Annotated in this window: 52 protein-coding genes and 1 pseudogene (2 of these 53 cut by a window edge); 42 read left to right on the plus strand and 11 right to left on the minus strand. The window is 67.1% G+C overall.

The features are described 5' to 3' along the window. The 5 genes from PPZ50_RS01405 to PPZ50_RS01425 form a co-directional block, all read left to right on the plus strand. Positions 1-259, plus strand: partial view of an MATE family efflux transporter gene (locus PPZ50_RS01405; protein WP_066692043.1) — the final stretch only. Its footprint begins 1133 nt before the window's first position; only the last 259 of its 1392 coding nucleotides appear in the window; its start codon lies off the left edge, out of view; the stop codon is at positions 257-259. A 136-nt stretch (positions 260-395) separates the two neighbouring features. Continuing rightward, positions 396-683: a co-chaperone GroES gene (gene groES, locus PPZ50_RS01410; RefSeq protein ID WP_066692772.1), complete on the plus strand. Its 288-nt coding sequence runs from the start codon at positions 396-398 to the stop codon at positions 681-683. A gap of 91 nt (positions 684-774) precedes the next feature. After that, positions 775-2418 (plus strand): chaperonin GroEL, encoded by a 1644-nt coding sequence (gene groL, locus PPZ50_RS01415; RefSeq protein WP_066692045.1) that lies wholly within the window; start codon positions 775-777, stop codon positions 2416-2418. A 228-nt stretch (positions 2419-2646) separates the two neighbouring features. After that, on the plus strand, positions 2647-3411 hold the full coding sequence (locus tag PPZ50_RS01420; protein WP_232308022.1) for an EAL domain-containing protein: 765 nt from the start codon (positions 2647-2649) through the stop codon (positions 3409-3411). A 93-nt stretch (positions 3412-3504) separates the two neighbouring features. After that, positions 3505-4167: a heavy metal-binding domain-containing protein gene (locus PPZ50_RS01425; RefSeq protein ID WP_126013596.1), complete on the plus strand. Its 663-nt coding sequence runs from the start codon at positions 3505-3507 to the stop codon at positions 4165-4167. Positions 4168-4170: 3 nt separating this feature from the next. Here PPZ50_RS01425 and PPZ50_RS01430 read toward each other — a convergent pair whose 3' ends face one another. Beyond that, the gene (locus PPZ50_RS01430) at positions 4171-4581 is read right to left on the minus strand and encodes a DUF2147 domain-containing protein (protein ID WP_066692055.1); all 411 of its coding nucleotides are present in this window, start codon (positions 4579-4581) and stop codon (positions 4171-4173) included. Continuing rightward, on the minus strand, positions 4578-4859 hold the full coding sequence (locus PPZ50_RS01435; RefSeq protein WP_066692775.1) for an ETC complex I subunit: 282 nt from the start codon (positions 4857-4859) through the stop codon (positions 4578-4580). The genes PPZ50_RS01430 and PPZ50_RS01435 overlap by 4 nt, the downstream gene beginning before the upstream one ends. A 303-nt stretch (positions 4860-5162) precedes the next feature. Here PPZ50_RS01435 and mdh point away from each other — a divergent pair, with 303 nt between their 5' ends. From mdh to PPZ50_RS01480, 9 genes and pseudogenes are all read left to right on the plus strand, one after another. Beyond that, positions 5163-6125 carry a malate dehydrogenase gene (gene mdh, locus PPZ50_RS01440; RefSeq protein WP_066692058.1) on the plus strand — a complete coding sequence of 321 codons (963 nt, stop codon included), beginning with the start codon at positions 5163-5165 and terminating at the stop codon, positions 6123-6125. A gap of 101 nt (positions 6126-6226) precedes the next feature. Beyond that, positions 6227-6448: pseudogene (locus PPZ50_RS01445) on the plus strand (GIY-YIG nuclease family protein); the annotation flags it as partial. 103 nt (positions 6449-6551) lie between these two features. Then, a complete protein-coding gene (gene sucD, locus PPZ50_RS01450; protein WP_066692063.1) occupies positions 6552-7436 on the plus strand; it encodes a succinate--CoA ligase subunit alpha in 885 nt (294 codons plus the stop codon). 76 nt (positions 7437-7512) lie between these two features. Next, positions 7513-10476: a 2-oxoglutarate dehydrogenase E1 component gene (locus tag PPZ50_RS01455; RefSeq protein WP_084401693.1), complete on the plus strand. Its 2964-nt coding sequence runs from the start codon at positions 7513-7515 to the stop codon at positions 10474-10476. Positions 10477-10518: 42 nt separating this feature from the next. Then, a complete protein-coding gene (gene odhB / locus PPZ50_RS01460) occupies positions 10519-11763 on the plus strand; it encodes a 2-oxoglutarate dehydrogenase complex dihydrolipoyllysine-residue succinyltransferase (protein WP_066692070.1) in 1245 nt (414 codons plus the stop codon). A gap of 16 nt (positions 11764-11779) precedes the next feature. Beyond that, the gene (locus PPZ50_RS01465; RefSeq protein ID WP_066692074.1) at positions 11780-12274 is read left to right on the plus strand and encodes a YfbM family protein; all 495 of its coding nucleotides are present in this window, start codon (positions 11780-11782) and stop codon (positions 12272-12274) included. Between the two features lie 25 nt (positions 12275-12299). Continuing rightward, on the plus strand, positions 12300-13700 hold the full coding sequence (gene lpdA, locus PPZ50_RS01470) for a dihydrolipoyl dehydrogenase (protein WP_066692078.1): 1401 nt from the start codon (positions 12300-12302) through the stop codon (positions 13698-13700). A gap of 172 nt (positions 13701-13872) precedes the next feature. Continuing rightward, complete coding sequence (locus PPZ50_RS01475) at positions 13873-15390, plus strand: CpaF family protein (RefSeq protein ID WP_066692081.1); 1518 nt, start codon at positions 13873-13875, stop codon at positions 15388-15390. Positions 15391-15425: 35 nt separating this feature from the next. Then, positions 15426-16592 (plus strand): aspartyl protease family protein, encoded by a 1167-nt coding sequence (locus tag PPZ50_RS01480; RefSeq protein ID WP_066692085.1) that lies wholly within the window; start codon positions 15426-15428, stop codon positions 16590-16592. A 319-nt stretch (positions 16593-16911) separates the two neighbouring features. Here PPZ50_RS01480 and PPZ50_RS01485 read toward each other — a convergent pair whose 3' ends face one another. Then, entirely contained in the window at positions 16912-17103 is a 192-nt protein-coding gene (locus PPZ50_RS01485) for a hypothetical protein (RefSeq protein WP_066692090.1), read from the minus strand. Between the two features lie 26 nt (positions 17104-17129). Between PPZ50_RS01485 and PPZ50_RS01490 the strand changes: the two genes are divergently transcribed. After that, positions 17130-17930, plus strand: coding sequence for a class I SAM-dependent methyltransferase (locus PPZ50_RS01490; protein WP_066692094.1), 801 nt, complete (start codon positions 17130-17132; stop codon positions 17928-17930). Positions 17931-18314: 384 nt separating this feature from the next. Here PPZ50_RS01490 and phaR read toward each other — a convergent pair whose 3' ends face one another. Then, positions 18315-18875: a polyhydroxyalkanoate synthesis repressor PhaR gene (gene phaR, locus PPZ50_RS01495; protein ID WP_066692097.1), complete on the minus strand. Its 561-nt coding sequence runs from the start codon at positions 18873-18875 to the stop codon at positions 18315-18317. A 31-nt stretch (positions 18876-18906) separates the two neighbouring features. Between phaR and PPZ50_RS01500 the strand changes: the two genes are divergently transcribed. Beyond that, the gene (locus tag PPZ50_RS01500) at positions 18907-19959 is read left to right on the plus strand and encodes an alpha/beta fold hydrolase (protein WP_272815688.1); all 1053 of its coding nucleotides are present in this window, start codon (positions 18907-18909) and stop codon (positions 19957-19959) included. A gap of 30 nt (positions 19960-19989) precedes the next feature. Further along, positions 19990-21162, plus strand: coding sequence for an acetyl-CoA C-acetyltransferase (locus tag PPZ50_RS01505; RefSeq protein WP_066692100.1), 1173 nt, complete (start codon positions 19990-19992; stop codon positions 21160-21162). A gap of 278 nt (positions 21163-21440) precedes the next feature. Here the strand turns inward: PPZ50_RS01505 and PPZ50_RS01510 are convergent, their stop codons facing one another. Beyond that, the gene (locus tag PPZ50_RS01510) at positions 21441-24725 is read right to left on the minus strand and encodes a TonB-dependent receptor domain-containing protein (RefSeq protein WP_066692102.1); all 3285 of its coding nucleotides are present in this window, start codon (positions 24723-24725) and stop codon (positions 21441-21443) included. A gap of 320 nt (positions 24726-25045) precedes the next feature. Between PPZ50_RS01510 and PPZ50_RS01515 the strand changes: the two genes are divergently transcribed. From PPZ50_RS01515 to PPZ50_RS01560, 10 genes are all read left to right on the plus strand, one after another. Continuing rightward, complete coding sequence (locus PPZ50_RS01515) at positions 25046-26281, plus strand: glutamate-5-semialdehyde dehydrogenase (RefSeq protein ID WP_066692104.1); 1236 nt, start codon at positions 25046-25048, stop codon at positions 26279-26281. Next, the gene (locus tag PPZ50_RS01520) at positions 26278-26907 is read left to right on the plus strand and encodes a nicotinate-nucleotide adenylyltransferase (protein ID WP_198158588.1); all 630 of its coding nucleotides are present in this window, start codon (positions 26278-26280) and stop codon (positions 26905-26907) included. The genes PPZ50_RS01515 and PPZ50_RS01520 overlap by 4 nt, the downstream gene beginning before the upstream one ends. A 35-nt stretch (positions 26908-26942) precedes the next feature. Beyond that, the gene (gene rsfS / locus PPZ50_RS01525) at positions 26943-27296 is read left to right on the plus strand and encodes a ribosome silencing factor (protein ID WP_055757643.1); all 354 of its coding nucleotides are present in this window, start codon (positions 26943-26945) and stop codon (positions 27294-27296) included. A 13-nt stretch (positions 27297-27309) separates the two neighbouring features. Further along, positions 27310-27732 carry a 23S rRNA (pseudouridine(1915)-N(3))-methyltransferase RlmH gene (locus PPZ50_RS01530; RefSeq protein WP_066692108.1) on the plus strand — a complete coding sequence of 141 codons (423 nt, stop codon included), beginning with the start codon at positions 27310-27312 and terminating at the stop codon, positions 27730-27732. Then, on the plus strand, positions 27729-28883 hold the full coding sequence (locus PPZ50_RS01535) for a murein hydrolase activator EnvC family protein (RefSeq protein WP_084401695.1): 1155 nt from the start codon (positions 27729-27731) through the stop codon (positions 28881-28883). The genes PPZ50_RS01530 and PPZ50_RS01535 overlap by 4 nt, the downstream gene beginning before the upstream one ends. Positions 28884-28967: 84 nt before the next feature. Next, positions 28968-30803 (plus strand): methyl-accepting chemotaxis protein, encoded by a 1836-nt coding sequence (locus tag PPZ50_RS01540; protein WP_066692110.1) that lies wholly within the window; start codon positions 28968-28970, stop codon positions 30801-30803. A 265-nt stretch (positions 30804-31068) separates the two neighbouring features. Then, positions 31069-32424: a S41 family peptidase gene (locus PPZ50_RS01545; protein WP_066692111.1), complete on the plus strand. Its 1356-nt coding sequence runs from the start codon at positions 31069-31071 to the stop codon at positions 32422-32424. Positions 32425-32428: 4 nt separating this feature from the next. After that, positions 32429-32908, plus strand: a complete 480-nt coding sequence (locus PPZ50_RS01550; RefSeq protein ID WP_272815689.1) for a disulfide bond formation protein B — start codon at positions 32429-32431, stop codon at positions 32906-32908. Continuing rightward, entirely contained in the window at positions 32905-33444 is a 540-nt protein-coding gene (locus PPZ50_RS01555; RefSeq protein ID WP_066692114.1) for a demethoxyubiquinone hydroxylase family protein, read from the plus strand. Before PPZ50_RS01550 ends, PPZ50_RS01555 begins: the two co-directional genes overlap by 4 nt. A gap of 32 nt (positions 33445-33476) precedes the next feature. Continuing rightward, on the plus strand, positions 33477-33875 hold the full coding sequence (locus PPZ50_RS01560) for a hypothetical protein (protein ID WP_084401722.1): 399 nt from the start codon (positions 33477-33479) through the stop codon (positions 33873-33875). Between the two features lie 177 nt (positions 33876-34052). Here the strand turns inward: PPZ50_RS01560 and PPZ50_RS01565 are convergent, their stop codons facing one another. After that, on the minus strand, positions 34053-35345 hold the full coding sequence (locus PPZ50_RS01565; protein WP_066692124.1) for a homoserine dehydrogenase: 1293 nt from the start codon (positions 35343-35345) through the stop codon (positions 34053-34055). Between the two features lie 190 nt (positions 35346-35535). Next, positions 35536-36489, minus strand: a complete 954-nt coding sequence (locus tag PPZ50_RS01570; RefSeq protein ID WP_066692127.1) for an isopenicillin N synthase family dioxygenase — start codon at positions 36487-36489, stop codon at positions 35536-35538. A gap of 118 nt (positions 36490-36607) precedes the next feature. Between PPZ50_RS01570 and PPZ50_RS01575 the strand changes: the two genes are divergently transcribed. The 4 genes from PPZ50_RS01575 to PPZ50_RS01590 all read left to right on the plus strand — a co-directional run bounded on the left by PPZ50_RS01575 (position 36608) and on the right by PPZ50_RS01590 (position 39428). Beyond that, on the plus strand, positions 36608-37861 hold the full coding sequence (locus PPZ50_RS01575; RefSeq protein ID WP_084401697.1) for a multidrug effflux MFS transporter: 1254 nt from the start codon (positions 36608-36610) through the stop codon (positions 37859-37861). Between the two features lie 190 nt (positions 37862-38051). Then, positions 38052-38393, plus strand: coding sequence for a DNA primase (locus tag PPZ50_RS01580; RefSeq protein WP_066692129.1), 342 nt, complete (start codon positions 38052-38054; stop codon positions 38391-38393). 235 nt (positions 38394-38628) lie between these two features. Further along, a complete protein-coding gene (locus PPZ50_RS01585; RefSeq protein WP_272815690.1) occupies positions 38629-39033 on the plus strand; it encodes a hypothetical protein in 405 nt (134 codons plus the stop codon). Beyond that, positions 39030-39428, plus strand: a complete 399-nt coding sequence (locus PPZ50_RS01590) for an acyl-CoA thioesterase (protein ID WP_066692133.1) — start codon at positions 39030-39032, stop codon at positions 39426-39428. The genes PPZ50_RS01585 and PPZ50_RS01590 overlap by 4 nt, the downstream gene beginning before the upstream one ends. 134 nt (positions 39429-39562) lie before the next feature. On the opposite strand, the gene PPZ50_RS01595 is transcribed toward PPZ50_RS01590, so the two are convergent. Continuing rightward, positions 39563-40285, minus strand: a complete 723-nt coding sequence (locus tag PPZ50_RS01595) for an SIMPL domain-containing protein (RefSeq protein ID WP_066692140.1) — start codon at positions 40283-40285, stop codon at positions 39563-39565. 195 nt (positions 40286-40480) lie between these two features. Here PPZ50_RS01595 and PPZ50_RS01600 point away from each other — a divergent pair, with 195 nt between their 5' ends. From PPZ50_RS01600 to pdeM, 4 genes are all read left to right on the plus strand, one after another. Further along, positions 40481-41689 (plus strand): efflux RND transporter periplasmic adaptor subunit, encoded by a 1209-nt coding sequence (locus tag PPZ50_RS01600; protein ID WP_066692142.1) that lies wholly within the window; start codon positions 40481-40483, stop codon positions 41687-41689. 4 nt (positions 41690-41693) lie between these two features. Next, a complete protein-coding gene (locus PPZ50_RS01605; RefSeq protein WP_066692144.1) occupies positions 41694-44891 on the plus strand; it encodes an efflux RND transporter permease subunit in 3198 nt (1065 codons plus the stop codon). 205 nt (positions 44892-45096) lie between these two features. Next, positions 45097-46356: a DUF445 domain-containing protein gene (locus PPZ50_RS01610; protein ID WP_066692146.1), complete on the plus strand. Its 1260-nt coding sequence runs from the start codon at positions 45097-45099 to the stop codon at positions 46354-46356. A 187-nt stretch (positions 46357-46543) separates the two neighbouring features. Next, complete coding sequence (gene pdeM / locus PPZ50_RS01615) at positions 46544-47206, plus strand: ligase-associated DNA damage response endonuclease PdeM (protein ID WP_066692148.1); 663 nt, start codon at positions 46544-46546, stop codon at positions 47204-47206. 134 nt (positions 47207-47340) lie between these two features. On the opposite strand, the gene PPZ50_RS01620 is transcribed toward pdeM, so the two are convergent. Further along, positions 47341-48171 (minus strand): zinc-ribbon domain-containing protein, encoded by an 831-nt coding sequence (locus PPZ50_RS01620; protein ID WP_272815691.1) that lies wholly within the window; start codon positions 48169-48171, stop codon positions 47341-47343. A gap of 184 nt (positions 48172-48355) precedes the next feature. On the opposite strand from PPZ50_RS01620, the gene ftsE reads away from it, so the two are divergent. Genes ftsE through PPZ50_RS01640 form a run of 4 tightly spaced genes read left to right on the plus strand, consistent with a single transcriptional unit; the run spans position 48356 to position 51163 of the window. Further along, positions 48356-49042, plus strand: a complete 687-nt coding sequence (gene ftsE / locus PPZ50_RS01625) for a cell division ATP-binding protein FtsE (RefSeq protein WP_066692153.1) — start codon at positions 48356-48358, stop codon at positions 49040-49042. Further along, a complete protein-coding gene (locus PPZ50_RS01630; RefSeq protein WP_066692156.1) occupies positions 49039-49920 on the plus strand; it encodes a cell division protein FtsX in 882 nt (293 codons plus the stop codon). The genes ftsE and PPZ50_RS01630 overlap by 4 nt, the downstream gene beginning before the upstream one ends. Further along, the gene (locus PPZ50_RS01635) at positions 49917-50456 is read left to right on the plus strand and encodes a YdcF family protein (protein ID WP_066692158.1); all 540 of its coding nucleotides are present in this window, start codon (positions 49917-49919) and stop codon (positions 50454-50456) included. The genes PPZ50_RS01630 and PPZ50_RS01635 overlap by 4 nt, the downstream gene beginning before the upstream one ends. Continuing rightward, positions 50453-51163 carry a lysophospholipid acyltransferase family protein gene (locus PPZ50_RS01640; protein WP_066692161.1) on the plus strand — a complete coding sequence of 237 codons (711 nt, stop codon included), beginning with the start codon at positions 50453-50455 and terminating at the stop codon, positions 51161-51163. The genes PPZ50_RS01635 and PPZ50_RS01640 overlap by 4 nt, the downstream gene beginning before the upstream one ends. A 33-nt stretch (positions 51164-51196) precedes the next feature. Here the strand turns inward: PPZ50_RS01640 and PPZ50_RS01645 are convergent, their stop codons facing one another. After that, complete coding sequence (locus PPZ50_RS01645) at positions 51197-51613, minus strand: hypothetical protein (protein ID WP_126013553.1); 417 nt, start codon at positions 51611-51613, stop codon at positions 51197-51199. A 95-nt stretch (positions 51614-51708) separates the two neighbouring features. Further along, positions 51709-53796 (minus strand): malate synthase G, encoded by a 2088-nt coding sequence (locus PPZ50_RS01650; RefSeq protein ID WP_272815692.1) that lies wholly within the window; start codon positions 53794-53796, stop codon positions 51709-51711. Between the two features lie 193 nt (positions 53797-53989). Here PPZ50_RS01650 and PPZ50_RS01655 point away from each other — a divergent pair, with 193 nt between their 5' ends. The 3 genes from PPZ50_RS01655 to hmgA form a co-directional block, all read left to right on the plus strand. Beyond that, positions 53990-54895 carry a LysR family transcriptional regulator gene (locus tag PPZ50_RS01655; protein WP_066692169.1) on the plus strand — a complete coding sequence of 302 codons (906 nt, stop codon included), beginning with the start codon at positions 53990-53992 and terminating at the stop codon, positions 54893-54895. 53 nt (positions 54896-54948) lie between these two features. Next, complete coding sequence (gene hppD, locus PPZ50_RS01660) at positions 54949-56007, plus strand: 4-hydroxyphenylpyruvate dioxygenase (protein ID WP_066692172.1); 1059 nt, start codon at positions 54949-54951, stop codon at positions 56005-56007. Between the two features lie 243 nt (positions 56008-56250). Next, positions 56251-57219, plus strand: partial view of a homogentisate 1,2-dioxygenase gene (gene hmgA / locus PPZ50_RS01665; protein ID WP_066692175.1) — the 5' portion only. 312 nt of this gene lie beyond the right edge of the window; 969 of the gene's 1281 nt are visible here — the first part of the coding sequence; it begins with the start codon at positions 56251-56253; its stop codon lies off the right edge, out of view.

Here is a 57219-nt window from a genome sequence, read left to right on the forward strand (position 1 = left end):
CTTCCAGCTGGCCGACGGGGCGCAGGCGGTGGCGGCCGGCGTGCTGCGCGGGGTGCAGGATACGCGGGTGCCGATGGTGATCGCGCTGATCGGCTATTGGGCGGTCGGCTTCTCGGTATCGGTGGCGCTCGGCTTCTGGACGCCGCTCGCCGGGGTCGGCGTGTGGATCGGCCTCGCCTTCGGGCTGCTGGCGGTCGCGCTGCTGCTGGTCGATCGCTGGCGGCGGCGGGAGAAACTCGGCCTGGTGCGCTCCGTCTGACGCACGGCACACATCAGCATCAAATTTGTTCCCGCGCCGCTTGACGGCACCTGAACGGCTCCACATATCCGGGGCGCTGGCACTCCCCACGGGCGAGTGCCAAGACATGTTCAGTTATCGCAAAAGGGAATCGCGCATGAACTTCCGTCCGCTGCACGACCGCGTGCTCGTCCGCCGCGTCGAAGCCGAAGAGAAGACGCTCGGCGGGATCATCATCCCCGATACGGCCAAGGAAAAGCCGCAGGAAGGCGAAGTCGTCGCCGCCGGCGCCGGTGCCAAGAACGACAAGGGCGAAGTCGCTCCGCTCGACGTCAAGGCCGGCGACCGCATCCTGTTCGGCAAGTGGTCGGGCACCGAGGTCAAGGTCAATGGCGAAGACCTGCTCATCATGAAGGAAAGCGACATTCTCGGCATCGTTGGCTGAGAATAAGTTTCCTTTCGCTACTTATATCGTGGCGTGAACCCTCATTTCGCGCCACCTTCGCAAACTTCCAGAATTTGAAAGGGTAGCCACCATGGCAGCCAAGGACGTAAAATTCGGTCGTGACGCCCGCGAACGCATCCTGCGCGGCGTCGACATCCTCGCCGACGCGGTGAAGGTCACGCTGGGGCCGAAGGGCCGCAACGTCGTCATCGACAAGTCGTTCGGCGCGCCCCGCATCACCAAGGACGGTGTGTCGGTCGCCAAGGAAATCGAACTGAAGGACAAGTTCGAGAACATGGGCGCGCAGATGGTGCGCGAAGTGGCCTCGAAGACAAACGACATCGCGGGCGACGGCACCACCACCGCCACCGTGCTGGCGCAGGCGATTGTCCGCGAAGGCATGAAGTCGGTTGCCGCCGGCATGAACCCGATGGACCTGAAGCGCGGCATCGATATCGCCGTGACCAAGGTGGTCGAGGACGTGAAGTCGCGCTCGAAGCCAGTGTCGGGTTCGTCGGAAGTCGCGCAGGTCGGCATCATCTCGGCCAATGGCGACCGTGAAGTCGGCGAAAAGATCGCCGAAGCCATGGAAAAGGTCGGCAAGGAAGGCGTCATCACGGTCGAGGAGGCCAAGGGTCTCGAATTCGAGCTGGACGTCGTCGAAGGCATGCAGTTCGACCGCGGCTATCTGTCGCCCTATTTCATCACCAACCCGGAAAAGATGCAGGTCGAACTCAACGACCCGTACATCCTGATCCACGAGAAGAAGCTGTCGTCGCTGCAGGCGATGCTGCCGATCCTCGAAGCGGTGGTGCAGTCGGGCCGTCCGCTGCTCATCATCGCCGAGGATATCGAAGGCGAAGCGCTGGCGACCCTCGTCGTCAACAAGCTGCGCGGCGGCCTGAAGGTCGCAGCGGTCAAGGCGCCCGGCTTCGGCGATCGTCGCAAGGCGATGCTCGAAGACATCGCGATCCTGACCAAGGGCGAAGTCATCAGCGAAGACCTCGGCATCAAGCTCGAGACCGTCACGCTCGGCATGCTCGGCACCGCCAAGCGCGTCACGATCGACAAGGACAACACCACCATCGTCGATGGTGCCGGTGAAGCCGACGCGATCAAGGGCCGCACGGACGCGATCCGTCAGCAGATCGAAGTCACCTCGTCGGACTATGACCGTGAGAAGCTGCAGGAGCGTCTGGCGAAGCTCGCCGGTGGCGTCGCAGTCATCAAGGTCGGCGGTGCGACCGAGGTCGAGGTGAAGGAGCGCAAGGACCGCGTCGACGACGCGCTGCACGCGACCCGCGCAGCCGTCGAAGAAGGCATCGTCCCCGGCGGCGGCACCGCGCTGCTGTACGCGACCAAGGCCCTCGAAGGCGTGACCGGCGTGAACGACGACCAGACGCGCGGCGTCGACATCGTCCGCAAGTCGCTGACCGCGCTGGTGCGTCAGATCGCGCAGAATGCCGGCCATGACGGCGCCGTCGTCTCGGGCAAGCTGCTCGACCAGAACGACACCTCGTTCGGCTTCAACGCCTCGACCGACCAGTATGAGAACCTGGTTGCCGCCGGCGTGATCGACCCGACCAAGGTCGTCCGCACCGCGCTGCAGAACGCGGCCTCGGTCGCCGGCCTGCTCATCACCACCGAAGCCACCGTTTCGGAACTGCCGGAAGACAAGGCTCCGTCGATGCCTGCCGGCGGCGGCATGGGCGGCATGGGCGGCATGGACTTCTGATCGAATGTGGCCTGCGCGAGCGATGGCTCGCGCAGGACTCACATCGATCCGGCCGGCGGGTGCCTGTCACCCGACCGACGCGCGGCGGCTTTGCCGTCGCGGGATCCAAACCCCAACAGAAAAAGGTCGGAAGGGACACCCCCTTCCGGCCTTTTTTACGTCACCCATATCCACATTAACACCCCCGAAACCTCCCTCCCCTACGCCAGCGTGCGAAGGGATCACCCAATGACGCGATCAGGATGCAGGGGCTGCCGCGAAGACCAGCCCGATTTCGCGATCGCGATGGCGTTCCAGCCGATCGTCGACGCCGATACCGGCCTGCCCTTCGCGTTCGAGGCACTGGTGCGCGGCCGGAACGGCGAAGGCGCCGCGCAGATCCTGGCGCAGGTGACCCCCGACAATCGCTACGCCTTCGACCAGCAATGCCGCACGGCGGCGATCGAAGGCGCGGTCAAGGCGGGCATCCTGTCCACCGACGCACGGCTGTCGATCAACTTCCTCCCCAACGCGGTCTATTCGCCCGTAGCCTGTATCCAGGCGACGCTGACAGCCGCACGGACCCACGCCTTCCCGACCGACCGGCTGATCTTCGAATTCACCGAGAATGAGGAGATGGCGGACACCGACCATGTCCGCACCATCGTCGACACCTATCGCGCGATGGGTTTTGCGACCGCGCTCGACGATTTCGGCGCGGGCCATGCCGGCCTTGGGCTGCTCGCGAACTTCCAGACCGATTATCTGAAGCTCGACATGGACCTGATCCGCGGCATCGACGTCAGCGTGCCGCGCCGGCTGATCGTCGAGGGCATGGTGCGCATCGCCACCTCGCTCGGCATGCAGGTGATCGCCGAGGGGATCGAGACGGCCGAGGAATATGCCGTACTGCGCGACCTCGGCATCCGCTACATCCAGGGCTATCTGCTTGCGCGACCGGGCTTCCGCATCCTGCCGCAGATCATCGTACCGGCCACCACGCTGGCGGCATAAATTGCTGATACTCACGCACGACTGCACATCACCTCACGCTTGTGGCATGATGCAGATCGGATAAGATTAGCTTTGAAATAGGAGCACATAAACTTGGCCGATGAATGCCAAAATTGCGGGTCTGCAATTACGCCCGGCTCGACTTTCAAATCTGCCAACGAGCGTAAATCGAGCGAGACGGTGACGTTCGTCAATCTTATCATGGGCACGAATTACAGCGGCTTGTGCTACAAATGCGGGACGACGCCCGAAGCGCAAGCCAAACAAGCCATCCTTTCGGAACTTGCCGATAAATCCGCACTTGCCCAAGATCGAGTGACGGACTTTCCTATGCTTACGATGTCATGGCTTCCGGCGACCGCCGATATTCGCTTAAAGAACCTAGTAACAGCCAATATTACTGTGGGAACCGGGTTCTTCAACGAATTTACTCAAGGATTTTCTGATTTCGCCGGGATGGTCAATGTTAACTCCGGCATGAGCCACAAGGTCAACAAAGGAGAAGCCGCGGCCAGGTCGCTTCTCGCCATGAAAGCGAGATCGTTGGGCGCAAACTGCATTGTTGGCGTCGACATCGACTACGGCACTACCAACAACAATGCCGCAACCGTCAATATGCAAGGGACGGCCGCAGTCATCACCAATCTTCGCGACATATTGGCGGATGATGCATTCAAAAAGGCGCAAGAACTCGAAGAAATCTACGCCCGCATCGCTCAACTGCAACGCTGGCATACGGGCGACATAGCAAACTAAATTCTACCGCACCGGCTTCCACACCTGAGTCTGGCAGAAGATCGCGATGCAGCCCTGTACCTTGAGCGACCCGTCGGCGTTCTTCGACACGATCGACTTGTAGCTCTTGCCGTTGCGCGGATCATAGATGCGCCCGCGCCAGTCGCTCCCGGCATCGGCAAAGCCCGACAGGATCGGCATCCCCAGGATCGGCCGCGACCGCAGCGCCGGGTCGCTATTGTTGACGTCGGTGGTCGGTGCGCCCGGCGTCGCCTTGATGATGCGCACCAGCCGGCCACAGACCTTGTCGCCGCAGCGTGCCACCTCGATCACGCCCGCGCCGTCCTCGGTCAGATAACGGCCCGCGATCGGCGTCGCGGCAAGCGCCGGCGTCGCCGCCAGCACCGCGACCAAGGCCAGCGCGCGCAACCTCACTTGAAGTTGTCCGCGTAGGCCTGCAGCTTCAGCTTGCGCTCGGGCGCCGGCACGACATGGAACGCGATGCCTTCGCGCGTCGCATAGTCCGTCGCGGCGTCGAGCGACGGGAATTTCAGCTTCACCTGCTCGCGCGTATCGCCCGATCCCGCCCAGCCGGTCAGCGGATCGGCCTGCTTCGGCTCGGCCGGTTCGAATTCCAGCATCCAGGTGTGCGTCTTGGCGCGCCCCGACTGCATGGCGTTCTTGGGGATCTGGTAGATACGGGCGTTGGGCATGGACGAAACCTTGTAAGCGATCGCGAATGTCCCGCCCTGCATAGCAAAGCCCGCGCGGCTTGCCAGCAGAGTCGCACCGCGGTTACGCGCGAATCGGCATTTGGGATACGGAACGCAGCCCGTGGTCGCGATTTTTTAGGAGTTACCTCGCTACTTCCGCGCAATTCCGCCCTGATTGCCGACTATTGCATTTGCGATCTATTATCATTAAAGGGCGCTTTAGGGTTGTTTTGCCGTCCAAAACCCCGTACAGCGCCCGCGTCGCGGCAGGACCGCGCCCGACTTGCTACGGAGAGAGACGTCTTGGCTCGCAAGAAGATCGCGCTGATCGGCGCTGGCAACATCGGCGGCACGCTCGCCCACCTCGCCGCCCTCAAGGGGCTGGGTGACATCGTTCTGTTCGACGTCGTCGAAGGCGTGCCGCAGGGCAAGGCGCTCGACCTGTCGCAGTGCGGACCCGTCGAAGGGTTCGACGCGACGATCACCGGCACCAACGATTATGCCGACATCGCGGGTGCGGACGTAATTATCGTCACCGCCGGTGTCGCCCGCAAGCCGGGCATGAGCCGCGACGACCTGCTCGGCATCAACCTGAAGGTGATGAAGGCCGTCGGCGAGGGCATCAAGGCCAATGCCCCCGACGCCTTCGTCATCTGCATCACCAACCCGCTCGACGCGATGGTATGGGCCCTGCGCGAATTCTCGGGCCTGCCGCACAACAAGGTCGTCGGCATGGCCGGCGTGCTGGACTCGGCGCGCTTCAGCCACTTCCTCGCAGACGAGTTCAAGGTGTCGGTCAAGGACGTCAACAGCTTCGTGCTGGGCGGCCATGGTGACACGATGGTCCCGGTGCTCGAATATTCGACCGTCTCGGGCATCCCGGTCACCGACCTGATCGAGATGGGCATGTCGACCAAGGAGCGCGTCGACGCGATCGTCAAGCGCACCCGCGGCGGCGGCGGCGAGATCGTCGGCCTGCTCAAGACCGGCTCGGCCTTCTACGCGCCGGCGACCAGCGGCATCGCGATGGCCGAAGCCTATCTCTATGACCAGAAGCGCGTCCTGCCCTGCGCCGCCTATCTGTCCGGTGAATATGGCGTCGATGACCTCTATGTCGGCGTCCCCGTCGTGATCGGTGCCGGCGGCGTCGAGAAGATCGTCGAGGTAAAGCTGGGCGCCGAAGCCAAAGCAAACCTCCAAGTCTCGGTAGACGCGGTCAAGGAACTGCTGGTCGCCTGCAAGGGGATCGACGAGACGCTAGCGTAAATAAGTACCGTACCCCCGCGCAGGCGGGGGTCCAGGGTAACAGAGCGTAACGCCCGTGGCTCTGGATCCCCGCCTGCGCGGGGATACGACGGAGCGGCAAGATGAAGGCAGGTTTTGTCTACATCGTCGCCAGCCGTAGAAACGGAACGATCTACACCGGTTCGACCAGCAATCTGATCCAGCGCATTCATCAGCATCGCGGTGGCACGGTTGAGGGATTTACGACCGAGCACGACTGCAAACTCTTGGTCTGGTACGAATGCCATGATGATCTGCAAGAGGCGCGGCTTCGCGAACGGCGGATCAAGAAATGGAACCGCGAGTGAAAGTTGCGGCTGATCGAAGAGAACAACCCCGGCTGGCACGATCTGTTCGGACAGCTGACCTGATTTTCGCTCCGTTACAGGAGCAGCAAGGGAAACGAAGATGAGCATCCTCGTCAACAAGAACACCAAGGTCATCACCCAGGGGATGACCGGCGAAACCGGCAGCTTCCATACCAAGGCGGCGCTGGAATACGGCACGCAGATGGTCGGCGGCGTGACGCCGGGCAAGGGCGGCAGCGAGCATCTGGGCCTGCCGGTGTTCAACACCGTCGCCGAAGCCAAGTCGAAGACCGGTGCCGATGCCTCGGTCATCTACGTGCCGCCGCCCTTCGCTGCGGACTCGATCCTCGAAGCGATCGACGCCGAAATCCCGCTGATCGTCGCGATCACTGAAGGCATTCCGGTGCTCGACATGGTCAAGGTCAAGCGCGCGCTGTCGGGTTCGAAGTCGCGGCTGATCGGCCCGAACTGCCCGGGCGTGCTGACGCCGGGTGAGTGCAAGATCGGCATCATGCCGGGTTCGATCTTCAAGAAGGGCTCGGTCGGCGTCGTCTCGCGCTCGGGCACGCTGACCTATGAGGCGGTGTTCCAGACGTCGAACGCCGGGCTGGGTCAGACGACCGCCGTCGGCATCGGTGGCGATCCGGTCAACGGCACGAACTTCATCGACGTGCTCGAGCTGTTTCTGGCGGACGACGAGACCCAGTCGATCATCATGATCGGCGAGATCGGCGGCGATGCGGAAGAACAGGCCGCGCAGTTCCTGATCGACGAGGCCAAGCGCGGCCGCAAGAAGCCGATGGCCGGCTTCATCGCTGGCCGCACCGCCCCTCCGGGCCGTCGCATGGGCCATGCCGGCGCGATCGTGTCGGGCGGCAAGGGCGACGCGGAAAGCAAGATCGCGGCGATGGAAGCCGCCGGCATCAAGGTTGCGGCTTCCCCCAGCGAGCTGGGTTCGACGCTGCTCGAAGTGCTGAACGGTTGAAGGTGACTTGCCCCGTGCGCGGAACCGCACGGGGCACCGCCCGGTTCGACCGGGCAAAAGCGGACAGGATGTGACCATGGGCTACGAAGGCCAGGATTTCGACATCGCCGCCGGCGTCAGCCCGGCATTCGTGGAAACGCTCTATGGTCGCTACCGCGAGGATCCCTCGTCGGTCGATGCCGGCTGGCGCCAGTGGTTCGAAGGGCTGGAGGGTGCGACCCAGCATCCCAGCTGGCAGAGCAAGCGCTGGCCGCTGACCGACACCGACGAGCTGACCGCCGCGCTCGACCCGACGCAGATGGAGCCGGCGCCCAAGCCCGCGCGCGGCGGCAAGCCTGCCCCGGCAGCGGCCGCCCCCGCCGCGCCGAAGGTCGATGTCGCAAAGGCCGCCGGCGACGCGATCCGCGCGCAGCTGCTGATCCGCACCTATCGCGTGCGCGGCCACCTCGCCGCCAATCTCGATCCGCTGGGCCTCGCCCGCCGCGAGCTGCCCGAGGACCTGCGCACCGAATATTACGGCTTCTCGGATGCCGAAATCGACACGCCGGTGTATCTGGGCGGTTCGCTCGGCCTCGAATGGGCATCGATCCGCGAGATCGTCGACATCCTGCGCGCCAATTACTGCGGCAATGTCGGCCTCGAATATATGCACATCGCGGACGTGGAGGAGCGCAAGTTCCTGCAGGACCGGATGGAAGGCCGCGACAAGGCGATCCAGTTCACCCCCGAAGGCAAGAAGGCGATCCTCGCCAAGGTCATCGAGGCGGAACAGTGGGAAAAGTTCCTCGGCCGCAAGTACGTCGGCACGAAGCGCTTCGGCCTCGACGGCGGTGAATCGATGATTCCCGCGCTCGAAGCGGTCATCAAATATGGCGGCCAGCTGGGCGTGCGCGAGATCGTGTACGGCATGGCGCATCGCGGTCGCCTGAACGTGCTGACCAACGTGATGGCCAAGCCGTTCCGCGTGCTGTTCCACGAATTTGCCGGCGGCAGCGCCAACCCGGACGATATCGGCGGGTCGGGCGACGTGAAATATCACCTCGGCACCTCGACCGACCGCAGCTTCGACGACGTGTCGGTACACATGTCGCTGGTTGCCAACCCCAGCCATCTCGAGGCGGTCAATCCGGTCGTGCTGGGCAAGGTGCGCGCGCAACAGACCTTCCGTGGCGATATCGAAAAGCACGAACAGGTCCTGCCGGTCCTGATCCATGGCGACGCGGCGTTCGCGGGCCAGGGGATCGTGTGGGAATGCCTCGGCTTCTCCGGCATCCGCGGCTACAATACCGGCGGCTGCGTCCACTTCATCATCAACAACCAGGTCGGCTTCACGACCAGCCCGCAGTTCGCGCGCTCGTCGCCCTACCCCTCGGACGTGGCGAAGGGCGTGCAGGCGCCGATCTTCCACGTCAACGGCGACGATCCCGAGGCGGTGACCTTCGCCACCAAGATGGCGATCGAGTTCCGCCAGCAGTTCAAGCGCGACATCGTCATCGACATGTGGTGCTATCGCCGCTTCGGCCATAACGAAGGCGACGAACCGTCCTTCACCCAGCCGCTGATGTACGCCAAGATCAAGGGCCATCCCGGCGTCAGCGAGATCTATGGCAAGCGACTGGCAGAAGAGGGCGTCGTCGACGGCGATTTCGTCGCTTCGAAGACCGCCGAGTTCACCCAGCTGCTGGAAGGCGAGTTCGAGAACGCCAAGAGCTACAAGCCCAACCGGGCCGACTGGTTCGCCGGTCGCTGGTCGGGGCTGCATGCGCCGATGGACCCGGAAGGATCGCGCCGTTCGGTCGACACCGGCATCGAACAGAAGCTGTTCGATTCGCTCGGCCGCACGCTGACCACGGTTCCGGACAATATCCAGATCCACAAGACGCTGGCCCGCGTGCTCGATGCCAAGCGCGGCATGTTCGCGAACGGCGAGGGCTTCGACTGGGCGACTGCCGAGGCGCTGGCCTTCGGCTCGCTGCTGTCGGAAGGCTTCGGCGTCCGCCTGTCGGGTCAGGATTCGGGTCGCGGCACCTTCTCGCAGCGGCACGCGGTATGGGTCGACCAGACCGACGAGCATAAGTTCGTGCCGTTGAAGACCATCGAGCATGGCAGCTTCGAGGTGCTCGACAGCCCGCTGTCCGAATATGGCGTGCTGGGCTTCGAATATGGCTATGCACTGGCGGACCCCAAGGCGCTGGTGATCTGGGAAGCGCAGTTCGGCGATTTCGCCAACGGCGCGCAGATCATGATCGACCAGTTCATCGCGGCGGGTGAAGCCAAGTGGCTGCGCGCCAACGGCCTGGTGATGATGCTGCCGCATGGTTACGAAGGCCAGGGACCGGAACACAGCTCGGCGCGTCTCGAACGCTTCCTGCAGCTGTGCGCCGGCGACAACATGCAGGTCGCCAACGTCACCTCGCCGGCGAACCTGTTCCACCTGCTGCGCCGGCAGATGCATCGCAATTTCCGCAAGCCGCTGGTCATCATGACGCCGAAGTCGCTGCTGCGGCACAAGATGGTCGTGTCGAAGACGGAGGACTTCCTGCCGGGCACCCACTTCAAGCGGCTGCTGTCCGATCCGTCGGCCCCGGCGGATGCGAACACGACGCGGCTGGTGCTGTGTTCGGGCAAGGTCGCGTTCGACCTGATCGAGGCGCGCGATGCGGCGGGCGATACGTCGACGCAGATCGTCCGCGTGGAACAGATCTATCCGTTCCCGTCGGACGCGCTGGTCGCGCGGCTTCGCAACCTGCCGAACCTGACCGATGTGGTCTGGGCGCAGGAGGAGCCGAAGAACAACGGTTCGTGGTTCCTGGTCGAACCGCTGATCGAAGAAGCGCTGGCCGAAGCCGGTTCGAACGTTCCGCGTGCCCGCTATGCCGGTCGCGCGGCGGCGGCATCGCCCGCCACCGGGCTGATGAAGCGCCACCAGGCCGAACAGGGCGCGCTGGTCGCCGATGCGCTCGGCCACAATGTCCGCGACGAAATCCGCCGCACCCGTCAGGCCGAGGGCGATCGCGCCACCGGCAAGGCCGCATCCTAACCGTGTTATTACCCCCGACACGGGGGAGATGAGGAAGATCCGATGGCAACCGAAGTTCTGGTCCCCACGCTGGGCGAATCGATCACCGAAGCGACGCTGGGCGAATGGTTGAAGAAGCCCGGTGAGGCGGTCGCCGCCGACGAACCGATCGCCAGCCTCGAAACCGACAAGGTGTCGGTCGAGGTTCCGGCGCCCGTGGCCGGTGTCATGGGCGCGCACGCCGTACAGCCGGGCGACACCGTGTCGGTCGGCGCGATGATCGCGACGATCGAATCGGGTGACGGTGCCGCTGCCGCGCCGGCTCCCAAGGCGGACGCCGCGCCGGCACCTGTCGCCACCCCTGCCCCGGCAGCCGCACAGCAGGTCCCGGCCGCCGGCGACGCCAATGTCGACGCCGCCGCGCTGTCGCCGTCGGTGCGTCGTGCGATCCTCGAACACGGCGTCGATCCGGCGAAGGTCAAGGGCACCGGCCGCGACGGTCGCATCACCAAGGAAGACGTCGTTGCCGCCGCCGGTGACAAGTCGGCCGCAGCAGCGCCCGCCGCTGCCGCCCCGGCCGCGGCTGCGCCGGCCGCCGCTGCACCGACCCGTGGCGAAGAACGCGTGAAGATGACGCGCCTGCGCCAGACGATCGCCCGCCGCCTGAAGGAAGCGCAGGACACCGCCGCGCTGCTCACCACTTTCAACGACGTCGACATGACGGCGGTGATCGAGGCGCGCGCCAAGTACAAGGACCTATTCGAAAAGAAGCACGGCGTCCGCCTGGGCTTCATGGGCTTCTTCGTGAAGGCCGCGACGATGGCGCTGAAGGATATTCCGGCGGTCAACGCGCAGATCCAGGGCGACGAGATCGTCTATCACGACTATGCCGACATCTCGGTCGCCGTCAGCGCGCCGCAGGGGCTGGTCGTGCCGGTCATCCGCGACGCCGACAAGCTGTCGGTCGCGGGTGTCGAGAAGACGATCGCCGATTTCGGCAAGCGCGCCAAGGACGGCACGCTGAAGATGGACGAGATGAAGGGCGGTACCTTCACCATCTCGAACGGCGGCGTGTTCGGGTCGCTGATGTCGACTCCGATCATCAACCCGCCGCAGTCGGCGGTGCTGGGCCTGCACCGCATCGAGGAACGCCCGGTCGTCCGTAACGGACAGGTCGTGGTGCGTCCGATGATGTACCTCGCGCTCAGCTATGACCATCGCCTGATCGACGGTCGCGAGGCGGTGACCTTCCTCGTCGCGCTCAAGAACGCGATCGAAGACCCGACGCGCCTGCTGATCGACCTCTAAGGAACGGCGAGCACCGATGGGCATGGTGATCTATCTGCGTCGGGCTGGTCAGTCCGACCTCGACCGATTGATTGCCGACCCATCGGTGTTCGAGGAGTTCGTGTTCGAAGAAGCCGTGGAGAATCTCGACCTCGTCGACTTCGACAAGGCGTGGCACGCGGTCCACTACCTCCTCACCGGATCGGCCGACGATGTCGGTCATCCGCTAGGCATCATTATCGCCGCGCTGCCCGAATTGGGCGCAGACGAGAATGGCGAGGGCGGGATCGGCCTGATCTCCCCGCCCATGATGCGGGCGTTCGCCGACGCGCTCGATCGACTGGACGACGCGACGCTCGAACGCCGTTACGATCCTCCGGCCATGCTGCGCGCCGATGTATATCTTGCGGACGTTTTTGTAGACGAGGGTGCCGAGGCGCTCGAATATGTGATGCAGGGGGTGCCGGCGCTGCGCCGCTTCGCTGCGAATTGCCGGGCGACCGGCGACGGTGCGATCCGCGTGATCGCCTGAAACGATTTGGACGGGATGCAAACCAATGGCTGAATACGACTTCGACGTCCTCGTAATCGGTGCCGGCCCGGGCGGCTATGTCGCCGCGATCCGCGCGGCGCAGCTGGGCCTCAAGACCGCTTGTGCCGAGGGGCGCGAGACGCTGGGCGGGACCTGCCTGAACGTCGGGTGCATCCCGTCCAAGGCGCTGTTGCACGCGTCGGAACTGTACGAGGAAGCGACCGGCGGTCACCTTGCCAAGTTCGGCGTCGAGATTCAGGGCGCGTCGCTCAACCTCGACCAGATGCATGCCGAAAAGAAGAAGGCAGTCGGCGAGCTGACCGGTGGCATCGAATATCTGTTCAAGAAGAACAAGGTCGAATGGCTGAAGGGCTATGCGTCGTTCGAGAACGACCACAGCGTAAAGGTCGGCGATCGTACCGTCACCGCGCGCGACATCGTGATTGCGACCGGTTCGTCGGTGACGCCGCTGCCCGGCGTGCAGGTCGACAATGACGCGGCGGTGATCGTCGATTCGACCGGTGCGCTTGCGCTGCCCAAGGTGCCCGAGCATCTGGTCGTGATCGGCGGCGGTGTTATCGGCCTCGAACTCGGTAGCGTGTGGCGCCGCTTGGGTGCCAAGGTTACGGTTGTCGAATATGCCGACCAGATCCTGCCCGGCTTCGACGGCGAGGTCCGCAAGGAATCGGCCAAGCTGTTCAAGAAGCAGGGCATGGACCTCAAGACCGCGACCAAGGTCACCGCGGCATCGGTCGATGGCGGCACCGCCACCCTGACGCTCGAACCGGCGGCCGGTGGCGAGGCCACGACCCTGACCGCGGACGCGGTACTGGTGTCGATCGGCCGTCGCGCGAACACAGAGGGTCTCGCGCTCGACAAGGCCGGCCTGTCGGTCAACCAGCGCGGCCAGGTCGATATCGACGAGGAATTCCGCACCAAGGTCGACGGCATCTGGGCGATCGGCGACGTGGTCCACGGCCCGATGCTGGCGCACAAGGCGGAAGACGAAGGCGTCGCCGTCGCCGAGTTCATCGCCGGCCAGACCGGCATCGTGAACCACGACGTCATTCCGTCGGTCGTCTACACCATGCCCGAAATCGCTGGCGTCGGCCTCACCGAAGAAGCCGCCAAGGAAAGGGGCGAGGTGAAGGTCGGCAAGTTCCCCTTCGTCGCCAACAGCCGCGCCAAGACCAACCGCGACACCGACGGCTTCGTGAAGGTCATCGCCGACGCCAAGACCGACCGCGTCGTCGGCGTGTGGATCGTCTCATCGCTGGCCGGCACGATGATCGCACAGGCGGCGCAGGCGATGGAATTCGGCGCGACCAGCGAGGACATCGCCTATACCTGCCATGCCCACCCGACCCATGCCGAGGCGCTCAAGGAAGCGGCAATGGCGGTGCAGGGCAAGCCGATCCACATCTGATCGGGCGACAACGGCTGCAACAGGGGCGGGGCATGGCGACATGCTCCGCCCTTCTTGCGTCCGGACGGTGCCGTTCCGCGTGGTTAGGAAGTTGTAAAATCTTGTCGCCTAGGCTCGCTCCACAGGATTCGATGGGGTGGCAGGCGTGAACGCATTCGGACGGCGCAGCGGAATGGGCGGATCGGGCGGCAGGCCATCGTTCGGCGTCGCCCGCCCGATGCAGGGATCGGGATCCGCGCGGCCCGCCGATCTCGACCTCGCCCCGCAATTCCCGCCGCTGGGGCAGGTGCCGCTGCCCGGCGGCGACCTGGAACCCATGCCCGGCGAACAGGCGAGCGCGATGCCGCAGGGCGTCGGCGACGCGATGCAGCGCCTCGCCGATCGGCAGGCGCTGTCGGGTGAGGCCGGCAACAGCCGGGTCGAAGGGTTCGAAACCTCGATCCACCGCATCAAGGAACAGGTGCTCCCCCGCCTGCTCGAACGCGTCGACCCCGAAGCCGCCGCGACCCTGACCAAGGACGAGCTCGCCGAGGAATTCCGCCCGATCGTGGGCGAGGTGCTGGCCGAGCTGAAACTGACGCTCAACCGGCGCGAACAGTTCGCGCTGGAAAAGGTGCTGGTCGACGAGCTGCTGGGCCTCGGACCGCTCGAGGAATTGCTGGCCGATCCGGCGATCAGCGACATCATGGTCAACGGTCCCGAACAGACCTTCGTCGAACGCAAGGGCAAGCTGGAGCTGGCCAATATCGCGTTTCGCGACGAGGAGCATCTGTTCCAGATCGCACAGCGCATCTGCAACTCGGTCGGCCGCCGCGTCGACCAGACCACGCCGCTGGCCGACGCCCGGTTGAAGGACGGCAGCCGCGTCAACGTGATCGTGCCGCCCTTGAGCCTCAAGGGCACCGCGATCTCGATCCGTAAATTCTCGGCCAAGCCGATCACCATCGACATGATGGCCGGCTTCGGGTCGATGAGCACCAAGATGGCGACCGCGCTGAAGGTCGCCGGGGCCAGCCGCTTCAACATCGTGATTTCGGGTGGCACCGGCTCGGGCAAGACCACGATGCTCAACGCCCTGTCGAAGATGATCGACCCGGGCGAGCGCGTGCTAACCATCGAGGACGCCGCCGAACTGCGCCTGCAACAGCCGCACTGGCTGCCGCTCGAAACGCGCCCGCCGAACCTGGAAGGGCAAGGCGAGATCACCATCCGCGACCTGGTGAAGAACGCGCTGCGTATGCGCCCGGACCGGATCATCCTGGGCGAAATTCGTGGGTCGGAGTGTTTCGACCTGCTGGCGGCGATGAACACCGGCCACGACGGATCGATGGCGACGCTCCACTCCAACTCCCCGCGCGAATGCCTCGCGCGTATGGAGAACATGGTGATGATGTCGGACATCAAGGTGCCCAAGGAAGCGATCAGCCGCCAGATCGCCGATTCGGTCGACCTGATCGTGCAGGTGAAGCGCCTGCGCGACGGTTCGCGCCGCGTGACCAACATTACCGAGGTGATCGGGATGGAAGGCCCGGTGATCGTCACCCAGGAACTGTTCAAGTTCGAATATCTGGACGAGAGCGCCGACGGCAAGATCATCGGCGAATACCGTTCGATGGGAATGCGCCCCTATACGCTCGACAAGGCCAAACAGTACGGTTTCGACCAGGCGCTGCTGGAGGCATGCCTGTAGCGCCGGGGATTTAGCCGGCCTACAGTCGCGCGGTGATGCTCCGCCTGTCCTTTGCGCTGCTGCTGTGCGCGCCCGTCGCCGCCCATGCGCAGGGGCAGCTTGCCGCCGATGCGGAGGCGCGCTGGGTGCCGTTCACGCTGACCGCCGCCAACCATCTGCGCTTTGCAATGACCATCGATGGCGTCGCGGCGCAGGCGCTGCTCGATACCGGGCTGAACCATAGCGCGGTCAGCCGGGAGTTCGCGCGACGGGCGAAGTTGACCGTCGATACGCAGGATGCTGCCGCCGGCGTCGCGCTGGGCGGGGCGATCCGGGTCGACTGGGCCGCGACGAAAACGGTCGCGTTCGGTGCGTTCAGCCGCAGCGGCGGTCGCGTCGCGGTGATCGACCTGCCGAAACTGCTCGCCAGCGCATCGGGCGATGCCGAGGTGCTGGTCGGCACCGACCTGATCGCGCGCCATGCGATCGACATCGATTTCGCCAATCGCCGCTTCCGCCTGTTGCCGAGCGGCCGGATGCCCTTTGCCGGCACCAGGGTTCCGATGAGCCTGCAGGCGGGCAGCGGACTGTACCTGACCGAAGCGACGCTGGGGAAACATCGCGTCCGCCCGCTGCTGGTCGATACCGGCGATGGCGGATCGCTGAGCGTCGCGCGCAGCCAGTGGCGAGCGGCAGGACTAAAGGGTGCGCGGGTGACCTCGACCATCGCCTTCGGCGCAGGGGGCGTGGTCGATGCAGGGATGACCGTGACCGACAAGGTCGCGTTGGGCGGGGTGCCGACCGGCCCGATCGAACTCCGGATCGAGGGCGATGGCGGCTTCACCAAACAGGTCCGCGTCGCCGGACGCGTCGGGACCGGGCTGCTGCTGCGCTACCGCGTACTGCTCGATCCTGTCGCCGGGCAGATGGTCGTCACCCCCAACCCGTTCGCCCCGCCCCCGCCGCTCAAATCGACCAGCGGGCTGCTGCTTGGCTATGACCGTGCCCGGCTGCGCGTGCTGCATGTCATGTCGGGCGGACCGGCGGCGAAGGCCGGGTGGAAGGCGGACGAACTGATCTGCGCGGTTGAGGGCAAGCCGGTGTCGCTGACCCCCGATGGCGGGGTCGATGTGCGCTGGGGCACCGATACGCCCGGACGGGTCGTGAAGCTGGCGCTGTGCGACGGCGCGGAACGCTCGCTGACGCTGGCGAATTTTTACTAGAGCGATTTCCGACCAGATTGGATCACTGGCACGGAGGTGATTTAGGATCGGGACAAGGCGCGAGGAGGCCGCGATGCATCGGCATCGTCACCGACGAGCAACGCAGCCCCGGACCGACATCACCCCGCCGCGTGAGCGGTTGTCCGCAGGGCGATGACGGTGGTTCAATCTGATCGGAAACCGCGTTAAAGCCTGATCCACCCGCTTCGATTCGAGCGTCATCCCGGCGAAGGCTGGGATCTCCCGGTTGTAGCACGCAGCAGGAACTGGGGAGGCCCCGCCTTCGCTGCGGCGACGTCCGGAACCGGCGGACTTTCCCCTACTTCAACGCCATCGCCACGCCGAACACCATCACCAGCACGGCGATCAGCTGCACCAGCGTCCACGGCATCCAGCCGACCCGGTCGGGATCGCGGCGCAGGGTACGGCGACGTTCCGCCAGCACCGACACTGCAAAGAGCATCGCCGCCGCGCCCGCAATCGTCCATAACCACCGATGTGCGTCGTCCACCCGTTCCTCCCGTTCAGGAGTCTCCCATGCGTCGAACCGCCCTGTTCCTGCCAGTCCTAAGTGCCGCGCTGGTCGCCCTCACCCCCGCCCCGGCCCAGGCACCGCGCCGCCCGCTCGCCGCGGCGGTCGGGTCGCCGCTGCGCAGCCCGGCCAATGTGGCGCGTGACCGCTATCGCCATCCGGTCGAGACACTCACCTTCTTCGGCGTGAAGCCAACCGACACGGTGGTCGAAATCTGGCCCGGCAATGGCTGGTACAGCGAAATTCTGGCGCCGATGCTGCGCGAAAAGGGGCGTTATGTCGCCGCCGGTCCGCTGCCGCGTACATCGGACATGCTGACGAAGCTGCAGGCACGCGACGCGACCGCGTTCGGCAAGGCGCAGGCCGTCGCCTTCCCGGCGGAGGCCGGACAGGCGGGCGTGCCCGACGGCGTCGCCGACAAGGTCCTGACCTTCCGCAACGTGCATAACTGGCGCTTCGGCGGCGCCGACCGGGCGCAGGCGGCGTTCGATGCGATGTTCCGCATGCTGAAGCCGGGCGGCGTGCTGGGCGTGGTCGAACACCGCCTGCCCGAGGCGCGCGACGCGGCCGCCGAGGAGAAATCGGGCTATATGAAGGAAAGCTCGGTCATCGCCTTCGCGACCAAGGCGGGGTTCAAGCTGGCTGCGCGGTCGAACGTCAACGCCAATCCCAAGGATACCGCCGACTGGCCGCAAGGCGTATGGACGCTGCCGCCGACCTATCGCCTGAAGGACGTCGACCGCGCGAAATATGCCGCGATCGGCGAGAGCGACCGGATGACGCTGCGGTTCTTGAAGCCGAAGTGAGCGAAGTGGGGGAGGCAATGTCCCCTCCCCCATACTCCCCGTTCGGTTCGAGCAACTTCGAGCCTGTCGAGAAGCGGCCGTCGAGAACGCTTGTGTGGCCCAACGCTCCCCCGTTGGGGAGTAGAGACTAGGCGAAGCCGAACGCCCCGAACCACCGGTCCGTCGATACGCCGCTTCGACAAGCTCAGCGGCTACTCAGGACGAACGGGTGGGGGTGTCGGCTTTCCCACTTCCCGCTCCCCACTCCCCACTCCGTTCGGTTCGAGTAGCGATCGAGCGAAGTCGAGAGCGCGTATCGAGAACGGGGTTCCGCCGGGCGGGCATTCTCGACCGACGCCTCTCGACACACTCAAAGCCGCTCGAACCGAATAGATCGGTCGAACCTCACCCCAGCTTGTCGACCTTGTCCTGCAACCGTGCCAGTTCGGCCCGCAGCGCGGCCATTTCGTCATTCTTGGCCGGGGCTTCGGTCGCGCCCGGCGCAGGTGTGGCGCCCGGCGCACCCGGCTTGAACGCATGCGCCGCCGCCTCGAACATCGCCAGGTTGCGCTTGGCGATCTCGGCGAAGGGCGAATGGGCGAACGCGCCCTCGACCGCGGTCTTGAACTGTTCCTGGTTGCGGCGGAAGCTGTCCATCGACGCCTCCAGATAGCCGGGCACCATCGCCTGCATCGAATCGCCGTACAGGGTGATCAGCTGGCGCAGGAAGCTGACCGGCAGCAGCGTCTGCCCCCGGCTTTCCTCTTCCATGATGATCTGCGTCAGCACATTATGGGTGATGTCGTCGTCGGTCTTGGCATCGACGACCTTGAAGTCGCGATGCTCGCGCGTCATCGCCGCGAGATGCTCCAGCGTGATGTAGGAGGACGTCTCGGTATTATAGAGCCGGCGATTGGCGTATTTCTTGATGATGACGGGGCTGCCGTCGGCCGCTGCCTTCTTCATGGGAAAAAACCTTTGCGCGAAAGATGACTGGATGGGTACACCGCTTGATACCGCGCCGCAACACGGCCCGCGCCCGCTGACGCTGTTTCTGTCGATGCTGCGCAGCGAAACCGCTAAGGATCCCCATGCCCGCGCCCGCGCACTGGCGGGATTGAGAGCGTATCAGGACGCACCGCGCCTGCCGCGCGTGGCGATGCCGGAGGCGATCGCGTGCGACGGACGCATCCGCTTGCGCGACTATGGCGGCGACGGGCGGCCGGTGGTGGTGGTGCCCTCGCTCATCAACCCGCCCTTCGTCCTCGACCTCGCGCCCGACAATTCGCTGCTGCGCTGGCTGGCCGGACAGGGGCTGCGGGTGCTGCTGGTCGACTGGGGCACGCCGACGCCTGCCGACCGGGCGATGGACCTGGGCGACCATGCGCAGGCGGTGGCGCGGCTGTGCGATGGACTGGACGAACCGCCGCTGCTGGTCGGCTATTGCCTGGGGGGCACCATCGCACTGGCCGCCGCGGCGTTCGCGCCGGTCGCCGGGCTCGCGCTGATCGCGACGCCATGGCGCTTCGACGGGTTCGGCGAGGCCGGGCGCGCCGCGATCGCCGATATGTGGACCGCGGCACAAACGACCGTGGAGCAGCTGGGGCTGCTGCCGATGGAATTGCTGCAATCCATGTTCTGGCAGATCGACCCGGCGCGCACCGTCGACAAGTTCGTCCGGTTCGCCGATCTCGATCCCGTCGGCGCGGCGGCGCAGGCGTTCATCGCGCTGGAGGACTGGGCCAATGGCGGCGCGCCGATCCCCTATGCCGCAGGCCGCGAATTGTTCGACGACCTGTTCGACGCCGACCTGCCCGGACGCGGGCGCTGGAGTGTCGGCGGCCGGATCATGTCGCCGCGCCCGCCGCTGTCGATGGTCGAATTCGTCGCGGAAAGCGACCGCATCGTTCCCGCCGCCAGCGCGATCGGCCTGTCCGACCAGCGGATCGTGCCCGCGGGGCATGTCGGCATGATCGTCGGCAGCCGGGGCCGCGGCGTGTTGTGGGAACCGCTTGGGCGCTGGCTAAGCGACGTTCCTGCCATTAGATAGCGCGCGAACCCTCAGGGAGAAGGATTGCCCATGTCCGACGTCGTTATCGTTGCCGCCAAGCGTACGCCTGTTGGTAGTTTCCTGGGCTCCTTTGCCGCGGTGCCCGCGCACGAACTCGGGCGGCAGGCGATCGCGGCCGCGCTGGAGCAGGCGGGTGTCGCGCCGGAGGATGTGTCGGAAGTGATCCTGGGCCAGGTGCTGACCGCCGGCCACGGCCAGAACCCGGCGCGGCAGGCGTCGATGGCGGCGGGTCTTCCCAAGGAAGTCCCGGCATGGGGCATCAACCAGGTCTGCGGATCGGGCCTGCGCGCGGTTGCGCTGGCGGCACAGGCGATCCAGACCGGCGATGCGACGATCGTCGTCGCGGGCGGACAGGAAAGCATGTCGCTCGCCGCCCATGCGGTACAGCTGCGCGCCGGCACCAAGATGGGCGACGGATCGATGGTCGACACGATGATCAAGGACGGCCTGACCGACGTCTTCAACGGCTACCACATGGGCATCACCGCCGAGAACCTGGCGGCGCAATATGATCTGACGCGCGGCGAACAGGACGCATTCGCCGTCCAGTCGCAGAACCGCGCCGAGGCCGCCCGCGCCGAGGGCCGCTTCAAGGACGAGATCGCGCCGGTCACGATCAAGGGCCGCAAGGGCGACACCGTCGTGGACCAGGACGAATATATCCGCGCCGGTGCCACCGTCGACGGCGTGTCGGGCCTGCGTCCGGCGTTCAAGAAGGACGGCACGGTGACCGCCGCCAACGCATCGGGCCTGAACGACGGCGCCGCCGCGCTGGTCGTGATGTCGGCCGACGAGGCGGCCAAGCGCGGGCTCGAACCGCTGGCCACGATCAAGAGCTGGGCGACCGCCGGCGTCGACCCGTCGATCATGGGCATCGGCCCCGTCCCCGCGTCCCGCCGCGCGCTGGAAAAGGCCGGCTGGAGCGTCGAGGACCTCGACCTGGTCGAAGCCAACGAAGCCTTTGCCGCGCAGGCGCTCGCCGTCGGCAAGGACATGGGCTGGACCGCCGACAAGGTGAACGTCAACGGCGGCGCGATCGCCATCGGCCACCCGATCGGTGCATCGGGCGCGCGGGTGCTGACGACTCTGCTGTACGAAATGAAGCGCCGCGACGCGAAGAAGGGCCTGGCGACGCTGTGCATCGGCGGCGGCATGGGTATCGCGATGTGCGTCGAGCGGTAACGGCCGCTTCGTCGACCGGATAGCAGGGGGCTGTCGGCATGACCGGCAGCCCCTTTTTTTCGGAAACTGGAGTCGAACTCGACCACCTTGATCGCCCTCACCCTTCCGCGGCTGCGCCGCTCCTTCCCTCTCCCGCCGGGAAAGGGACAAGACGCCGAAGGCGGCGATAGGTGAGGGGCGCGGGTCGGCGCGGATTTCGCCGATCTTCCCAGCCGGGATCGGCCATAGAAAAAGGGCCGGCGCAATGCGCCGGCCCCCATAGTTGCGTACCCGTGCGATCAGAAGCGGGCGGTGACGCCCGCGTAGAGGCGACGGCCGATATTGTCGAAGATGCCGCTGCCCGCAGCGGTGCCCGTCGCGCCGAGCGGCGGCAGGCGATCGGTCAGGTTGTCGACCCCGATGTAGAAGTTCGACGTGTCGGTCACGTTGATGCCGAGCCGCGCGCCGATGTAGAGCACGTCCGGATAATATTGGATGTCGAAATCGTCGGCGTTCTGGGGCGGACGGCCCTGGAAGCTCCGCGTATTCTCGATCGCACCGACCGCCTGCTTGCCGAGATAGCGGAACTGCGTGTCGAAGCTGATCGACCCGAAGTTCGCGCCGATGTTCACGTTGACCTGATCCTTCGGCAGACCCAGTTCGCCGACGATCGTGTTGGCGAAGTCAGGCTGCAGCGGGTTCAGGAAGCTGTTGTTCGAGAAAACGTGCGTGTAGATGACCTGACCCGACACCCGGACGTCGCCGATCTTGCGGGTGTACGACAGGTTGGCGTCGATACCGCGGGTTTCCAGCCGGGCGAAGTTCAGCGACGATTGCAGCAGACTGCCTTCGATGATCCGGAACGCTTCTTCCCCGTTCGGACCGGTCGCGCCGGCTCCCACACGCTGGAAGAGCGTGCAGAACTGGTTGTTCTCGATCGAGGGCGTGTCGTAGCAGTTGTTGATGATCCCCTGTGCCGACACGGCGCTGATCACGTCGTCGACCTTGATGTTGTAATAGTCGACCGACAGCGACAGCCCGGGGACGTAGCTGGGCCGATAGACGCCGCCATAGGTCCACGAGTCGGAGGTCTCGACCAGCAGGTCGGGGTTGCCGCCGGTGCGGATTTCCAGCGTCTGGACGTAGCGATAGTTATACGACGCCGGAATGCCCGCCGCACGACAGTTCGCTTCGCGGAACTGGGTGCCGGCACCGATATTGTCCGATGAGCACGGATCGCTCACGCTCGCGAAGTTCTGACCCGCGGCCGAGAATTGTTCGTCGAGGTTGGGCGCACGGACCGCGCGACCGTAATTGGCACGCAGACGCAGGTCTTCGATCGGCGACCATTCGACGCTGCCGTTATACGCCCAGACCCGGCCGGCCGTCCCGCGATAGTCGGACACGCGGGCAGCGCCCGAAACCGTCAGGTCGCGCAGCAGCGGCAGGTCCTTCACGATCGGGATCGAGAGTTCGCCGAACGCTTCCTTCACTTCGAACGCCGGCGGGTCGAACGTCGCCAGCGCGTTGTAGAAGGTGTAGCCCGCCTCGACCGCCGGATCCGCCTGGAAGAAGTTGGTTTCCCGGCGATATTCGCCGCCCAGCGAGAACTGGACCGGGCCGCCCGGCAGCGTGAACAAGGCGGAGCTGTCCCCCGCGATCGAGCCGACGACGTTGAACTGGCTGATCTTGCCCGCCGAGGTGGTGTTGCGCAGGATGTAGTTGATCGCTTCGGGCGAGGCCGAACCGACCCCGAACGGGTTCAGCGGCTGACAGTTGGTGATGTCCGCGGTCAGGTTGGCCGCGTCGCCGTTAAAGTCGATCCCCGGCGTCGAACCGGCATTCGCGCGCGCACGATTGAGCTGCGATCCGCAAACGATGCGACCGGTCGCGGGGTCGCGAACCGCATCCAGGGCGAGGTTCAGGCGCTGGACGTCGACGTTGCCGAGGACCTTCGTCTGTTCCTTGAACTCGCCATAGTTGACGGCGAAGTCGTAGTTGAAACCGCTGCCCAGATCGCCGCGCGCGCCCGCCACGACGCGGAAGGTTTCGCGCAGCGCATCCTCACGACGCGAACCCAGATCGGTCAGGTTCTTGCGCAAGATGAAGCGATACGATCCGTCGGCGATCTGGGCCCGCAACGTGGCCTGCTGCGCCGCGGTCAGCGCCACCGCAGAACCGTTGGGGTTGATGCCGTTGTTGACCGAGTTCAGCAGCTGCGCCGACAGCGTCGCGCGCGCCGGGGCGCTCAGGAACGGGTTGTCGAGCCGCGGACGTTCGTAGATGTCGCCGAGCGTGCCGCCGACGAAGAATGCCGGGCCGGAACCGCCCAGACCGACGCTTTCGACGCGCACATATTTCGCTTCGATATACGGCACGAACGCCGGCGACACGTCGAAGTGGCCGATCAGGTTCGCCGAATAGCGGTTGAGCTGCGGCAGAAGCTGCAACAGCGTGCCTTCGCGACGGGTATTGCCGTTACCCCCGAGGAAGCTGCCGCCGGGGGCGGCGCTGGCCTGTGCCGCGCTGCCGTTGGCGATGCCGACGCGCGTTCCCGTCTGCTGCGCGAGGCTGCCGCCGGGCTGGAACAGGAAGTTGCAGGTATAGGCGCGGCCCAGCGGATCGCGACCGCACGCCGCCGGCGACGTCGCACCGATGCCGGCGCCCGCGATCGATACGAGACCGCCGTCCGAGAACGTCCCGACGCGGATATCGCGCATGAAGATGGCATCGGGAACGCCGTTGAAGTTGGGCAGGCCGTTCAGGCCCGGCCCCGCGGCGTCGATCCCCGTCGTGATGAACCCGTCCGCCTGACGATATTGGCGACGGTCCGACGCGAAGAAATCTTCCGACCGGGCGTATTCGAGGCTGATCGCGACGTTGCCGCGGCCGTCGGCGAAGTTCTTGCCGCCGGTCGCGCTGATGAAATATGAACCCGCATCGCCTTCGTCGGTGATGCTGCCCTGCGCACGAAGCTGCAACCCTTCGTAATTGGTCTTCAGGCGGAAGTTGACCACGCCGGCGAGCGCGTCGGAACCATAGACCGCGGAAACGCCGCCGGTCAGGATGTCGACGCCTTCGAGCAGGTCGGTCGGGATCGTGTTGATGTCGACGGCGGTCGCGCCGCCCAGGATGTTGGACGCGACGTGACGGCGACCATTGACCAGCACGAGCGTACGTGCCGTGCCCAGACCGCGCAGGTCGAGCAGGTTCAGACCGGCGGTGCCGAGGAAGCGGGTCGAGTTCTGCTGGCTGAAGGTGCTCTGCAGCTGCGGCAGGTCGTTCAGCACGTCACCGATCGAGACGCGGGCGGTCTGGGTCAGTTCCGCGGCCGAAACCGTGGTGATGGGAGCGGGCGACACGTCGTTCGGACGCGAGAGACGCGAGCCCGTTACGACGATCACGCCGTCGGTGGCAGGTTCGCCATCGGCGTTGGTGCGCGTTTCATCCTGCGGTGCGCTGAGCGAGGTGCCCGCACCGGGGGCAGCGGCACTGTCGGTGCCCTGTTGCGCCGATGCCGTACCGGCAAACAGCAACAAAGAAGAGGCCAAGGCGGTCGATCGCGCCAGAACGGTAAACTTCATGAAACCCCCTTTTTCGGGCCAATTAACCCTTGCCCGATTGTCGATCCCCGAAAACTCTCGGGGTCGCTGCACGCATCAGATCGTGCATGTTCTACGATGTGAAGGGGGTTCCTGACATTTCGTTCACACTGTTACCAGTTCGCAACACTTAGCAATGTTTAGAAACACTTGTTTATTACTGTATTATTACAGCAATACAGCAGAGGTTTTGTTGGCGTAAGGCTTTCTTGCTGGACGTTGCGGTGCCCCACCCTCTACCCCGTGGACAAGGCCCCGATGGTGACGAAAAGAGCGACGCAGTGACGACGACGATACAGCCGATGTTGCGCGGGTTGGGAAACGATGCCCGCACCGCCGCCCAGGCGCTCGCCACCATGCCGACCGCCACCAAGGCCGCCGCCCTGCGGGCCGCCGCCGCCGCGATCCGCGAGGACGCCGCCCGCATCCTCGCCGCCAATGCACAGGACATTGCCGCGGCAGAGGGGAACGGCCTGTCGGGGGCAATGCTCGACCGGTTGCGGCTCGATCCCGCCCGGGTCGAGGCGATGGCGGTCGGCGTCGATGCGGTGGCGGGCCTGCGCGATCCGGTGGGCGGGGTGATCGACCGCAGCGAACGGCCCAACGGGCTGGCGCTGTCGCGGGTGCGCGTGCCGATCGGGGTAATCGGCATCATCTATGAAAGCCGGCCCAATGTGACCGCGGACGCTGGCGCGCTGGCGGTGATGGCGGGCAATGCCGCGATCCTGCGCGGCGGGAGCGAGGCGATCCGCAGCAACCGGGCGATCCATGCGGCGATGGCGCGGGGGCTGGCGAGTGCCGGCCTGCCCGAGGGCGCGGTGCAATTGATCCCGACGACCGATCGCGCGGCGGTGGGGGACATGCTGCGGGCGGATGGCATGATCGACTTGATCGTACCGCGCGGAGGCAAGAGCCTGGTCGCGCGGGTGCAGGCGGAGGCGCGGGTGCCGGTGCTGGCGCATCTCGATGGCCTCAACCACAGCTATGTCGACCGCGCCGCCGATCCGACGATGGCTGAGGCCGTGGTGGTGAACGCCAAGCTGCGCCGGACCGGTGTGTGCGGCGCGACCGAGACGCTGCTGATCGACCGCGGCTATGCCGATCCGCTGCCGATCCTGTCCGGACTGATCGCCGCCGGGTGTGAGCTGCGCGGCGATGCGGAGGTTCGGGCGCTGCATCCCGCCATCCTCGAGGCGAATGACGACGACTGGGACACCGAATATCTCGACGCCATCCTGTCGGTGAAGCTGGTCGACGGGGTGGACGACGCGATCGCGCATATCGCGGCGCATGGATCGCACCATACCGATGCGATCCTTACCGAGGATGCGGCGACCGCGGAGCATTTCCTGGCGCGCGTCGATTCGGCGATCGTGATGTGGAACGCCTCGACGCAGTTTGCCGATGGCGGCGAGTTCGGGCTGGGCGCGGAGATCGGCATCGCTACCGGCCGCTTGCACGCGCGCGGGCCGGTCGCGCTGGAGGGGCTGACGACGTACAAGTGGATCGTGCGGGGCACCGGGCAGACGCGGCCTTGAAGGCGAAGGCGATCGGGCTGCTCGGCGGATCGTTCAACCCGGCGCACAAGGGCCATCGCCGGGTGTCGCTGGCAGCGAAGCGTGCGCTGGCGCTGGACGAGGTGTGGTGGCTGGTGTCGCCGGGCAATCCGCTGAAGCCCGCGGCGGGCATGGCACCGCTGGCCGCGCGGCTGGCCTCGGCTGAGCGGGTGGCGCGCCACGCACCGATCCGGCCGACCGCGATCGAGCGGCGGCTGGGCACCCGCTATACCGTCGATAGCTTACGCAAATTGGTGCGGTTGTATCCGCAGCATCGCTTCATCTGGTTGATGGGCGCGGACAATCTGGCGGAGTTCCACCGCTGGCGGGACTGGCGCGGGATCGCGCGGACGGTGGCGATTGCGGTGGTCGCGCGTCCGGGCTATGATGGACGTGCCCTCGCTAGTCCTGCGATGGGTTGGTTGCGGCGCCATGCGCGGCCCGCAGGCCAGGCGAAACGATGGACGATGTGGAGTTTGCCGGCACTGGTCCGTTTGCGCTTCCGTCCCGATCCGACGTCGGCGACCGCGATCCGCGCCGCCGACCCTGCCTGGCACCGCCGGATGATCTCGTCCGACCGGTCCGGCGCACAGGCCCCTGAAAGCTGATGAACTTGCCGACCCCTACCGACCCGAGCGATGCGATGAACGAGACCGAAGCGCTGCATCGCATGGTGCTGGCCAGCCTCGACGACGACCAGGCGGTCGAAACGGTGTCGATCCCGCTCGCCGGCAAATCGAGCATCGCCGATTACATGGTGATCGCCAGCGGCCGGTCGAGTCGGCAGGTGGCGTCGATGGCGCAGAAGCTGGCCGAGCGGGTGAAGGCCGAATTCGGGCGTCCGTCGCGCATCGAAGGGCTGCCGACCGCCGACTGGGTGCTGATCGATACCGGCGACGTGATCGTCCACCTGTTCCGCCCCGAAGTCCGCACTTTCTACAATCTGGAGCGGATGTGGGCGTTCGGCGATACGCTGAACCCGACCGCGCACGCCTGAACCGGACCCGCCCGTGCTGCTGCATATCGTCGCGCGCGGGCGGATCGGGCGCAGTCCCGAGGGCGAGTTGATCGAGCGCTATCTGAAGCGCGTCAGCTGGCCGACGAAGATCACCGAACTGCCCGATACCGGGGGCAGGATGCCGGCGGTCGATCCGGGGACGCGGATCGTGATGCTGGACGAGAAGGGCCGTGACCTGCCGTCGATGGCGTTCGCGACGCAGCTGGGCCGCTGGCGCGACGATGGCGTGCGCGAGACGCGGTTCCTGCTGGGTGCGGCCGACGGCTTCGACGATGCGCAGCGGGAAGCGGCCGATCTGTTGCTCGCATTCGGACGGGCGACATGGCCGCATCTGATGGCGCGGGCGATGTTGGCCGAACAATTGTGGCGCGCGACCAGCATCCTCGCCGGCCACCCCTATCACCGCGAAGGATGAGGCGCGCGTTCGTCCCGATTGCCGCCCTCGCCGTGCTGGCAGGGGCGGCGGTTTGGGCGCAGGACGACCCCGTAGCGGCCGGGCGCGAACGGTTGGGTGCCGCGAAGCGCGCAGCGGTCGAGGCGGCCGCCCGGTCGAAACGGCTGGAACAGGCGGCGCGGGCGGCACAGGCAGGAGCCGAACGGACCGGTGCGGCGCAGGCAGCCCTCGCCGCGCGGATCGCGGCGGCAAAGGCAAGTCGCGCGGCGGCGCAGGCCCGCGTGGCGTTGATCGGCGAGCTGCTCGCCAGGCGGCGTGCCGATCTGGCGGCGCGGCAGGCGCCGGTCGCGCGGCTGGTCGGCGCGTTGCAGTCGCTCGCCACGCGGCCGGCATGGCTGGCGGTGGCGCAGCCGGGGTCGACCAACGATCTGGTCCATGTCCGTGCGGTGCTGGGAACCGTCGTGCCGGCGATGCAGCAGCGCACCGCCGCGGTGCGGGCCGGGGTAACGGACGCCGCACGGCTGCGGTCGCAGGCCGGGGTCGCGCTGGCGGCGCTGGCGGCGAGCAATGCCCGGCTGGAAGGCGAGCGGCTGGCGCTGGTCCGTGCGGAGGCGGCGCAGCGGCTGCGGTCGCGCGAATTGGCTCGTGGGGCGATGGTCGAATCCGACCGCGCGATCGCGCTGGGCGAACAGGCCCGCGACATCGTCGACCGGCTGGAGGAACTGGGCGAGGCGCGCGATACCCGTGCCGCGCTTGCCGCCCTGCCCGGCCCGCTGCCCCGCCCCGATGCCGCTGCGCCGGCGTTACCCCCGCCGGCCTACCGCCTGCCGGTCAAAGGTGCGGTCGCCAACGGCTTCGGCGAGATCAGCGACAGCGGGGTGCGTGCCCGCGGGCTGACGCTGACCGTCGCGCCCGGCGCGACCGTCGTCGCGCCCGCGCCGGGGCGGATCGCGTTCAGCAAGCGGTTTCGCGGTTATCGCCGCGTCGTGATTCTCGACCATGGCGATGGCTGGACGACGACGGTTACCGGCCTTGCCGCCAGTGTCGGTCCGGTCGACGGCCGGGTCGTCGCCGGCACGCCCATCGGCCGCGCGCCGACGGGCGACGCGCCGCCGGTGACGATCGAACTGCGCCGCCGCGGCGTGCCGGTCGACCTGGCGGCGATGCTGTAGGCCAGAGCGTCAATGGCAGGGTAACCGTATATTATCCGTTGGCGTCCATACCGTACCGAACGACAGATTCGGAGGAACGGCCGCATGCAATCGATCAACCGGATGGTTCTGGCGGCCATCGCCGCAATCGTGCTGTTGGTATTGGGATCGGCCGGTGCCCGGGTCTGGTCCAACGGACGACAGGCCGATGCCCGCGCCAGCATCACGCAGGGGACCGCCCTGCTGCGCAACCACATGACCGCCGACATGATGCACGATGCGATTCGGGGCGACGTCTTGTCGGTGCTGCGCGCCACGTCGGCCGGCGATCTCGATCTGGCGGCGAACCGGCAGGCGCTGACGGACGACTCGGCGGCGTTGCGCAAGGCGCTGGCTGCCGACGCCGCCTATGCCGACGCGCCCGCCATCTCGGCACAAGCCCGCCGCATCCAGCCGCTGGTCGACGCCTATATCGCCACCGCAGAGCGCATCGCCGACGCCGCCGCGACGAATCCGGCGCGTGCCACCGCGCTTCTGCCCGGCTTTCTGGAAGCGTTCGAAAAGCTGGAGGGCGGCATGAGCACGCTGTCCGATGCGATCGAAGCGCATCTGGCCAGTGTCAGTGCCGAAGCGAACGCCATCGCCCGGTTCGCCAACATCCTGTTGATCTTCACGACCTCCGCGACGCTTGCCGTCGTCCTCGCGATCGGCTTCGCGACCCGCCGCTTCGTCCTGTCGCCGCTGCTGGCGCTGGTCGATGCGCTGAAGCGCATGACGTCGGGCGACATGGCGGTGACCATTCCCGCCAACGACCGCCGCGACGAATTGGGCCAGCTGGCCGGTGCGACGCAGGAATTGCGCGATCAGCTGGTCGCCGCCGAACGGGCCAAGGAGGAACAGACGACGCTGATCGTCGACAGCTTCGGCACGGCGTTGACGAAGCTGGCCGAAGGCGATCTCGTCTCGCGGATCGATGCCGATCTGACCGGGCCGTTCGCCCGGATCAAGGCGGACTTCAACGCCGCCGTCGCCGCGCTCCAGTCGACGCTCGCGACCGTCACCGAGGCGGCGAGCAGCATCAACAACGGCGCCGACGACATCCGCCAGGCGTCCGACGACCTGTCGCAGCGGACCGAGCAGCAGGCCGCGAGCCTTGAGGAAACGGCGGCGGCGATGGACGAGATCACATCGACCGTGCGCGAAACCGCCGCCGGCGCCGCGCAGGCCAACCGCATCGTCAGCGAGGCGCGGGCCGAAGCCGACCAGTCGGGCGAGGTCGTCCGCCGCGCGGTGGAGGCGATGCACGGCATCGAACGCGCCTCCGCCGAGATCAGCGACATCATCAGCGTGATCGACGGCATCTCGTTCCAGACCAATTTGCTGGCGCTGAACGCGGGGGTCGAGGCAGCGCGGGCGGGCGACGCCGGCAAGGGCTTTGCGGTCGTCGCCAGCGAAGTGCGCGCGCTGGCGCAACGCTCGGCCGATGCCGCCAAGGACGTGAAGACCCGCATCACCGCATCGTCGAGCCAGATCGGCAGCGGCGTGCAGCTGGTCGTCGAAACCGGCGATGCGCTGACCCGGATCATCAACCGGATCGGGCAGATCGACGGACTGGTCGCCAGCATCGCGGCATCGGCCGAGCGTCAGGCGACCGGCCTGCACCAGATCAACACCGCCGTGTCGGAAATGGACGGCATGACCCAGCAGAATGCGGCGATGGTCGAGGAGGCGACGGCGGCGGTGCGCAGCCTCGCTTCGGACGCCGACGGCATGGCGCGGCAGATCACCAGCTTCCGCCTGGGCGAACCCGGCCACCGCATCGCCCCGGTCCGCGCCGTCCCGGCGCCGGCTCCCCGACCGGCAACCGTCGTCCCGATGCGCCCGCAAGTTGCCGGCAACACCGCGCTGGCGGTCGTGGAGGATGACTGGTCGGCGTTCTGAGGATCGATCGACTTCGACGAATCGAACAAACGTCTGCGTCACGCCGGACTTGATCCGGAGTCCCGCTTCTCTCCAACGGTAGAAAAGAAGCGGGACCCCGGGTCGAGCCCGGGGGAACGGCTTCCTGTGATACCGGCGTCGCCCGTCGACGCCGAGCGGACCATGGCCGAACGTCACCGCCCGTTCAGCAAGACAGCGCTTTGATCGCGGCGCGAATTATCGCTAATGTGACAAACGTACCGCAGTCGAAAGCATCCAAGCGTTTATGCGTAGGTCCCGTTCGTTCTTTCAGGCCACCGCCATCGTCGGTGCGCTGGCGCTGGTTCCCGTTGCCACCGGCGCGATGGCGCAGGCCGATGCCGGCAGTTTCCGCGAACTCGACAACTTCATGGACGTGTATAATCGCGTGAAGGCGAGCTACGTCGACAAGGTCGACGACAAGACGCTGATGGAAGGCGCGATGCGCGGCATGCTGGCCGCGCTCGACCCGCATTCGAGCTATCTGGATGCGAAGGATTTCGAGAATCTGCGCATCGCCACCACCGGCAATTATTCGGGCCTTGGCCTGTCGGTCACGCTGGAGGACGGCGCGGTCAAGGTCATTACGCCCACCGAGGATACGCCGGCGGCGCGCGCCGGGATCAAGTCGGGCGATTACATCACCCATGTCGATGGCAAGCTGATCGTCGGCGGCACGCTGGATGAGGCGGTCGCGCAGATGCGCGGACCCACGGGGTCGAAGGTATCGCTGACCATCGTCCGTCCCGGTCGCGACAAGCCGATCGAGCTGACGCTGGTGCGCAGCACGATCGTGCAGAAGCCGGTGAAGTGGGAGGTCAAGGACGGCATCGGCGTCATCAACATCAACACCTTCAGCGAGACGACCGGCGCCGATACCCGCGCCGCGATCGCCGGGATCGACAAGGCGCTGGGCCACAAGCCCAAGGGCTATATCATCGACCTGCGCGACAATGGCGGCGGGCTGCTGACCCAGGCGATCGAGGTGTCCGACACCTTCCTGGCGCGCGGCGAGATCGTGTCGCAGCGCGGGCGCGACAAGGCGGATACCGAACGCTATTTCGCCGAGGAAATGGTGCCGGGCGACCTGGCGCAGGGGCTGCCGATCATCGTGCTGACCAATCCGGGCACGGCATCGGCGTCGGAAATCGTCGCCGGCGCGTTGCAGGACCATCACCGCGCGATCGTGATGGGCGAGCGCAGCTTCGGCAAGGGATCGGTCCAGTCGATCTTCGACCTGTCGAAGAACACCGCCGTCCGCCTGACCACCGCGCGCTACCATACGCCATCGGGCCGGTCGGTGCAGGAAGGCGGCATCGACCCCGACCTGAAGGTGCCGCAGATTTCCGACCCGGATTACAAGGACCGGCCGGTGTATCGCGAGGCCGATCTGCGCCGCCACCTCGTCAACGAGGCCGGGGTCGACGACAAGACGCTGACCGAGGATACCAAGGACGATCCGCGCTTCGCCGAAAGCGCCGAATCGCTCAAGAAGCGCGGTATCGAGGATTTTCAGCTCTATTATGCGCTCCAGACCATGGGTCGCGTCGGCCCCACCACGCGCATGGCAGCGGCGCCGGCGCCCAGGCCGGCGAAGCGCTGAGCGGATGCGGGCCAACGACCTGCCGCTCGCGCGCTGGATCGCGCTGCTGCTGCCGCTCACGCTGATCGCCGGCGCGCTGGCGTCGCAATATCTCGGCGGGCTGTGCCCGTGCGAGATGTGCCATTGGCAGCGCTGGCCGCATTATGCCGCGATCGGCCTTGCCGCGCTGTCGTTCGTGGTGCCGCGCACGTCGGGCAAGCGGGCGCTGGTGATCCTGGCCGGGATCGCGATCCTCGTCAGCGGCGCGATCGGCGTGTTCCATGCCGGGGTCGAATATCATTGGTGGCAGGGGATCACCGCCTGCGCCAACACGCTCGGCGCGACCGGGGGGGATTTACTGGCGGCGATCGTGCGGCAACCGGTCGTACGCTGCGACGTGCCGCAATGGACGTTGTTCGGCATTTCGCTGGCCGGATTCAACGCGATCCTTTCGATCACTGGTGCGTTGGCGGTACTGATCCTCGCGACACGGAGGCGGACATGACCAAGTGGCGACCCGGCGACCGCAGGCCCGGCGGGCTGGAATCGATGATCCGCGTCGATCAGGCGGGCGAATATGGCGCAACCCGCATCTATGCCGGGCAGCTGGCGGTGATGGGCGACCGCAGCCCCATGTCGGCGGCGATCCAGGGCATGGCGTTGCAGGAGGCGGAACACCGCGCCTATTTCGACGCGCTGATCGCCGAGCGCGGCGTGCGACCGACGCTGATCCAGCCCTTCTGGGACGTGGCGGGCTTTGCGCTGGGCGCGGTGACGGCGGCGATCGGGCCGGAGGCGGCAATGGCCTGCACCGCGGCGGTCGAGACCGAAATCGACAAACATTATGAGGATCAGCTCGCCGAACTGGGCGACGATCATCCCGAGTTGAGCGAGGCGATCGCCCGGTTCCAGGCCGAGGAACTGGAGCACAAGGAAGCGGCGCTGGCGCATGGTGCCGAACGCGCGCCGGCCTATCCCGTGCTGTCGGCGGCGATCCGCGCGGGATGCCGCGTCGCCATCGAAGTTTCGAAACGTATTTGACCGACCGGGCGTTATCCGGACAGGAGGAAATGATGACCCGCATGCTTCTGGCCGGTGCCGCCGCGATCGCCGCCTTCACCCTGCCCGCCGCCCCTGCCGCCGCACAGGTGCAGAACGGGACGCTGGTCATTTACGGCAATGACAAATGCCCGACCAATGCCGATGGCGAGGAAATCGTGGTCTGCGTCCGCCGCAGCGAGCGCGAGCGCTTCCGCATCCCGAAGGAACTGCGCGACGCCGAACCGACGCGCGACGGCGAAAGCTGGGCGACGCGGGTCGAAGACAATCTGAACGCCGGCTCGTTCGGCACCGGCAGCTGCTCGACGGCGGGCGTCGGCGGGCAGACCGGGTGCTTCGTGCAGCGGGCCAATGCGGCGCGGGCGGAACGGCGGGCGCGGGCGAAGGCGGAGTCGAGCATTCCGCTGCCGTAAGGGATTGTCGGTCGGTCCCGGTGGCCTTGGCGTTACCGTCCTTGGCATCCGTCACCCCGGGCTTGACCCGGGGTCCCGCTTCTTATTTTACGACGGTCGGTAGAAAGCGTCACCCCGGATCAAGTCCGGGGTGACGCATTAGCTCAGTTGTCCGCCGCGGTCAGGCCGTGGGCGCCCTCACCCGCCCAGCACGTGCATCCACATCGGACGGCCGAGCACGCTGGCCGAGCTTTCCAGCTTTTCCAGCGCCTGCGCGATGCAGCGTTCCGGGCCTTCATGGGTGACGATCGCGACCAGCACGCTGCCATCGGCGTTCGCGCCGCGCTGCATCAGGCTTTCGATCGATACGCCCGCGTCGCGCATCGCGGCGGCGATCTCGGCCAGCACGCCGACCTTGTCCGCGACATGCAGCCGGACATAAGCGCGCCCGCGCCGCTCGCTCGCCTGTTCGGGCGCGGCGGCGGTGAGCGACGCTGCGGGCATCGCATAGGGCGGGCCGAATTCGCCGCGGGCGATGTCGATCAGGTCGGCGACCACCGCGCTGGCGGTCGGGCCGTCCCCGGCCCCGCGGCCCTGGAAGAACAGGCGGCCGACGAAATTGCCCTCCGCGACCACCGCGTTGAGCGAGCCGGTGACATGCGCCAGCGGATGGTCGAGCGGGACCAGATGCGGATGCACCCGCTGGAACAGCCCGTGCGGCCCGGCCTCGCCCACCCCGACCAGCCGGATGCGATAGCCCAAGGCCGCCGCCTCGGCGATGTCGGCGGCCAGCACGTGGCGGATGCCGGTCACCGCCACCGCATCGAATGCCGGGCGGGTGCCAAACGCGATGCTGGCGAGGATTGAGAGCTTGTGCGCGGCATCGACGCCGTCGATGTCGAAGCTGGGATCGGCTTCGGCAAAGCCCAGTGCCTGCGCCTCGGCCAGCACCTCGGCGAAATCGCGGCCTTCGCTTTCCATCTTCGACAGGATGAAGTTGCAGGTGCCGTTGAGGATGCCGAAGACCTGCGAAATCTCGTTCGCCGCCGCCCCTTCGCGCAGGCCCTTGATGACCGGCACGCCGCCCGCGACCGCCGCCTCGAACTTCAGCGCCACGCCCTTGGCCTCGGCGACTTCGGCCAGTTCGAGACCGTGATGCGCGATCATCGCCTTGTTGGCGGTGACGAAGCTCTTGCCCGCCGACAGCGACGTGCGCGCCAGCGTCAGTGCCGGGCCGTCCGATCCGCCGATCAGCTCGACCACGACATCGGCATCGCCGGCATGGACCAGAGCGGCGGTGTCATCGACCCATTGATAGCGCGACAGGTCGACGCCCCGGTCGCGCGAACGGTCGCGGGCCGACACGGCGACGACCTCGATCGGGCGACCGGCACGCCTAGCGATCAGCTCGCCATTGGTCTCGATCAGCCGAATGACCCCCGCGCCCACGGTTCCGAGACCGGCGATGGCGATGCGGAGCGGTTGGGTCATATATTCCTCTTGTTGCACACGTAACAAAATTGCGGCCGGAGCATCGCTCCGGCCGGTTTCATGTCTCTAGAGGGTGTGGCGCGGGAGGGGAAGGGTGTTGGCATACCCCGCTGTTCCCGTTGGCAACGCGTTCTCGACGGACGCTTCTCGACTTCGCTCGAAGCTGCTCGAACCAAACGGTTTCTACAAACTACTTCTTGATAAGACCGATCTCGACCAGTCGCTGGTAGAGATAGTCGTGCGCGGTGATCGGGGTTTCGTAGCGGTTGGGACGCTCCTCGCTGACGCAGCCGGGCAGCGTCTCGATCAGGAAATCGGGCGCGGGGTGGAGGAAGAACGGCATCGAATAGCGCGAATGGCCGCGGCGTTCGGGTGCCGGGTTGACGACGCGGTGGGTGGTGGAGGGCAGGACATGGTTGGTCAGCCGCTGCAGCATGTCGCCGACATTCACCACCATCGCGCCGGGCGGCGGGGCGACCGGCAGCCAGCGGCCGTCGCGGTCGAGCAGTTCGAGGCCGGCTTCCTCCGCGCCCAGCAGCAGGGTGATAAGGTTGATATCCTCATGCGCGCCGGCGCGGACTTCGGGGGCGTCGGCGGGAACCGGCGGATAATGGAGCAGGCGCAGGACCGAATTGCCGTCCTTCACCGCGCGGTCGAACCAGTTCGGCTCCAGCCCCAGATAACGCGCGATCGCCGAGAGCAGCCGGTCGCCAGCCGCATCGAGCGCCGCGAACAGGTCGAGGAACGCCTCACGAAACCCCTCCGGCCGGTCGGGCCAGACATTGGCGGGCATGACGTCGCCATAGCGGTGGCCGGCGGCCAGTTCGCGGCCGACATGCCAGAATTCCTTGAGGTCGACATGGGTCGCGCCCTTGGCGATTTCGGTCTTGAACGGGGTATAACCGCGCGCGCCGCCGCCGCCCTCGACAAAATAGCGGCGCTTTTCCGCCTCGGGCAGGTCGAAGAACGCCTTGGTCATCGCCCAAGCGCGATCGATCACGCCCTGATCGACGCCATGGTCGGACACCATCGCAAAACCGAAGCGTTGGAACGACCCGCCGAAGTCGCGGGCGAAACCGTCGGGGTCCTGCTCCGCCTGCGCCATCGAAATCAGCGGAACCTGCGAAAGCGGCGTGTCAGCCATGAGTCTCAACATCCTGAACAATACGGGTATGCGCATGAAGATAGACGTAGGCGAGCGGCAGGAACAGGGTCATCCTGTGCGTGACCCGGCGGGCGACATGGGCCATGGAGGCTCCGTTATGTCGCAGACCATCGAATCCCCCGCCGAAACGCGCACGCCCCCGCCCTCCGCCGACCGTTCGCCGCTCCCGTTCGGCGAGTTCGTGACGCTGATCGCGGCGCTGATGGCGCTGACGGCGCTGGGCATCGATTCGATGCTGCCCGCGCTCCCCGCAATCGGCGAGACGCTGGACGTCGCCGAGCCCAATATGCGGCAGTTCGTCATTACCGCCTTCCTGATCGGCTTTTCGGTCGCGCAGCTGGCCTATGGGCCGCTCGCCGATCGCTATGGCCGGCGGCCGGTGCTGATCGTCGGGCTGGTCGCCAGCGCGATCACCAATCTGGTCGCGGCGATTTCGGGCAGCTTCATGCTGCTGCTGATCGCCCGGCTGGCATCGGGTGCCGCCGTGGCGGCGGGACGGGTGGTGACCATCGCGCTGGTGCGCGACTGTTATTCGGGGCGGGCGATGGCACGGGTGATGAGCCTGGCGTTCATCTTCTTCATGGCCGCCCCCGTGCTGGCACCGTCGTTCGGCGAACTGGTGCTGGTCTTCGCGTCGTGGCGCTGGATCTTTGGCGGGATCGCGATCGTCACCGCGATCATCCTCGCCTGGTTCGTGCTGCGCATGCCCGAGACGCTGCCGGAATCGGAGCGCCAGCCGCTCCAGCCCAGCCGCATCCTCGCCGGCTATCGCATCGTGCTGCGCGATCGCTATGCGGTGGGCTACACCATCGCCGCCGCATTGCTGTCGGGCGGGCTGTTCGGGTTCGTCGGGTCGATCCAGCAGATCATGGAGGTGACGTTCGAGCGGCCGAAGCTGCTGACGGTCGTCTTCGCCTGCGTCGCCAGCACGATGGCGGCGGGATCGTTCTTCAATTCGCGGATCGTGATGCGCTTCGGCACCCGGCTGATCTCGCACGCGGCGCTGCTCGGGCTGGTCGCGGTGGCGGGCGTGCACCTGGCGGTGACGCTGGCGGGTGTCGAATCGCTGGTCAACTTCATCGTGCTGCAGGCGATGATGATGGCGTGCTTCGGCCTCGCCACCTCCAATTTCTCGGCGATGGCGATGGAGAATATGGGGTCGATCGCCGGGACCGCGTCGTCGTTGCAGGGATTCGTGTCGATGCTGGGCGGCGCGGTGCTCGGCGCGATCATCGGCCAATCGTTCGACGGGACGACGGTGCCGCTGTACGGCGGGTTCCTCGGCCTCGGCCTGCTTGCTCTGCTCGTCGTGTTTCGCACCGAACATGGCCGGCTGTTCCGGCGTGGGTAGTGGCCGATCCAGCGAAGCTGGATCAGGGCGGTGCCGGCCCACTCCCCCACCCGGCCACTCACAGCGTATCCTTAATGGGTGGCCGGGTGGGGGAGTGGGCCGGCACCGTTTCCACGTCAGTGGATCGAACTTTAGGAACCCGCCCGGCGGCATGCGGGTTTCCCCAGCCTGACTGGATAGGAGACGCGCCATGGGCGGGCATCAGGTGAATGGACAGGGCACCGGCGACGACGGCTATGACGAGGACGGCTATGACGAAAGCCAGCGCGCCGAAATCCTCGAGGCGACGCGCGACGGGCCGAGCGACGGCACTATCCTGACCGACCTCGAACCCGATCTGGGCATGTCCGACGACGAGGACGAGGACGAACTCGACATGGTCGACGACGAACTCGCCGAGGAGGACGAGGATGTGACGATCACCGGACAGGGCGACCAGTCCGAGGACGAGTTGCAGGAAGATTTCGACGACGACAATCTCGCCGAGGACGACGACCTCGACGATGCCGATCGCGACGCGATCGAGCCATGAGGATCGCGGGCGGAGCCGTGCTGGCGTTGCTGCTGGCAGGATGCGGGGGCGGCGGTTCGGCAGACAATGCCGCGGTCGTCAACCAGACGGCCGAAGCCGATCTGGTGGCGGCGCCGCCCGAGCCCGCCGCCGGAGCGCCGACGCCGGTGACGCCCGCGACCACCATGCCGGCCGGCGAGGGTATCCCCGGCGTGTCCGCGCCGCCCCCGCGCCTGCCCCCGCCCCCAGCGGGACCATGGCCGAGCCCGGCGCGGATGCGGCGGTGCAGGTGCTGCGCGACTATTTCGCCGCGATCGGCGAGCGCCGCTATGGCGATGCGTGGCGGCTATGGGGCAATGGCGGACAGGCATCGGGCATGTCGCAGGCGGCCTTTGCCCAGTCCTTCGCCAAATATGCCGACTATCGCGCGGTCGTCGGCGCGCCCGGACGGATCGATGCCGGGGCAGGACAGCGCTATATCCCGATTCCGGTGCGGGTGACGGGCAAATTGCGCGACGGAACCCCGGTGGCGATGACCGGGCCGGTCACGTTGCACCGGAGCGGCGATATCGATGGCGCGACCGCCGAACAACGGGCATGGCGGATTTCGGACAGCGGCCTGAAGCCCCGTCCCGCAACGGAGCCGATCGTCCCGCAATGACCGCCCCCCGCTTTACCCGTTCGATCACCGCCGGCCCCGACGATATCGACGAACTGGGCCATGTGAACAACGCGGTCTGGGTCCGCTGGATTCAGGATGTGGCGGTCGAACATTGGATGGCGGTCGCGACGCCCGAACAGCAGGCCGCCTATGTCTGGGTCATCACCCGGCACGAGATCGATTATCGCGGTAATGTCGCCGCCGGGGAAACGGTGACCGCCGAGACCTGGGTCGGCGAGGCGCCGCGCGGGGCACGGTTCGACCGCCTGATGCGCTTCACCGGCGCGGACGGGCGGGTAAAGGTCGATGCGCGGACGACCTGGGCGGTGCTCGACCGGCAGAGCGGGCGGCTGGTGCGGGTGCCGGCGGATGTTGCCGAGCGGTTTCTGGGGTAACCGCCCGACCACCCTTCGTCACTCCCGCGAAGGCGGAAGTCCATACACGCTGCCGTCGCGGCTGGTTCGCAAGCGGAGGCGTCAATGGATTCCCGCCTTCGCGGGAGTGACGAAGAAGGGGCGCACCGCGCCCTTTACCGCAGCAGGAAACGCACCGACACGGTTGCCCGCAGGTCCTGCTCCCCCGCCGCCAGCGGGGTGGAGTCGGCCATCTTCACCATCCGCGCCTGTGCCATGACCGGCATCGGCATCGGCGGCTGGTCGCCGCCATTCTCGACGATCGACACGATCCGGTCGACGCGCATCCCCGCCGCCTTGGCATAGAGTTCGGCGCGGGCGCGGGCGCGGCGGATCGCGTCGGTGCGCGCCTCGTCCAGCGCGGCATCGGCGGCATCGACCGAGAGGTTCGGCCCGTCGATCTGGTTCGCGCCCTGCGCCACCAGCGCGTCGAGGATCGAGCCGCTCTTCGCCACGTCACGGAAGCGGACCGAGACGCTGTTGCTCGCCTGATAACCGGTGATCGCCGGCGGCTGATTCTCGGCATAGCGATATTGCGGCTGGAGCTGGATCTGCGCGGTCTGGATATCGCGGTCGGCGACGCCCGCCTTGCGCAGCGCCGCGACGACCCGGGTCATGCGTTGCGCATTGTCGGACAGCGCGGCGGCGGCGGTCGGCGACTGGCTGACGACGCCGGCGCGAATCGTCGCGATATCGGGGACGCGAGTCGCCTTTCCTTCGGCCACCACGTCCAGCAGCGTCGCATCGGTCAGGACCGGCGCGACGGCGGGCGCGACCTGTTGCGCGGCGGCGGGCAGCGCGCCGCCGATGGCGGCCAGGATCAGGGCGGAACGGAGCATCGGCACATCCTCTTTCGAAATCAATTTGCAACGGCACGGCGGTCGTTACGGGACCGCGCCAAAACGCACGCTGAACGCAATCGATGCGAGGCTTGTCGTTCTTATCGAAAAACGCGATGTGTATGCTTGAGAAAGGTGCTGTATTAAGATAATACAGCTCGGCCGGGGCTGGGGGCCCTCAATGGGATGGGGTGGATGAATTACGAATCGACGTCGATCGCGGGGGACCGCCAGATGCTGACCGGCCCGGACGGCACCAAGCGATCGCGCCACCGCGCGGTCATCGTCGGGATCGTCGTCATCCTGCTGGTCGCCATCGGCGCCTTCTGGGCATTCGGTCGCAAGGGCGGCGATGCCCCGGCAGCCAAGGCGCCGCCCGCCGGTGCCGCCGCTGGCGCATTGCCCAAGGTAACCGTTGTCGTACCCGGCCGCGACACCGTGACCCGTACCGTCACCGGCACCGGTTCGCTGGCCGCCCGGCGCGAGATGCCGGTCGGCGTCGTCGGCGAAGGCGGGCTCGTCACGCAGGTCCTGGTGGAACCGGGCAGCTGGGTCGGCGCCGGACAGGTGCTGGCCACGGTCGACCGGTCGGTGCAGGCGCAGACCGCCGAGTCGCTGGCCGCGCAGGTCCGCGTCGCCCGCGCCGACGCGCAGATCGCGCAGACCGAACTCGACCGGTCGAAGCAGCTGGTCGAGCGCGGCTTCGTGTCGCAGGCCGATATCGACCGCAAGACCGCGACCCGCGACGCCGCCAATGCGCGCGTGAGCGTCGCGCAGGCGCAGCTGGCCGAGACGCAGGCGCGCAACCGCCGGCTCGACATCCGCGCGCCCGCCGCCGGCCTCGTCCTGACCCGCGCGGTCGAGCCGGGGCAGGTGATCGGCGGGGGCAGCGGCGTGCTGTTCCGCATCGCGATGGGCGGGCAGATGGAAATGCGCGCGCAGCTGTCCGAAGCCGATCTGGCGACGGTGCGCGCGGGCGTGCCGGCGGAGGTCGTGCCGGTCGGCGACACCCGCGTGTTCAAGGGGCAGGTGTGGCAGGTCTCGCCGATCATCGACCCGCAGACGCGGCAGGGCATCGCCCGCATCGCGCTGAACTACGACCCGGCGCTGCGGCCCGGCGGCTTTGCCAGCGCCCGGATCGGTGCCGGCGCGTCGACCGCGCCACTGCTGCCCGAATCGGCGGTGCTGAGCGACGACAAGGGCAGCTATGTCTATGTCATCGATGCGCAGGACAAGGCGGTGCGCCGCGACGTGAAGGTCGCCGAGGTATCGGACGAAGGCGCGCTGATCGCGTCGGGCCTGATGGGCGACGAGCGCGTGGTCGCCAGCGCAGGCGCCTTCCTCAATCCGGGTCAGCAGGTGGTGCCGGTCCGCGCCGCCGCCACCCCCGCCCGCAAGGAATAGCGCCATGGGTTTCCGCAACATATCGGCATGGTCGATCCGCAACCCGGTGCCGCCGCTGGTGCTGTTCCTCGCGCTGACGATCGCGGGGATCGTCAGCTTCATGCGGATGGACGTGAACCAGGACCCGGACATCGAATTCCCGGTCGCGATCGTCGTCATCAGCCAGCCAGGCGCCGCCCCGACCGAGCTCGAGACTCAGGTGACGCAGCGGGTCGAGGCCGCGGTGCGCGCCCTGCAGGGCATCGACCAGATCGAATCGACCGTGACCGAAGGGTCGTCGACCACCGTCATCCAGCTCGACATCGGCACGCCGATCGACCGCGCGGTCAACGACGTGCGCGAGGCGGTGAACCAGATTCGCAGCCAGCTGCCCGACGGCATCCTCGAACCGCAAATCTATCGCGCCAATACGACCGATTCGGATATCGCGTCGTGGACCGCGATCGCCGACGACATGACGCCCGAACAGCTCAGCTGGTATGTCGACAATACGGTGGCCAAGGAATTGCTGTCGATCGACGGCATGGCGACCGTCGAACGGGTCGGCGGCGTCGACCGTGAAATCCGCGTCACGCTCGACCCCGCGCGGTTGCAGGCGCAGGGGCTGACCGCATCCCAGGTCAACCAGGCGCTGCGGCAGGTCAATCTGAACGCGGCAGGCGGTCAGGCGGAAATCGCCGGGTCGCAGCAATCGGTCCGCGTGCTGGGCAATGCCTCGACCGCCTATGCGCTGTCGCAGACGCAGATCCCGGTCGCCGGCGGACGGTCGATCCGCCTCGCGGACATCGCCGATGTCCGCGACGCCTATGCCGAGCCCAAGAGCCGCGCCGAATATAATGGCCGTCCGGTGCTGGCGTTCGACATCAAGCGTGCCAAGGGCGCGTCCGACGTCACCGTCTTCCACGAAGCGGAAAAGAAGCTCGCCGAGCTGCAGAAGCGCAACCCGCAGGTCCGCTTCGCCCTGCTGTCCAATTCGGTCGAGTTCACCGAAACCCAATATCATTCGGCGATGACTGCGATGTACGAGGGCGCGCTGCTCGCGATCGTCGTCGTGTTCATCTTCCTGCGCGACTGGCGCGCGACCTTCATCTCGGCACTGGCCATCCCGTTGTCGGCGATCCCCGCCTTCTGGTTCATGGACATGCTGGGCTTCACGCTCAACCAGATGACGCTGCTGGCGCTCAGTCTGGTCGCGGGCGTGCTGGTCGACGATGCGATCGTGGAGATCGAGAATATCGTCCGGCACATGCGGATGGGCAAATCCGCCTATCAGGCATCGATCGATGCGGCGGACGAGATCGGCATCGCCGTGCTGGCGACCACGATGGCGATCGTCGCGGTCTTCCTGCCGGTCGGCCTGATGCCGGGTATTTCGGGCCAGTTCTTCAAGAATTTCGGCCTGACCGTCGTCGCGTCGGTGTTGATGAGCCTTGCCGTCGCGCGGCTCATCACCCCGATGATCGCCGCCTATTTCCTGAAGGCCCACGGCACCGCCAGCCATGGCGAAGGCTGGCTGATGGACCGCTATATGGGCGTGCTGCGCTGGACGCTGCGCCATCGCTGGTCGACGGTCGTCGCCGCCATCGCCGCGCTGGCGCTGACCGTCGTCATGTTCATGGTCCTGCCCCAGACGTTCCAGCCGCCGCAGGATCGCGAGCGGGTGACCGCGACGGTCGAAATGGTCCCCGGCACCACGCTGGAACAGACCGCCGCCGTCGTGAAGCGGGTCGAACGGCTGCTCGCGTCGCAGCCGATGGTGAAGTCGGTCTATTCGTCGAGCTATGCCGGCAATGGCCGCGTCACCGCCGAGCTGATCGACAAACCCAGCTTCGGCGAGCGCGTCCGCCACAGGTTTGGCCTGCTGGACGACGAGGAATTTGCCGCCAAGCGAACGGTCAAGAGCACCGAGTTCGAACGCGGCCTCGCGCCCCAATTGGCGGCGATCCCCGATGCGCGCGTGTCGTTCCGGTCGCAGTTCGGCTGGGGCGGCTCCAGCCGCGACCTGTCGATTACGCTGGGCGGTGACGATCCGGCGAAGCTGAACGAAACCGCGAACAAGCTGGTCAAGGAGATGGAGAAGCTGCCGATGATCGTGGCGCCGCGCGTGTCGGGCGATCTGAAGCGTCCGGAAATCATCATCCGCCCGCGCAGCGACCTCGCCGCCAGCCTCGGCGTCACCACCGCCGCGCTGTCGGGTGCGATCCGCATCGCGACGCTGGGCGATATCGACCAGAACAGCGCGCGCTTCTCCTTGAGCGACCGGCAGATTCCGATCCGGGTCGCGCTGTCGCGCGATGCCCGCTCGCGGCTGTCGACGATCCAGAACCTGCCGTTGCCGACCGCCAATGGCGGATCGGTCCCGCTGTCGGTCGTCGCCGATATCGGCTTCGGCGCCGGCCCGACCAAGATCGACCGCATCAACCAGCAGCGGCGCCTGGTCGTCGGTGCCGACCTGGCCCCCGGTGTCGTGTCGGGTGTCGCGATGAAGGCGATCCATCAGCTGCCGACGATGCAGAACCTTCCGCTGGGCGTCACCGAACTGACCGTCGGTCAGGCGAAGTGGCAGGGCGAGATGATCCAGAACTTCATCGTCGCGGTGATTTCGGGCATCTTCCTCGTCTTCGCGGTGCTGGTGCTGCTCTACAAGCGGGTCATGCCGCCCTTCGTGAACATGGGGTCGCTGTTCCTGGCGCCGCTGGGCGGCCTGCTGGCGCTGTGGGTGACGGGCAACCCGATCTCGATGCCGGTCTATATCGGGCTGCTGATGCTGCTCGGCATCGTCGCCAAGAACTCGATCCTGCTGATCGACTTCGCGCTGGAGGAGATGGAGAAGGGCGTCGAGAAGGAGGTCGCGATCCTCGATGCCGGGCACAAGCGGGCGCAGCCGATCGTGATGACCACGGTCGCGATGGTCGCCGGCATGGTGCCGACCGCACTGGCGCTTTCGGGCGATTCGTCCTTCCGCGGGCCGATGGGGATCACCGTGATCGGCGGCCTGACGCTGTCGACGCTGCTGACGCTGCTGATCGTGCCGGGCGCGTTCAGCCTGGCGGTCGGCCTCGAACGCTGGATCGGCCCGCGCCTGTCGCGGCGCCTGCTGACCTATCGTCCGGGCGATGCCGATGGCCTGGCGATCGACCACAAGCCCGGTGCGCCGCTGCCGCCGGGTGATGGGCCGAAGTCGCTGCCGGCGGCGGAGTAAGTCGGCTTTCCCCCGTTCGGCCAGACCGGACGGGGATGGAACCCGCCCGGCCCCAAGCGTCACCCCAGCGCAGGCTGGGGTCTCCCGGTGACAGCACGCAGCAAGAGCCGCAGGAGACCCCAGCCTTCGCTGGGGTGACGTATTTGAGTGGGGGCGGCGTACCGCTCCTATTGAACTTTCCGGCCATCCGGCGATTGTTTCGGGGATGGCATCCCCTCTCACCCGCGCCGGCGATGCGGTTCCCGTTCCGCTCCGCCGGATGCGGCGGCTGGCCACGTTCATGCTGGTGGCGATGGCCGCGCTGTTCCTGCTGTCGCGGCGGATGGAAGGCGTCCATCCCGCCTGGGGCTTCGTGCAGTCCTTTGCCGAAGCGGCGATGGTCGGTGGCCTTGCCGACTGGTTCGCGGTCACCGCGCTGTTCCGCCATCCGCTCGGCCTGCCGATCCCGCATACCGCGATCATCCCGCGCAACAAGGACCGGATCGGCGATACGCTGGCCGCGTTCCTGCGCGACAATTTCCTGACGGCGCGGGTCGTTGCGCGGCGGATGCACCGGGTGGATGCGGCGGGGGCGGCGGGCAAGTGGCTGGCCGATCCGGCAGCGCGCAGCGGGCGGCTGCGCCATGGCGCGTCGCGGCTGGCGGTCAATGTCCTCGAAGGGCTCGACCCCGACCAGTTCGGGACGATGGTGCGCGGTGCGCTGGCCAACCGGCTGCGCGCGATGCAGGTGTCGCCCGCACTCGGCCGCACGCTGGAGGCGGCGATCGCCGACGACCGGCACCTGCCGCTGGTCGATGCGATCATCCGCTGGACGTCCAAGACGTTGGACGCGAACGAGGAACTGGTCCGCGCGATGATCCAGAAGCGCGCCGGGGCGGTGCTGCGCTGGACCGGCCTCGACGAGACGCTGGCGACGTCGGTGGTGCGCGGCCTGCACAAGATGCTGGCTGAAGTCGCCGAGGACCCGGCTCACCCACTGCGCGCGAAGGCGAATGAGGGCCTCGCGCTGCTGGCGCACGACCTGCAACATTCGCCGGAGATGCAGGCGAAGGTCGAGCGGTTGAAGAACGACCTGATCGACAATCCCGCGCTCGCCGGATGGTGGATGGGGGTGTGGGAAAAGATTCGCGGCGGCATGCTGCGCGCCGCGCGCGATCCCGACCGCGCGCTCGCCGGGCCGATCGGTGAGGCGATGCGCCAGCTCGGCCGGACGCTCCAGTCCGATCCGGTGCTGAAAGCCAAGGTCAACCGCTTCGCCCGCCGTGCGGTGGTCGGCGCGGTCGCCGATTATGGCGACGGCATCGTCCGGCTGGTGTCGGACACGGTACGCGGCTGGGATGCGCAGACGATCACCGGCCGGCTGGAAAACGCGGTCGGTCGCGACCTGCAATATATCCGCATCAACGGCACGCTGGTCGGCGGCATGGTCGGGCTGGCGATCCATGTGGTTGATGTTTGGTTGTAAGAGCGGGGGTGCTTACACATACCGTCACCCCGGGCTTGACCCGGGGTCCCGCTTCTTCCCGCGGCTAGAAGAAGAAGCGGGACCCCGGATCAAGTCCGGGGTGACGATTGGGTTGGGGCAGTGCCGCAAACACGATCGTTACGCCCCCGCGGCTTGAGCGCCACACGCGCTGCGCTATAGGCATGCCATGGTTCGCCTTTCGTTCGCCGGCCACGCCTTTGCCGCCCTCCCGGCCGGTGCCCTGTACTGGCCGGCGCGGCGCGCGTTGCTGCTGGCCGACCTGCATTTCGAAAAGGCCAGCTGGTTCGCGCAGTTCGGGCAGATGCTGCCGCCCTATGACACCCTTGAAACGCTGGCCGGGATCGAGGCGGTGGTCTCCCGGACGCAGCCGGCGGAAATCTGGTGCCTGGGCGACAGTTTCCACGATATCGGCGGGTGCGACCGGCTGTCGGAAGAGGCGCAGGCCCGGTTGCGTGCGCTGACCGGCGGGGTCGACTGGACGTGGATCACCGGCAACCATGACCGGATCGTCGCCGACCATTGCGGCGGGCGGTTGGTCGACGAGGCAGTGGTCGACGGCGTGGTGCTACGCCACGAAGCCGATCCGGCCGAGCCACGTCCCGAATTGTCCGGCCATTTCCATCCCAAGCTGCGGGTGAAGCTGCGCGGGCGCGGCGTATCGCGGCGCTGTTTCGTCGCGACCGCCAGCAAGCTGATCCTGCCGGCGTTCGGATCGTTGACCGGCGGGCTGGACGCGCATCATCCGGAGATCGTGCGCGCGGTCGGGACCGGCGCAGAGGCGCTGATCGCGCTGGAGGACCGGCTGCTGCGCTTTCCGATCGCGGCGTGAATCCTGCTTTTCACGTCACCCCGGGCTTGACGCGGGGTCCCGCTTTTTATCTGCCGCGCGAAAAATAAGAAGCGGGACCCCCGATCAAGTCCGGGGTGACGATGGGGGGAGGTAGCGCGCTGTGCCCGACCGTCTTACAGCCCCGAAGCGAAACTCAGTTCGAGTTCCTTGGCGTTCGCCGGCACGTCCAGCGCGGCGCTGTTGAAGCTCAGGCTCCCGCTCGGCCCGATGACCCGCGTCTGCGGCTTGATCGTCCAGCTATAGACGTCGCGGTTCTGGCTGTCCTTCAACACTGCGCGAATGTCGGGAATGCGCTGGCGGCTGCCGGTTTCGTTGATGATCCGCCCCGACACCGCGAACAGTTCGTTGCCGCTCGACAGCAGGCGGCGTTCGGGCGTGTTGATCGCGAATTTCAGCGCGTCGCTGGCGCTCGACGCGATCGGCAGGCCGAGCTGTTCGGCGATGCCGGGCGTTCCGGTGTAGAGGATGCCGCCACAGGCCGCGAGCATCGCGACGCCGGCGGCGACCGCGATGGCGGTGCGGCGGCGCGCCGGGTTGCGGCGCGGCACGAACGGGGCCTGATGGACGAAGGCGTTGATCGGTTCGCCCCGCTCGGCGCGTTCGGCCTCCGGATCGACATAGCAGCGCGGTTCGGTGCTGCGCGCGCGCAGCGGCGCGGGACGCGGCGCTTCGGCATAGGGCGCGTCGGGCGTCGCCGCCGGCGCCACCGGCGGCGCGCTGCGCGGACGGGGGGCGTCGGCAGCCGCATCGGCCATCGCCGGCTGGGCCACGCGCGCCGGCTCGCTAGGCGGGGTGACCGCGGCGGTGGTGCCGAGGTCAAGCATCGCGGGCGGCTGGAACCAGCTATGCCGGCAACCGGCGCAACGCACGGTGCGCCCGGCCGGTCCGATCGCGGAATCGGCGACCAGATAGCGCATATGGCATTGCGTACATTCGAGGATCATCGTCCCCTGCCCCCTGCATGGGCCGCGCCGGGCCGCCAACCTGCGGAGCCAACTGGGCGCGACTATAATCCGAGCGCCGAATCTACGGCGGGTTGGCGGTCCATGGCAAGGCGCGATTGCGTGATGCTTGAGACAATCGCGACCTTGTGCGATGGGCGGAAGACCGGTGGAAGCAAGGGCGCCCGTGGCCAGCATCGTTCAGTTCGAAAATGTCGGCCTTCGCTATGGTCAGGGGCCGGAAACGCTGAGCGATGTCAGCTTCACGCTCAGTGCCGGGACGTTCCATTTCCTGGTCGGCGCATCGGGCGCGGGCAAGACGTCGCTGCTGCGCCTGCTCTATCTGTCGCAGCGGCCCAGTCGGGGCGTCATCCGCCTGTTCGGCGAGGATATGGTGACCTCGCCGCGCGGTCGCCTGCCAGGGTTTCGCCGCCGCATCGGCGTGGTGTTCCAGGATTTCCGGCTGGTGCCGCACCTCTCGGCACGCGACAATATCGCGCTGCCGCTGCGGGTTGCGGGTATGCCGGAGGAGGACATTGCCGAGCCGGTGGGGGAGATGCTGGCCTGGGTGGGCTTAAGCGATCGCGCCGATGCGCGTCCGCCGACGCTGTCGGGCGGGGAGCAGCAGCGCGTCGCCATCGCCCGCGCGGTCATCAACCGGCCCGAAATCCTCGTCGCCGACGAACCGACCGGCAATGTCGATCCCGACATGGCCGAACGGTTGCTGAAGCTGTTCGCCTCGCTTAACCGGCTGGGCACAACGGTTGTCATGGCGACGCACGACCACCATTTGCTCGACCGCGTACCGGATGCCCGGCTGATGCAGCTCGATCGCGGGCGGCTGGTCGATCCCTTTGTCGCAGGCGCGGCATGACCGCACGCTCGGCCGCACAGCCGCTGCTCGACGACCGGCAGGGGCGCCGCGCGATGGTGTGGATCATGGCGATCATGATCTTCCTGACGACGCTGAGCGCCGCGCTCGGCCTATCGACGCGCAATGCCGGGGGGGCGCTCGACCGCCAGCTGGCCGCGCGACTGACGGTGCAGGTGATCGAAGGCGACGCCGCCCGGCGCGATGCCGAGGTCGTCCGGCTGCTGGCGCGGCTCAAGGCCTCGGCCGACGTCGCCCGCGCGGCGGAGGTCGACCGTGCCCGCCTCGCCGAATTGCTGCGACCCTGGCTGGGCGAGGCGGGGCTGGACGCCGACCTGCCGATGCCGGCGATGATCGACGTCGACCTGCGCAGCGGCGACGACGCGGCGGTCGCGCGGGTCGAGGCGCTGGCCAAGGGCGTCGGCGCAGGCATCCGGGTGGACCGCCATGCGACGTGGCTCGCCCCGGTGCGCAGCTTCGTTGGCGCGATCGGGCTAACCGCGTTCGGACTGGTGCTGGTGATGGCCAGCGCAACCGCCGCCGTCGTGCTGCTCGTGGCACGCGCAGGGCTTGATACGCATCGCGGAACGATCGACATCCTGCATATGCTGGGTTCGACCGACCTTCAGATCGCACGCCTGTTCCAGCGCCGCATCGGGCAGGATACGCTGACCGGTGGGCTGATCGGCGCGCTGGCGGGCGCGCTGGTGATCGTGGCGCTCGGCGAACGCATGGCGACGCTCGAATCGCAGCTGGCCGACGGCGTGACGCTGGCGGGTGCCGACTGGGCGCTGATCGCCGCCCTGCCCTTCGCCTTTACCGGCCTTGCGATGCTGGCGGCGCGGATCGCGGTGCTGCGGCGACTGGCGCGGGTGCTGTGATGGGGCGCATCTTCGCGGTCGTCCTGCTGCTCTATGCGCTGGGCTTTGCTCTGTTCTCGGTCACGCTGCCGACGCCGCTCACCGATGCGCGCCGCACCGATGGCGTGGTGGTGCCGACCGGCGGCCCCGGTCGCATCGAGCGCGGCCTTGCCGTGATCGAGCGGGGCGAGGCGAGGCGGATGCTGGTCACCGGCGTCGATCCCGATGTGCGCCCCGACGAACTTGCCGCCGCGAACGGTGCGCCGCGCCGGCTGTTCCGCTGCTGCGTCGATCTGGGCCATGAGGCGGTCGACACCCGGTCGAACGCCGACGAGACCGCCGACTGGGTCCGGCGCAACCGCTATCGCTCGATCCGCCTCGTCACCTCCAACTGGCATATGGCCCGGGCAGCCATGGAGCTGCGCCATGCGCTCGGCAACTCGGTCGAGATCGTGCGCGATCCGGTCACCGCCAATCCCGGCTTCGCGCTGCTGTTCGGCGAGTACAACAAATATCTGGTGCGGGGATTGGTGATGCGGCTGGGGATCGATTTGTGATCGCGTGGGTCCGCACCTGGCTGTTCCGCATCCTGTTCTATGGCGCGTCGGTGCCGATCGTACTGACCGCGCCGATCTCCGCCGCGATCGGCCGCGACGCGATGCACGGCCACGCCCATGTCTGGATCCGCGTCCACCGCTTCCTCGCCCGCTGGATATTGGGCGTTCGGGTGCGGGTGGAGGGGGAGCGCCCGCGCGGCACCTATCTGTTCGCGGTCAAACACCAGGCGATGTTCGAGACGCTGGAGATGGCCGAATTGATCGATGGTCCGCTGATCGTGATGAAGCGTGAGCTGATCGACATGCCCTTCTGGGGCAAGACGGCCAAGGCCTATGGCGCGATCGGTGTCGACCGGGACGCATCGTCCAAGGCGCTGCGCCAGATGCTGAAGGAAGCCGCCGTGGCGCGGGCGGAGAACCGCTCGGTGCTGATCTTTCCCGAAGGCACGCGGGTGGCGGTCGGCGAAGCCCCGCCGCTGCGATCGGGCTTCGCCGGGCTGTACAAGGCGCTGAATATGCCCGTGGTCCCGGTCGCGCTCGACAGCGGGCATTGCATGCCGCGCAAGGGGCCGAGCCGGCCGGGGGTGATTACCATCAGCTTCCTCGATCCCATCCCGGCCGGTCTGCCGCGCGAGGAGATCGAGGCGCGGGTCCATGCCGCGATCAATGCGCTGGAGCCGGCGGCGGGCGGTGTCGCGGCGGGGTGACAAGTTTCCGGTGGGAAGCGGACGTTCGCCTGTTCAGCGCCAGATCGCGAGAAAGACTTGAATGTGCCGTTGGCGTCCGTCCTCGGTGGGTGTCGGCCATGGCCGCGCCGGCAGCCCAATCGCAACCCTGTCCGGAAGGACGCCTCTATTCTTCAAGTGGTCAAACACTACAGATGCCCGCCGCCTTTGCAAATCAGGCGGCCCGTCATCGGAAGGATAGCTTTCGATCATCATTACACCACCGCAGTGCTTTGCTTCCGATCGAACCGTGGCAAGCACCTCTCTATGCCATTCCGTAAGCTGTGCCGAGCCGCGCTCGAAAGTGAGCACGAAGGGACCCGCGAAGCAGTGATCGTAAGGCGGGGGAGCGCCGGCTTGAGCGGACGCGAAATTCGCGACACACCCGGCCATCGTCGCCATCGCAATGCAAAGTGCGGGCATCATCTTCATGGCGGCTAGTCTAGTGGATGCCGGTGCGTCCGCAACCAGGCGTCAGCAGACGCACTAGCGGGGAGAGCCATGCAACGATGATCCATACCGCCCGCTCACCCCGCTGCCTTCCTGACCGCCCGATACGCGTGCAACAACGGCTCGGTATAGCCATTGGGCTGCTCCAGCCCCTCGAACACCAGCGCCCGCGCCGCCTGTAGCGCGATGCCGCTCGCCAGCGGCCGATACGCCGGGTCGTCGGCATTCTGCGAATCGACCTTGACCGCCATCCGTTCGAACGCGGCATCGACGTCGGCGGTCGTGCAGACCCCGTGCAGCAGCCAGTTGGCGACATGCTGCGACGAAATGCGCAGCGTCGCGCGGTCCTCCATCAGGCCGACGTCATGGATGTCGGGCACCTTCGAACAGCCGATCCCCTGATCGATCCAGCGCACGACATAGCCGAGAATGCCCTGGACGTTGTTGTCCAACTCCCGCGCCACCTCCGCCGCGTCCCAGTTGCGCCGCCCGGCCAACGGCAGCGTCAGCAGCCGGTCGAGCGACGCCACCGGCTCGCCGGCCCTTGCCGCCTGCCGCGCCGCGACGTCGATGGCGTGATAATGCAGCGCATGCAGCGTCGCCGCGGTCGGCGACGGGACCCAGGCGGTGCTTGCCCCGCTCATCGGATGCGCGATCTTCTGGCTAAGCATGTCACCCACCCGGTCGGGCGCGGCCCACATGCCCTTGCCGATCTGCGCCCGCCCGCCGAGACCACAGGCAAGGCCGATCTGGACGTTGCGATCCTCGTACGCCACGATCCAGTCCGCGCCCTTCATCTCGCCCTTGGGAATCATCGCCCCGGCATGCATCGCGCTGTGCAGTTCGTCGCCGGTGCGGTCGAGGAAGCCGGTGTTGATGAACACGATCCGGTGCCGCACCGCATGGATGCAGGCGGCCAGATTGGCGGAGGTCCGCCGCTCCTCGTCCATCACCCCGACCTTGATCGTGTACCGCGGCAGGATCAGCAGGTCCTCGACCGCATCGAACAGCCGGTCGGTAAAGGCGACCTCCTCCGGGCCATGCTGCTTGGGCTTGACGATATAGATCGATCCGGCGCGGCTGTTGGCGCGCGGGCCGTTCAGGTCGTGCAACGCGATCAGGCTGGTGACGATCGCGTCGAGCATGCCTTCGGGCGCATCGCTGCCGTCCGGCAGGCGGACGGCGGGCGTCGTCATCAGATGCCCGACATTGCGCACGAACAGCAGCGAGCGCCCCGGCAGCACCAGTTCGCCATCCTCGGGCGTGACATAGCGGCGATCCTCCGCCAGCGCCCGCGTCACCTCGCGCCCGCCCTTGGCGAAGCGCGCGGTCAGCGTCCCCTGCATCAGCCCCAGCCAGTTGGCGTACGCCGCGACCTTGTCCTCGGCATCGACCGCCGCGACCGAATCCTCCAGATCGCAGATGGTGGTCAGCGCGGATTCGAGCAGGATGTCGGCCAGCCCGGCGGGATCGCCGGCGCCGATCGGGTGGGCGCGGTCGATCACCAGTTCGATGTGCAGCCCATGGTGACGCAGCAGCCAATTGTCGCCCGCCCGCCCGACCAGCTGCGAAGCGTCGGCAAGCTCGGGCGTACCACCGTCCCAGTGGCGCCAGCTGCCGTTCGCCAACGGAACTGCCTCGTCGAGAAACGCCCTGGCCCGCTCGATCACCGCCGCCCCGCGCGCCGCGTCATAGCCGCCCGCCGCCGGCGCGCCGGGAAGCGCATCGGTGCCGTACAGCGCGTCGTACAGGCTGCTCCAACGCGCATTGGCCGCGTTCAGCAGGAAGCGCGCATTCAGGATCGGCACGACCAGCTGCGGCCCGGCCAAAGTCGCGATCTCCGGGTCGACATTGTCGGGATGCACCGTGAACGGCGCCGGCTGCTCGACCAGATAGCCGATATCGCGCAGGAACGCCGACTGCTCGGCCGGATCGATCGCCTGCCCCTGCCGTTCGACGAACCAGGCATCCAGCTGCGCCTGCAACCGGTCGCGCTGGGCCAGCAGCTCGCGATTCTCCGGTGCGAACCGGGCGAAGATCGCGGCGGTCCCTTCCCAGAAGGAGTCCGCCGGAATGCCGGTGCCGGGCAGCGCATCGCGTTCGAGGAAGGCGGCCAGTTCGACCGCGACCCACAATCCTGCGCGTTCGACGAAGGTTTCCGGCATAGCATTGTCTCCTATTCGTCATCCCGGCGCAGGCCGGGATCCATGGTCACGAAGCGCCGCGAAGGGGCCGCCACGTCCCGAATCCATGGATTCCGGCCTTCGCCGGAATGACGATATGGCAGGAACCATACGCCCTCGTCTTTCCCGCCGGAACCACCCATAATCGCAGCACAGCCATTCCGCCGAGGAACGAATGCCGCTCGATCCCGACCACGAACTGTTCGCCGCGATCCTCGACACCGGCAGCATCGCTGCCGCCGCGCGGGTGCTGAACATCTCGCCCGCGATGGTGTCGAAGCGGCTGGCCCGGTTCGAGGCACGGCTCGGCGCCCGGCTGATCGAACGGACCACGCGGCGGCTGCACCCGACCCCGGTCGGGGCGCAACTGCATGCCGACCTGGCGCCGATCCTGTCGGCACTGGCGGCAGCCGAAGCGCGGGTGACCGGGGCCGCCGCCGCCCCCGCCGGCCCCTTGCGCATTGCCGCGCCGACCTCGTTCGCGCGGCTGCATGTCGCGCCGCATCTGGGCGACTTCCTGCGCGATCATCCGGCGGTGCAGCTCGAACTGTCGCTGTCCGACAGTTATGTCGATCTGGCGGCCGAGCGGATCGATTGCGCGATCCGCATCACGGCCGATCCGCCCGCCGGCCATGTCGCGCGGCGGCTGGCCGATAATCGCCGCATCGTCTGCGCCAGCCCGGCCTATCTGACCGAGCATGGCGTACCCACCCACCCCCGGGAACTGGCCGGCCACCGGCTGCTCGCCGCCGAGGGCCAGTTGCCGTGGGCGCTGCTGCGCCCCGGCGGTCGGGCGCAGGTGACCGGCCGCAGCCATGTCCGCACCAATTCCAGCGAGATCGTTCGCGAACTGGCGCTGGCCGGGGTCGGCATCGCGCTGCGTTCGCTATGGGATGTCGGGCCGGCGCTGGCCGAGGGGCGGCTGGTGCGCGTGCTGCCGGCATGGGAGGGGCCCCGCGACCTCGCCATCCACGCCGTTCATGGCGAAGACCCACGCCCGGCGGTGACCGCCTTCATCGACCACCTCGCCGCACGCTGGTCGCCGCCGCCATGGGAGACGCTTGACTCGACTGATCCATAGGAACAGATTGGTATCAATTGATACGAATTGGAGAGGATGCAGCCGTGGACCACATGGACGTCAACCCGATGGGCCTCGACGGGTTCGAATTCTGCGAATTCACCGCCCCCGATCTCGACCGCATGGCTGGGCAGCTGGAACAGTTCGGCTTCGTCGCCGCCTCGAAGCACCGCACGCGCGACGTGGTCCGCTACAAGCAGGGCCGCATCAACCTGCTGCTGAACCGCATTCCGGACGGCCATGCTGCGGAATTTGCTGCGCAGCACGGCCCATCGGCGTCGGGGATGGCGTTCCGGGTGGCGGATGCGAAGGCGGCGTTCGACGCAGCGGTCGCGCGCGGTGCCAAACCGGCCGACGCGTCGCGCGGCGTACTGGGCGAAGGCTATGCGCTGGAGGGGATCGGCGGGTCGATGCTATATCTGGTCGACCAGCATGGCGATGCGGGTTCGCTGTACGACGATTGGGAAGCGGTGCCGGGCGCGGCGGAAGCGGAGGCCGAGAACAATGTCGGCCTCGACCTGCTCGACCATCTGACCCACAATGTGAAGCGCGGGCAGATGCGGACCTGGTCGACCTTCTACAACCAGATTTTCGGGTTCGAAGAGCAGAAATATTTTGACATCAAGGGCAAGGCGACCGGCCTGTTCAGCCAGGCGATGATCGCCCCGGACAAGGCGATCCGCATCCCGCTGAACGAAAGCCAGGACGACAAGAGCCAGATCGAGGAATTCATCCGCGACTATAATGGCGAAGGCATCCAGCACCTCGCCTTCACTACCGAGGATATCTTCGAAACCGTCGAAAAACTGCGCGCGCGCGGCGTGAAGCTGCAGGATACGATCGAGACCTATTACGAACTGGTCGACAAGCGCGTGCCGGGCCATGGCGAGGACCTCGAACGCCTGAAGCGCAACCGCATCCTGATCGACGGCAATGTCGGCGACGAAGGGCTGTTGTTGCAAATCTTCACCGAGCCGATGTTCGGGCCGATCTTCTTCGAGATCATCCAGCGCAAGGGGAATGAGGGCTTCGGCAACGGTAATTTCCAGGCGTTGTACGAGAGCATCGAGCTGGATCAGATTCGGCGCGGGGTGATTACGGTCGACGCCTAAGCGTCGAGCGAATGCCGGGGCGAAGGCCCCGGCCCCGCGCCCGGCCAGCGCGACGGAGCCGGGCCACAGGGCGCGGCTTCGCTGCGACTGACGGCCCGGCGGGCAACGACCGGGTCGACCCAACCACGACGTCACCCCGGGCTTGACCCGGGGTCCCGCTTCCTCTCCGACAGTAGCGAAGAAGCGGGACCCCGGATCAAGTCCGGGGTGACGACAGAACGCCGGACGAAAGATGAGGTGACCATGACCTACCACCCCGGTTTCGCCAACCACATCGCCACCGAAGCCGTCACCGGCGCGCTCCCCATCGGCCGCAACAGCCCGCAACGCGTCCCCTTCGGCCTGTATGCCGAGCAACTGTCCGGCACCGCCTTCACCGCGCCGCGTGCCGAGAACCGCCGGTCATGGCTCTACCGCCTGCGCCCGACCGCCAATCACGGTGCGTTCGTGCCCTATGTGGGCGCCAGCCACCTCCAGTCCGCCCCCATAGACACCCCGCCCAGCCCCAACCGGATGCGCTGGGACCCGCTACAGCTCCCGAGCGATCCGACCGACTGGGTCGACGGCCTAGTCACCTATGGCGCAACCGGCGATGTCGCCGCGCAGAGCGGCGTCGGCGTCCACCTCTATGCCGCGACGAAGGACATGGACCGCGCCTTCTTCTCGTCCGATGGTGAATTGCTGATCGTGCCGCAACAGGGCGCGCTGGCGATCGACACCGAACTGGGCCGGATCGACGTCGCGCCGTTGCAGATCGCGCTGATCCCGCGCGGCGTCCGCTTCCGGGTGAAGCTGCCGGACGGACAGGCGCGCGGCTATGTCTGCGAGAATTACGGCAGCCTGTTCCGCCTGCCCGACCTGGGGCCGATCGGCGCCAACGGCCTCGCCAATCCGCGCGACTTCGAAACGCCCTCCGCCTGGTTCGAGGACAGCGACGCCCCCTGCGACGTCATCCAGAAATTTCAGGGCGGGCTGTGGATAACTACCCTCGACCATAGCCCGTTCGACGTCGTCGCATGGCACGGCAACCTCGCCCCCTGCCGCTACGACCTGACCCGCTTCAACACGATCAACACGGTCAGCTTCGACCATCCCGATCCGTCGATCTTCACCGTGCTGACATCGCCCAGCGAGACGCCCGGCACCGCCAATTGCGACTTCGTGATCTTCCCGCCGCGCTGGATGGTGGCGGAGGACACGTTCCGCCCACCC

This window comes from Sphingomonas hankookensis, from assembly GCF_028551275.1.
Classification (GTDB): domain Bacteria; phylum Pseudomonadota; class Alphaproteobacteria; order Sphingomonadales; family Sphingomonadaceae; genus Sphingomonas; species Sphingomonas hankookensis_A.

Bases quoted from the DNA above. Each gene is read 5' to 3' on its own strand.
- PPZ50_RS01600 (WP_066692142.1), top strand. From the start codon at position 40,481: ATGAATTACGAATCGACGTCGATCGCGGGGGACCGCCAGATGCTGACC.
- PPZ50_RS01620 (WP_272815691.1), bottom strand. From the start codon at position 48,171: ATGATCCTCGAATGTACGCAATGCCATATGCGCTATCTGGTCGCCGAT.
- PPZ50_RS01650 (WP_272815692.1), bottom strand. From the start codon at position 53,796: ATGCCGGAAACCTTCGTCGAACGCGCAGGATTGTGGGTCGCGGTCGAA.
- PPZ50_RS01610 (WP_066692146.1), top strand. From the start codon at position 45,097: ATGGCATCCCCTCTCACCCGCGCCGGCGATGCGGTTCCCGTTCCGCTC.
- PPZ50_RS01535 (WP_084401695.1), top strand. From the start codon at position 27,729: ATGAGGCGCGCGTTCGTCCCGATTGCCGCCCTCGCCGTGCTGGCAGGG.
- PPZ50_RS01655 (WP_066692169.1), top strand. From the start codon at position 53,990: ATGCCGCTCGATCCCGACCACGAACTGTTCGCCGCGATCCTCGACACC.
- PPZ50_RS01465 (WP_066692074.1), top strand. From the start codon at position 11,780: ATGGGCATGGTGATCTATCTGCGTCGGGCTGGTCAGTCCGACCTCGAC.
- PPZ50_RS01585 (WP_272815690.1), top strand. From the start codon at position 38,629: ATGGCCGAGCCCGGCGCGGATGCGGCGGTGCAGGTGCTGCGCGACTAT.
- groES (WP_066692772.1), top strand. From the start codon at position 396: ATGAACTTCCGTCCGCTGCACGACCGCGTGCTCGTCCGCCGCGTCGAA.
- sucD (WP_066692063.1), top strand. From the start codon at position 6,552: ATGAGCATCCTCGTCAACAAGAACACCAAGGTCATCACCCAGGGGATG.
- rsfS (WP_055757643.1), top strand. From the start codon at position 26,943: ATGAACGAGACCGAAGCGCTGCATCGCATGGTGCTGGCCAGCCTCGAC.
- PPZ50_RS01420 (WP_232308022.1), top strand. From the start codon at position 2,647: ATGACGCGATCAGGATGCAGGGGCTGCCGCGAAGACCAGCCCGATTTC.
- PPZ50_RS01500 (WP_272815688.1), top strand. From the start codon at position 18,907: ATGGGTACACCGCTTGATACCGCGCCGCAACACGGCCCGCGCCCGCTG.
- PPZ50_RS01555 (WP_066692114.1), top strand. From the start codon at position 32,905: ATGACCAAGTGGCGACCCGGCGACCGCAGGCCCGGCGGGCTGGAATCG.
- PPZ50_RS01560 (WP_084401722.1), top strand. From the start codon at position 33,477: ATGACCCGCATGCTTCTGGCCGGTGCCGCCGCGATCGCCGCCTTCACC.
- PPZ50_RS01455 (WP_084401693.1), top strand. From the start codon at position 7,513: ATGGGCTACGAAGGCCAGGATTTCGACATCGCCGCCGGCGTCAGCCCG.
- PPZ50_RS01540 (WP_066692110.1), top strand. From the start codon at position 28,968: ATGCAATCGATCAACCGGATGGTTCTGGCGGCCATCGCCGCAATCGTG.
- PPZ50_RS01645 (WP_126013553.1), bottom strand. From the start codon at position 51,613: ATGAAGATGATGCCCGCACTTTGCATTGCGATGGCGACGATGGCCGGG.
- PPZ50_RS01630 (WP_066692156.1), top strand. From the start codon at position 49,039: ATGACCGCACGCTCGGCCGCACAGCCGCTGCTCGACGACCGGCAGGGG.
- PPZ50_RS01565 (WP_066692124.1), bottom strand. From the start codon at position 35,345: ATGACCCAACCGCTCCGCATCGCCATCGCCGGTCTCGGAACCGTGGGC.
- PPZ50_RS01575 (WP_084401697.1), top strand. From the start codon at position 36,608: ATGTCGCAGACCATCGAATCCCCCGCCGAAACGCGCACGCCCCCGCCC.
- PPZ50_RS01480 (WP_066692085.1), top strand. From the start codon at position 15,426: ATGCTCCGCCTGTCCTTTGCGCTGCTGCTGTGCGCGCCCGTCGCCGCC.
- pdeM (WP_066692148.1), top strand. From the start codon at position 46,544: ATGGTTCGCCTTTCGTTCGCCGGCCACGCCTTTGCCGCCCTCCCGGCC.
- PPZ50_RS01605 (WP_066692144.1), top strand. From the start codon at position 41,694: ATGGGTTTCCGCAACATATCGGCATGGTCGATCCGCAACCCGGTGCCG.
- odhB (WP_066692070.1), top strand. From the start codon at position 10,519: ATGGCAACCGAAGTTCTGGTCCCCACGCTGGGCGAATCGATCACCGAA.
- PPZ50_RS01595 (WP_066692140.1), bottom strand. From the start codon at position 40,285: ATGCTCCGTTCCGCCCTGATCCTGGCCGCCATCGGCGGCGCGCTGCCC.
- PPZ50_RS01490 (WP_066692094.1), top strand. From the start codon at position 17,130: ATGCGTCGAACCGCCCTGTTCCTGCCAGTCCTAAGTGCCGCGCTGGTC.
- PPZ50_RS01510 (WP_066692102.1), bottom strand. From the start codon at position 24,725: ATGAAGTTTACCGTTCTGGCGCGATCGACCGCCTTGGCCTCTTCTTTG.
- PPZ50_RS01435 (WP_066692775.1), bottom strand. From the start codon at position 4,859: ATGCCCAACGCCCGTATCTACCAGATCCCCAAGAACGCCATGCAGTCG.
- PPZ50_RS01545 (WP_066692111.1), top strand. From the start codon at position 31,069: ATGCGTAGGTCCCGTTCGTTCTTTCAGGCCACCGCCATCGTCGGTGCG.
- PPZ50_RS01475 (WP_066692081.1), top strand. From the start codon at position 13,873: ATGGGCGGATCGGGCGGCAGGCCATCGTTCGGCGTCGCCCGCCCGATG.
- PPZ50_RS01590 (WP_066692133.1), top strand. From the start codon at position 39,030: ATGACCGCCCCCCGCTTTACCCGTTCGATCACCGCCGGCCCCGACGAT.
- PPZ50_RS01580 (WP_066692129.1), top strand. From the start codon at position 38,052: ATGGGCGGGCATCAGGTGAATGGACAGGGCACCGGCGACGACGGCTAT.
- PPZ50_RS01505 (WP_066692100.1), top strand. From the start codon at position 19,990: ATGTCCGACGTCGTTATCGTTGCCGCCAAGCGTACGCCTGTTGGTAGT.
- hppD (WP_066692172.1), top strand. From the start codon at position 54,949: ATGGACGTCAACCCGATGGGCCTCGACGGGTTCGAATTCTGCGAATTC.
- lpdA (WP_066692078.1), top strand. From the start codon at position 12,300: ATGGCTGAATACGACTTCGACGTCCTCGTAATCGGTGCCGGCCCGGGC.
- phaR (WP_066692097.1), bottom strand. From the start codon at position 18,875: ATGAAGAAGGCAGCGGCCGACGGCAGCCCCGTCATCATCAAGAAATAC.
- groL (WP_066692045.1), top strand. From the start codon at position 775: ATGGCAGCCAAGGACGTAAAATTCGGTCGTGACGCCCGCGAACGCATC.
- PPZ50_RS01570 (WP_066692127.1), bottom strand. From the start codon at position 36,489: ATGGCTGACACGCCGCTTTCGCAGGTTCCGCTGATTTCGATGGCGCAG.
- PPZ50_RS01515 (WP_066692104.1), top strand. From the start codon at position 25,046: ATGTTGCGCGGGTTGGGAAACGATGCCCGCACCGCCGCCCAGGCGCTC.
- PPZ50_RS01550 (WP_272815689.1), top strand. From the start codon at position 32,429: ATGCGGGCCAACGACCTGCCGCTCGCGCGCTGGATCGCGCTGCTGCTG.